Origin of the sequence: Streptomyces sp. NPDC057307 (assembly GCF_042667665.1) — a bacterium.
Classification (GTDB): domain Bacteria; phylum Actinomycetota; class Actinomycetes; order Streptomycetales; family Streptomycetaceae; genus Streptomyces.
Genome location: NZ_JBHUZM010000002.1, coordinates 57,105 through 112,465, shown reverse-complemented (window position 1 = coordinate 112,465; position 55,361 = coordinate 57,105). Strand labels below are relative to the sequence as shown.

Sequence of the window (55,361 nt, the reverse complement as noted above, 5' to 3'; positions counted from 1 at the left end):
GGCTCAGATCCAGCACGACCTTGCTCGGCGCGTCCGGCGGCGCCTCCTCCTCCACGGTCAGCAGCCAGCCGCCGGGCAGCGGCTCCACGGTGCACATGCCCAGGGACGGCAGCCAGAGCCGCCCCGGCCGCACCGACCTGGGCAGCGGCAGCCGGTCGACCGGTGCCATCCCCGTCACGGCGGCCGTCCAGCCGTGCGTGTCGACGACCACCGCCCTGCCGCCGACCCGGCACAGGATCGGCGCCGCGACCGAACGCAGCCGCTCGACGGCCCGCAGATGCCGCTCCCGCAGCTCGCTCTCGGCGAGCTTGGCGACGGAGGTGACCAGCGCCAGCGTCGTCGGATGGAACCCCGTCGCCGGGCCGCTCACGTCGATGGCGCCCAGCAGCCGCCCGTCACGCGGGTCGTGCACGGGCGCGGCCGCGCAGGTCCAGTTCGTCAGGACGTGCACGAAATGCTCGGCCGAGTGGACCTGTACCGGGGCCCGCGCGGCCAGCGCCGTACCGATGGCGTTGGTCCCGGTGACCTGCTCCGACCAGGCGGCGCCTTCCGCCAGGCTGATGCCGTCGGCCTGCCGCAGCACCTTGGCGTTGCCCTCGCGCCACAGGACGCGGCCCTGGTCGTCGGAGACCACCAGGATCTGGAGCGACGCGTCGGCGATACCGGTCAGCCCGTCGGTGACGCCCCGTATCACCTCGGCGAGTGCCGATGTACGACGCCGGTGTTCGAGCTCCTCCGTGGTCAGGACCACCCGCCCGGTCCGCTGCCGGTCGGGGTCGACGCCGAGCCGCCGCATCCGCTGCCACGACGCCTTGATGACCGGGCGGGGCGCCAGCGGCGGCCGGTCACCGGCCAGCGACGCCGCCCGGATCCGCTGGAGCAGCCGCGTCGCCTGTGCGCCGTCCATCGCCGTGAGGCGTGACAGATCGAGCGATGTGTCCTTCATCGGGCCCCCCGCCGCGCACGGCGCTTTCTCGATTCATGGACGTGGACCGGTCATGGACGTGGACCGGGTCATGCGGAGCAGTTCGCTCCGCTCTCCCCATCGTGCCGTTCCGGCCCGCTCCCGGTACGGCGGTCCGGATATTCTGCAACCACTTGCAACCCTGGCGGACAGTCACCCCATGCTTGAGGGTTACATCAAGTCGTGGGTGGTGCCGTGTCGGCGCAGCACCACCCACGGCCCTGACGGCCGGCTCAGACCGCCCGCGCCCGCGTCACCACCGACTCCAGGTCCAGACTGTGCGGCAGCGTGCCGAAGGCCGTACCCCAGTCCCCGCCCAGCCGTGACGCGCAGAACGCGTCCGCGACCGCCGACGGCGCCCACCGCACCAGCAGCGAGCCCTGCAGGACGAGCGCCATCCGCTCCACCAGCCGCCGCGCACGCGCCTCGATGCCGTTCAGGTCGGCCAGTTCGGTCAGCAGGTCCTTGATCGCCCCGTCCAGCCGGTGGTCCGCGCCGCGCGCCTTGCCGACCTCCTGGAGGAACGCGTTCAGCGCCTCCGGCTCACGCTGGAGCGCCCGCAGCACGTCGAGCGCCTGGACATTGCCCGAGCCCTCCCAGATCGAGTTCAGCGGCGACTCACGCAGCAGCCGCGGCATCCCGGACTCCTCGACATAGCCGTTGCCGCCCAGACATTCGAGCGCTTCGGCGGCGACCGGCGTACACCGCTTCGTCACCCAGTACTTGGCCGTCGGCACCGCGAGCCGCAGAAACGCCGCCTCCGCCGCCGACCCGTCGCTCTGCACGGCGTCCTGCGCCGCCGCCAGCCGCAGCGCCAGCGTCGTCGCCGCCTCCGACTCCAGCGCCAGATCGGCCAGTACGTTGCGCATCAAAGGCTTGTCGATCAACTCACCCCCGAACGCCCGGCGATGCGCGGCGTGATGGACGGCCTGGGCGACCGACTGGCGCATCAGCGCCGCCGATCCGAGCACACAGTCCACCCGAGTGGCCGCCACCATCTCGATGATGGTGCGCACCCCGCGCCCCTCCTCGCCGACCCGGCGCGCCCACGTGCCGTCGAACTCGACCTCGCTCGACGCGTTCGACCGGTTGCCCAGCTTGTCCTTCAGCCGCTGGATCAGGAACACGTTGCGCGTCCCGTCCGGCAGCACCCGGGGCACCAGGAAGCACGTCAGCCCGGCCGGCGCCTGCGCCAGCACCAGGAACCCGTCGCACATCGGCGCGGAGCAGAACCACTTGTGCCCGGTGAGCAGATACTCCCCGTCGGCCTCCAGCGGCCTCGCGGCCGTCGTGTTGGCCCGTACGTCGCTGCCGCCCTGCTTCTCCGTCATGCCCATCCCGAACAGCACGCCGGCCTTCTCCGCGGCGGGCCGCAGACCGGGCTCGTACCGGTGCGAGGTGAGCCGCGGCTCCCACTCGGCCGCCAGCTCCGGCTCCGTCCGCAGCGCGGGCACCGCCGCGTGCGTCATGGACAGCGGACAGCCGTTCCCGGCCTCTCCTTGCGTCCACACGTAGAACCCGGCGGCCCGGCGCAGATGCCCGTCCGGCCGCCCCCAGGCGTCCGTGAGCCCCGCCGACACGGCCCCGTCGAGGAGTTGGTGCCAGGCCGGATGGAACTCGACCTCGTCGATCCGGTTGCCGTACCGGTCGTGCGTACGGAGCTTCGGCGGGTTCTCGTTGGCCTGCGTCCCCCACTCCTGTACGCGTGCCGAACCGGCCGCGAGACCCAGTGCGGACAGCTCCGACCGTGCCTCGTCGAGGACTTCGGGCGCGGCGTGCCGCTCCAGGCCCTCCACGAGGGCCCGGTCGCCGCTGAAGACGTCGTATCCCACCAGGGGCGGAACCTGGTTGGTCACTGTGTGGGTGGTGGCAGTCATGCCGCTACGGTAAGGAGGTGCAGGCAGCAAACGAAACACCCGAGCGGCCATCGGGCCGACTCCGCCGGGCCCGTGCCCTCTACCGCAACGTCCCCATGCGGAAGATGGCCTGGCTGCTGCTGAAGGACACCGTCAACTCGTGCATCGAGTACCGGATTCTCGGTCTCGCGGCGGAGGCGGCGTTCTTCACGCTGCTCTCCCTCCCGCCGTTGATGATGGGTCTTCTCGGCCTGCTCGGGTACATAGACGACTGGACCAACACCACCACCGTCGCCTCGATCGAGGAGAACATCCTCACCGCGGTCGGCACGGTTCTCTCGGACAGAGGCGTCGACCAGATCGCGAGACCGCTCCTGTCGGACGTCACGCACGGCGGGCGCCCCGACCTCATCTCCATCGGCTTCGCCATCGCGCTCTGGTCGGGCTCACGGGCGGTGAACGTCTTCATCGACACGATCACCGTGATGTACGGACTCGACGGCCGCCGCGGCATCGTCGCCACCCGGCTGCTCGCCTTCCTGCTGTACATCGTGGCGCTGCTCATCGGCGCCGTCGTGCTGCCCCTGGCGGTGGTGGGGCCCGACCGGGTCGTCGACCTCATCCCCTGGGGTACGGAGGTCGCCAGCGTCCTGTACTGGCCGGTGGTGATCCTGCTCTCCATCGCCTTCCTGACCACGCTCTACCACGTGTCCGTGCCCGCGCGGTCGCCGTGGATCGAGGATGTGCCGGGCGCGCTGGTGGCTCTCGGCATGTGGGTCTTCGGCAGCTTCCTGCTGCGGATCTATCTCACGAGTACGGTCGAGGGCCCCACCATCTACGGATCCCTCGCCGCGCCCATCGCGGTCCTCCTGTGGATAGGGATCTCGGCCTTCGCCGTCCTGGTCGGCGCGGCGGTCAACGCCGCCATCGACCGGGTCTGGCCGTCCGTCTCCACGGCGGCGGCACGCGCGGCCAACGACCGCCTGCGGGCGGCTCAGGCCGCGGAGCTGGTGGCCCGCGTGGAGGCGCTGTCGGTCGAGCCGGACGACGGGGACTACGGCCCCGACCCGGACATGCCCTCGGAGTTCCCGGAGCGCTGGTCCCGCTTCCTGCCGCCGGACGACCTGAAGTCCCGGTTCCACGCGGGCCGCGACAAGGAGCAGAAGCCGTAGGCCCTGTCCGGGGCGTTTAGCCTTGAGGTGTGTACAGGGAACGGGCGTCGCGGGTCGAGGGCGTCGTCGTGTGGACGCGGACAGCGCCGGAACGGGACGACGGCCCCGTGTACCCCGTCCTGCCGGACGGCTGCATGGACCTGCTCTGGATCGGCGGCCGGCTGAGCGTCGCCGGGCCCGACACCCACGCGTTCACGCCGGACCCGCCGTGCGCCGGTGGCGGCGGTTTCGCCGACGCCGTCGGGGTCCGCTTCGCGCCCGGCATCGCGCCCGCGCTCCTGGGCGTACCGGCGCACGAACTGCGCGACCGGCGCGTGGACCTCACCGACCTCTGGCCGGGCTCCGAGGGCCGCGACACCGCCGAGCGGGTCGCCGCCGCCACCGACCCGGCCGCCGCCCTGGAATCGGCGGCGCTGCGGCGGATGGCCGCCGCCGGCCCGCCCGACCCGCTGCTGCGCGCCGTCGTGGCCGGGCTCGACGCGGGCCGCACGGTCGCCTCCGTCGCCGAGACCGTCGGCCTCGGCACCCGGCGGCTGCACCGCCGCTCGCTGGACGCCTTCGGTTACGGTCCCAAGACCCTGGCCCGCGTCCTGCGCCTCCAGCGCGCGCTCGCGCTCGTACGGGCGTCGGTGCCGTACGCGGAGGCCGCCGTCGTCGCGGGCTACGCCGACCAGGCGCATCTCGCCAGGGAGACACGCGATCTGGCGGGCCTCACGCTCGGTGCCTACGCGGCGTTGGCGAACAGCGAGACACCGCAGCCGTCCGGGTCGAGCACGACCGCGTAACGCTGGCCCCAGGTCGCGTCCCACGGCTTGAGGTGGCCGCGGTACCCGGCGCCGGTCAGCTCCGCGTAGACCGCGTCGACGTCGGCGGGGCTGTCGCAGAGGAAGTTCAGGCCCAGCCGGTCGCCGGTCGGCGGGGTCCAGCCGGGATCGAAGGAGCGCACGACGTCCTCCGTGTCCCAGGCCAGCCGCATTCCGCCCGGGAGGGCGGCTTCCACATGGGGAGCGGCGTCGGCGTCGGCGGGGATGTCCAGGCCGAGCCTGCGGTAGAAGGCGAGCGAGGCCGCCATGTCGGAGGTGACGATGCCGATCAGATCGAGTCGTGGAGTCATGGCACCAACGTAGGCGCGGACCGCCGGGGCGGTCTTGAACGAATCGGACGGGGACCGTACGGGAATCGGCCGGGACCGCGACCACCCTCGTTCGATGTCGGGCTTGCGTAACCGGGTGTACGACGGCGCGGGTATAGGACAGCGCGGGCATACGACAGCGGGCCGCGCCATGGGCGCGGCCCGCCGGGGATGCGTATCCCTGCGTCCTTCAGGAACTCGGAGGATCGTCACCCTCGAAGTTCCGGGGGAGGCCTCAGATGATCGAGACGCCGTAGGCGCTGAGAGCCTCGGTGACCGGCTGGAAGAACGTGGTGCCGCCGGAGGAGCAGTTGCCGCTGCCGCCGGAGGTCAGGCCCAGCGCCGTGGTGCCGGCGAAGAGCGCGCCGCCGCTGTCGCCGGGCTCGGCGCAGACGTTGGTCTGGATCATGCCGTACACGACGCCGTCGGCGCCGTAGTTCACCGTGGCGTTGAGGCCGGTGACCGTGCCGCCGTGCAGACCGGTGGTGCTGCCGCTGCGCTGAACGGCCTGGCCGACGGAGGCGTCGCCCGCACCGGTGATCTCCTGGTAGCTGCCGTTGTACAGGTAGACCCTGCCGTCGGCCGCACCCGGGTCGGAGTGCTGGATGATCCCGAAGTCGTTGTCCGGGAAGCTGGAACCGACGGTGGTGCCGATGGACCAGCTGCTGCCGATGTTGGTGCAGTGACCGGCGGTCAGCGCGTAGTTCGCGCTGCCGTTGGTCACGTTGAAGCCGAGCGAGCAGCGCGCGCCACCGGTGGTGATGGCCTCGCCGCCGGCGATCAGCTTGCTGAAGGTGCCGGGCGTGCGCTTGATCGTCAGGCCGGCGTCGGTGTCCGCGACGGCCGACTTGACCTCGGCCAGCTCGGCCGCGGAGACGGTGCTGTCCGCGGTGACGACGATCTTGCCGGTGGCCTTGTCGGTGTACCAGGCGGTGCCGGCCACGTCGGCGTCGAGCACCGCGGAGCTGGCGGTGGCGAGCTGAGCGGCCGTCACCTTGGCGTCGGGCGCCGGGGCGGCGACGGCGGACGGGACGGCGAGCGCGACAGCGGCCAGCAGACCGGTCGACACGGCGAGAACACGAGCGCGTCTGGACACGCCGTTGCGGGGGGAGAAGCGCTTGAAGGTCACGAAATCCTCCATCGGTGGGGGGAACGCACGGCCCCGTGGGGTGTGGGCCGTTGTCTCGTGCGACGGTCCGTGGCCGGTCGTCACCGGTTCGGTACCTGTCGTTCCGCACGGTTGGAATCGTTGACGGGCCACGCCTCGTACACAAGGCCGACTTCCGGACCCCCGATCGCCCGCGCCCCGGAACCCCGCGGCGGTTCCTCCGCCGGGGCGCCGGCACCGCTTCGCACCCGCGTGGCCAGCGGTTTGCTGCAAAGCTGCCGGGAACGGGACCGCGGTGCGCGCCTCGGGCGCGAACTCCCAGCGAGGCGGCGGGTTTGAGCCTGTATACCGAGGAGCTGCGACGGGTCACGTCACGAACACACAGGGTTTGCAAGGCGATTCGGTACCCGGTATGAGCGGTGTGTACTGCCGGGCTCCGGGCCGGTCGGCAGGCGGGTGGCGGGGATCGGCGCTGTTGCCGGTGTGGCGGTATGGGGCGTACGTACGACTTGAGTTCACCGGCTCGATGGCTGAAAACATTCGCTACGGCCCCGAGTCGGCGGTATCCGGACTGACCGCTTCCGGCCAGGCCGATTCTCTTGTGCGACGGCCCGAGGCGTGTTAATCCGTCAGAGATCCGCCACCGAAACATGGTCGGGATCCAGTCCGGAACCCTGACCCTGACCCTGATCCGGACCACCGCCGTGGTGCCTCCCCAGCGGGATCACCAACGGGGTGCCGCTCACCGGGTCGGTCGCGATCCGGCACCGCAGCCCGAAGACGTCCTCGACCGTCTCCACCGTCATGACATCGGCCGGCGCGCCCTCCGCGACGACGCGGCCCGCCTTCATCGCGATGAGGTGATCGGCGTACCGGCACGCCTGGTTGAGGTCGTGCAGCACCATCACCACCGTGCGCCCCTCGGCGCGGTTGAGGTCGACGATCAGATCGAGCACGTCGATCTGATGGGCCAGGTCCAGATACGTCGTCGGCTCGTCCAGCAGCATCACACCGGTGCCCTGCGCGACCGCCATCGCGATCCACGCGCGCTGCCGCTGCCCGCCGGAGAGCTCGTCCACCGAGCGGTCGGCCAGCTCGGTCGTCGCCGTCGCCTCCAGGGCGTCGTGGACGGCCTGTTCGTCGGCCTTCGTCCACTGCCGCCACCAGGTCTGGTGCGGCGAACGCCCGCGCGTGACCAGGTCCACGACGGTCAGCCCCTCGGGCGCCACCGGAGCCTGCGGGAGGATGCCCAGCCGCTGCGCCAGCTCCCGCGTGGGGATGGAGTGCAGCTCGCGCCCGTCCAGCCGCACCGCGCCCTGACGGGGTGTCAGCAGTCGCGCCAGTGCCCGCAACAGGGTCGATTTGCCACAGGCGTTGGCGCCCACGATGGCCGTGATCCGGCCCGGCGGCACGGCCAGGTCCAGGTCCGTGACGACGGGCCGGTCGTCGTACGCGAGGTGCAGCCCCTCCGCGCGGAGATCCGGATCGCCGGTGTCGGCATCGGCGGCGACAGACGTCGCGCCGGCGGCCGGGGCGGGTTCGGGAACGGTGGTCGACATCGGTTCAGCCTCCAGAGCCCGCGCGGTTGACGCGGACGAGCAGCCACAGGAGCACGGGTGCGCCGAGCACCCCGGTGACGATCCCGACGGGCAGTTCGGTGTCGGGAATCAGTTCGCGTGCCAGGACGTCGGACACGAGGACGACGAGCGCGCCGGTCAGCCCGGCGGCCAGCGGCGGCGGCCAGGCGGTACGGGCGAGCCGCTGGGCGATCTGCGGCGCGGCCAGCGCCACGAAGGCGACCGGACCGGCGGCGGCGGTCGCGAACGCGACCAGGCCGACTCCCACCAGCAGGACCACCAGCCGCACCGTCTGGACCCGGGTGCCCAGCCCCTTCGCCACGTCGTCGCCGAGCAGGAGCGTACGCATCAGCCGACCCATCAGCAGCGCGGCGGGCAGCAGCACCGCCAGGGCCACGGCGAGCGGCGCGCCCTGCTGCCAGTCGCGTCCGTTGAGGTTTCCGACGAGCCAGCCCATCGACGCCTGCGCCTCGAACCGGCCGCCCCGGGCGAGCAGATAGTCGGTCGCGCTCAGACACATCCAGGACACGCCGATGCCGACGAGGATGATCCGGTAGCCGGTCGTACCGCGCCGCCAGGCCAGCGTGTACACCAGCAGCGCGCTGGCCAACGCGCCGAGCAGGCCGAGCAGTTGAGGGCCGAGGCCGAAGTCCCAGCCGAGGACGATGCCCGCGACCACCGCCGTACCGGCGCCCTGTGTCAGCCCGATCATGTCGGGGCTGGCGAGCGGATTGCGGGTCATGGTCTGGAACAGCGCGCCGGACACCCCGAGGGCGAGACCCGCGAGCAGGCCCACCATGGCGCGCGGCAGCCGCAGTTCCTGGACGACGAGGGCGGTCCCCGCGTCGCCCGATCCGGTCAGCGCGCCGGCGACGTCCGTCAGCGGGATGCCGTACTCGCCGACCGAGACGTCCCAGCACAGCGCCGCGAACACCGCGACGGCGAGCACGGCGCAGACGGCGAGGAGACGGGGGCGTACGACGCCGGAGACCGGCGGCCTGGCCAGCCGGAAGGGCCGGCCCCGTCGCGCCGGACCTTTCGAAAGCCCTTTGGAAACAGGGGAGTTGACATCGACGGTCATGGCTCATACCTCCGCGAGCCGGCGCCGCCGGACCAGGACGACGAAGAACGGTCCGCCGATGAACGCCACGATGACACCGGCCTGTACCTCGACGGGGCTGGCGAGCAGCCGGCCCACGATGTCGGCGGCGAGCAGCAGACAGGCGGCGAGCACGGCGGAGAGCGGCAGCAGCCACCGATGGTCCGGACCGATGCCCGCCCACTGGGCCAGTACCCGCGCGACATGCGGGACGACGAGGCCGATGAAGACCACCGGCCCGATCACGGCGACGGAACCGCCGGTCAGCAGCGTCACGGCGATGACGCCCTGGAGGCGCAGCAGCCCCAGCCGGCGCCCGAGCGAGGTGGCGACGTCGTCACCGAGCGCGAGACTGTTCAGCGCCGGGGCGATGAGCACCGCGAGTACGGCGCCCACGACCAGGAACGGCAGGATCCGCAGGACCGTCCCCGCGTCCTGACCGGCGAGCGAACCCGCCGACCAGAACCGGTAGCGGTCCAGCGCGTCCGGGTCGGTCAGAACGATGGCACTGGTCAGCGACGTCAGTACGGACGTGATGGTGACCCCGGCGAGGGCCAGCTTCACCGGGGTGGGCCCGGACCGGCCGAGGCGCCCGAGCTGGTGGACGAGCACGCTCGCCGCCATGGCCCCGGCGAACGCGAACCAGATGTAGCCGTTCAGCCCGCTCAGCCCCAGGAGCCCGGCGGCGACCACGATGGCGAACGCGGCGCCCGCGCTCACCCCGAGGATGCCGGGATCGGCGAGCGGATTGTGCGTCAGCGCCTGCATCACCGCGCCGGACAGACCCAACGCCGCGCCCGCCGCCACCGCGAGACCGGTACGGGGGACCCGTACCGACATGATCACGTCCTCGACGCGCGCGCCGACCGGCTGCCCGGTCAGGACGTCGAGCACCTGACCGGGCGGGATCCGCAGGGCGCCGAGCCCGAGCGACAGCAGACACAGCGCGACGAACGCGACCGCGATGAGGGTGACGAGCAGCGCGGGGCGCCACCGCGTGTCACGGCCGACGGCGTCGGCGACGGTCGCGCGCCCGGTCACGTTCGCGCTCACCCTGCCGGCCGCCTTGCCGGCCGCCTTCTCCGTCACGTTCTCGCCGCGGGCCTTGCTCTCGGTCCCGGCCATCGTCAGGACGCCGGCGAGCTGACCTTGGTGGCCGGCTTGCCGTCGACGGCCGCGGCGAGCATCGGCGCGAGCCGGTCGACGGTGTAGGGCACGCTCAGCAGCGACCCGAACGAGACGGCGTAACCGAAGTCGCTGGGCTCCTTCACGAGTACCTCGCGGCCTTCCTTGACGACGGCGAGCTTCCCGTACAGCGGGTCCTTGTGCAGCTTCGGGCCGTCCTTCGCCGGGTCCGTCATCAGCCAGACGAGGGCGTCGGTGTCGAGCAGATCGGTGCGCTCCTTGCTGATGTTGGCGCCGAACTCGTCCCCGATCGCCTTGTCGAGCCCGTCGGGCAGGCCGAAGCCCAGCGACTGGAGAAGCCGGTGCCGGGTGTCCTGGCTGCCGAAGACGAACATGCCCTCGTACGGAGTCGCCACCGCCGCGGTCGCGGTCTTGAACTGCGGGTACTTCGCCGCCACGTCCTCGATGTGCTTCTCGGTGTCCGCGACGAGCTTCTTCGCCTCGTCGGACTTGCCGAGCACCGTGCCGACGGTCTCCGTCTGCTTCTGCCACGGAATGCCGAAGTCCCGGTACTCCTTGGGCTGGGCGACCACCGGGGCGATCTTCGACAGGGTGTTGTACTGCTCCTTGGTGAGACCCGCGTACAGCGCGAGGATCACGTCGGGCCGCAGCGCGGCGATCTTCTCCGGCTGCGGTCCGGTACCGGTGTCCTTCAGTACGGTCGGCGCCGCCTTGCCGCCGAGCTTGTCGGCCGCCCACGGGCCGATCGCGCCCTTGAAGCCGCCGAGCCATTCGGTGGTGCCGACCGGGACCTTGCCGAGCGCGAGGAGCGCGTCCTGGTCGGTGAGGCCGACGGTCACGACGCGCTCGGGGTCCACGGGGACCTCGGTGCTGCCGTACTTGTGCTTGACGGTCACCTTGGCCGAGGCCTTGCCGTCGCTGCCGCTGTCGTCGTCGCCGGAACCGCACGCGGCGGTGCCCAGGAGCAGCACGGCCGAGACGGCCGTGGCGGTGAGTCGGGTGTGCTGGGACATATGCGGTCCTCGGGGATCGGATGGAGCGGACAGGAAGACGTGGGGGGCGAGGGGGGGATCAGGGCGGCGAGGCGGTCCGGCTGCCCGACCAGGCGGTCCAGAGCGCGGAGTACGGCCCGCCGGCGTCGCGCAACGCCTCGTGCGGGCCGCTCTCGACGACGCGCCCGCCGTCGAGTACGACGACCCGGTCGGCGGCCACTGCCTGGGTGAGCCGGTGCGCGACGACCAGCGACGTACGGCCGGCGAGCGCGGCAGCCGCCGAACGCTCCAGCACGCGGGCACCCGCGCTGCCGGCCTCGGCCGTCGCCTCGTCGAGCACGGCGACCGGGGGATCGGTCAACACCAGCCGGGCGAGGGCGAGTTGCTGAGCCCGCGCCGCGTCGAGCCGGTGCCCGCCCTCGCCGACGACGGTGTCAAGACCGTCGGGCAGGGCCTCGGCCCAGGACAGCGCGTGCACGGTCGACAGGGCGTCGCGCAACTCGGCGTCGGTGGCGTCGGCGCGGGCGAGGCGCAGATCGTCGCGGAGCGTCCCGGCGAAGACATGCACTTCCTGGGTGACCAGCACCACGCCCCGCCCACCGACCCACACGCTCCCACCGGCCGGCGCCTGCACCCCGGCGACGAGTCGGGCCAGGGTGGACTTCCCGGCCCCACTGGTCCCGACCAACGCGACCTGCTCACCGACGGCGAGCACGAGGGACACCTCGTGCAGGACGACGGGCCCGGCCCCGTACGCGTGACTCACCCGGTTGACGACGACGGCGTCGCCGCCGTCGCGGTGGGAGGCGACGGCGGTGCCTGGGGCGGGGGTGCGGGTCGTGGTTGTGGCCCCGCCACGATCGGCCACACCGCGAGCGACGTCGGTCCCGCCGTCGGCGTCCGCCGAGCTGTCGGTCCCGGCTGCGGCGTCCGCCTCGGCGCCGACCGTGCCGGTGGCGGCCACGTCGGTGTCGGTGCTGGTGTCGGCCGCCGCCGACTCCCCACCGGTGGCCGTGCCTTCGGCGGCCACGCGGGCCTTGGCGTGCGGCCCGCCGCCGCCCCCCGTCGCGGCCGTTCCAGTCCCCGGCGCCGCCGCGCCGCGCCGACGCGCGGCCGGTACCCGACCCGCCCCGTCCACCCGACCGCCCGGCCGGCCCCCCGCGTTCTCGATCTCGTGCAGGTCCGTCACGCCCACCAGCCGGGCCAGGCCCGCGCCCGCCTGTTGGGCGTCGTCCAGCAGGACCAGGGCCGCGTTCACCGGGCCGAACAGGCTGTGGAAGTACAGGGCGGCGGCCGTCGCCGTGCCGACCGAGACCGCGCCGTCGCCGACCAGCAGCCAGCCCATGGTCAGTACGGCTCCGAGGCCCAGGTACTCGGCCACGTGCAGCCGGCCGTAGAAGCCCAGCACCAGCCGTACACCACGCATCGTCAGGTCGACCGCCGCGCGGGACCTGGCGGCGACCCGTTCCGTGTGTTCCGTCTCCAGCAGATAGCCGCGTACCGTCGACGCGCCGCCGATCGTCTCCAGGAGCTGTTGCTGCTGCGCCCCCGTCGCCACCCGCTGGCGCGCGTAGAGCGTGACGGCCCGGCGGACGTACCAGCGCGCCGTGAGCGCCTGCACGGGTACCGCCACGAGCGCGGCCAGCAGGAACCGCCAGTCCAGCACCGCCATCGCGGCGAGCGTGAGCACGATCGCCAGCACCGAGCGGGCCAGTTCGGGCAGCGCCGACCGTACGGCCTCGGCCACCCGCGCGACATCGCCGGTCACCCGTGCCGTCAGGTCACCCGAACCCGCGCGTTCCAGCCGGTCCGCCGGGAGTGACAGCGCGCGGTCGACGAACTGCTCGCGCAGCCTGGCCAGTACGGTCTCGCCGAGGCGGGCGACCTGGGTGAGGCCGAGCGTCGTCGCCGCACCCTGCACTACGGCCACCACGACCAGCAGCACGACCGGCAGCGTCAGATCGTCGGCCGGACGGCGGTCGGCCACGATGTCGACCACCTGGCCGAGCAGCGGCTGGACGAGCAGTCCGACCGCGGTCGCCGCGACCAGTACGGCCAGCGCGAGGACCGCGCGCGGGCGGTCGGGGCGTACGAGCGTCACGACCGCCGCGCGGGTCCTGGCCGCCGAGGCGACGGGCAGCAACTCCCGTGCCCCGTCCGCCATGCCGTCCCTGCCGGCGCTCACGTCAGCACTGCCGTCCGGTAGACCGAGCTGCGGCCCACCAGGTCCTCATGGGCGGCGCTGTCGGTGATCCGGCCCCCGTCGATCAGCACCACCCGGTCCGCGGCGGCGAGCAGCGCGGGGCTGCTGGTGACGAGCACGGTGGTACGGCCCTTTCGGTGCTCGCGTATCCCGACGGCGATCCGCGCCTCGGTGGCCGCGTCCACGGCGGTCGTCGGGTCGTGCACGACCAGCACGGCCCGGTCGGCCGCCAACGCCCGTGCCAGCGCGACGCGTTGGCGCTGTCCGCCGGAGAGCGAGCGGCCCCGCTCGCCGACCGGGGCCGCGCCACCGCCCGGCAGCGTCGCGGCGACCTCGTCGGCGCCCGCCGCCGCAGTCGCGCGCCGCGGATCCGCACCGGCGGGCGCGGCGGCGGTGATGTTGTCGTGCAGGCTGCCGTCGAAGAGCTGCGCGTCGTGCTCCGCGACGAGCACCGCCGCCCGTAGCTCCGAGGGCGCGAGCGCCCGGATCGGCACACCGTCCAGTTCCACGTGTCCCGCCGCCGGGTCGACGCGCCGTGCCAGACAGCGCAGCAGCGTGGCCGCGTCGGCGGGGTCGGTGACGACGATGCCGAGGTGTTCACCGGGCCGTACGAGGAGGTCGAGTCCGGTGAGACCGTCCTGGGTGAGTCCGCGCAGCCGCAGTTCGCCGCGCGGCGGCGCGGGCAGGGTGACCGGCGGCAGCTCGCCGTCGGTGAACTCCCCGGGCGCGGAGAGCACTTCGGCGATCCGCGCCGCCGACGCCCGGCCACGCGCCAGCTCGGCGCCGACCCACGCGAGCACCCCGATCGGCCCCGGCAGGAACAGCGCGAGCCCGACGGCCGACACCAGCTCGCCGAGACCGATGGAGTCCGTCAGTACGAGCCGGCCGCCCACCAGGGCGACCAGCGCGATGAATCCGCCGGTGAGCATCACCATGAGACCGCTCTGGACCGCCTCGGCCCGCGCGGCGCGGATGTTCGCGGCCAGCGACTCGCGGCTGGTGCGCCGGTAGCGCTCGACAGCCGCGCGCTCCGCCCGCAGCCCCTTCAACACCCGCACCCCGGCGACGAGATCGGCCGCGACGCCCGACGCGTGCGCCGCGCGCTCCTGCTCGGCCTCGCTGCGCTGCTGCAACGGACGGGCCAGGAAGTGGCCGAGGATCATCAGTACCGGGGCGCCGAGCAGGACGAGCAGGCCGAGCGTCAGCGACGTACGCAGCAGGAACACCGCGCCCGCGACCACCCCGACCACCGCCGCGATGCCCAGCGGCGCGGCCATGTTGACGGCCCCGACCCGGCGCGCGTCCTCCGTCGCGACGGTCACCAGCGTGCCGGGCGGCCGGCCCGCCTCGGTGCCGCCGTGCGGGGCGAGGACCCGCCGTACGACATCCAGCCGCAGCAGATGCGCCGAGCGTTCGGCGGCGCCCTCGGCGATCCGGGCGCCGGCCTGGAAACCGAGCGAGAGCATCACGTAGACGACGGCGAGGATGACGAGCCACCGGGCGAGCGCGCCACCGTCGGGGTGGACGACGGCGCGGTCGACGACCAGACCGATGAGGACGGGAACGAGCGCCTCGCCGATCTGGTGGGCCGCGCCGAGCACCGAGCTGAGGACGACACTCCGGCGCTGTCCCAGGACGGTGGCGCGCATGACGCCACGCCCGGACGCGTCAGCCTCCACGCTCTGCTCCTCGCCGCACGTTCGATCTCGGTGACGTTCGACCACCCGGTCAAACGAAGGCAAGGCTAACCTACGTACTTTCTCCCGCTGTGACCGGCCACGTTCGGCGTGAGCGGCGTGAGCGGCCGCGACCGGCGTGATCGACCGTGCGCCCCGGGCCTGGCATGAACGCGTCCGTCGGGGAAACCCGGAAGCACATGACGGACGACAAGAGAAGACCCGGCAGCACCGCACCCGAGGGCCGTGACGAGTCGCCGGAGGAGCAGGCCGACCGGCGCTGGGTGGAACTGCTTCAGGAGGTACGCGTCGCTCAGACCGGGGTGCAGATCCTGTTCGGATTCCTGCTCACCGTCGTCTTCCAGCCGCGCTTCACCGACCTGTCGGACACCGACACCAACATCTACCTCGCGACGGTGGTCCTCGGAGCCGTCACCACCGGCGCGCTCATCGCGCCCGTGTCCTTCCACCGGATGGTCACCGGGCGGCAGTTGAAGCCCCAGATGGTCGAGTGGGCGTCCCGGCTCACCGTCGTCGGGCTGGTCTTCCTGCTGTGCACGATGGCGTCGGCCCTGCTGCTGATACTGCGCGTGGCGCTGCACAACGCCGTCGCGCTGTGGATCGTCGCGGGACTCGTCCTGTGGTTCGTGCTCTGCTGGTTCGTCCTGCCGGCCTGGGCCCGCCGCGACAACGCCAGGACGGAGAAGGACTGATCAGGCCGGACGGTCCTGGAGCACGGACAGCGTGTTGCCCGCCGGGTCGGTGAACCACGCGATGTACGGGCCGCCGAGCCGGAAGATGCCCCGGTCGTCGGTCTCCATGGCGGCGTAGCGCTCGAAACGCACGCCCCGCCGGACCAGCTCGTCGACGGCCGTCTCGATGTCGTCCACCGGGAAGTTGAGGATCGTGTACGTGGCGGGGACATGGTCCGGCTTCGGGTACACCAGCACCTCGGCCCCGCCCGCGAGACGCAGTCGCAGCATGCCGTTCGCCTCGGCGACGTCCAGCCCCAGCGTCTCGCCGTAGAAGAGACGGGCCCTCGGGATGTCGTCCACGGCGAAACCGCTGAACGCCTTGCTTCTGCCGAGCATGGCTGCGTCCTCTCGTCCGGAAGGGAGGGCCGTCGCGGCCCTCCCTCCGACCGTACAAGGGGGGCCGGGACCCGGCAGCCCGGCGGGCCCGTGCCCGGCCCGCACCACGGATGCGTAATACTCGGATCATGACCTCGCGTATTACCGCCACGAGCCGTGCCGCCGCCCGGTCCGCGGCGGCCGGCACCGTCCGGCGCGCCACCGCGCGCGACGCCAAGCGGCTGACCAGGCTCATCCAGGCGTCCAGCGCCTACGAGGGCCCGTACGCGCCCATGATCGCCGGCTACCGGGTGGGGCCCGACTACATCGAGACCCACCGGGTCTTCCTCGCCACCGCTCCGGACGACCGGCTGCTCGGCTTCTACGCCCTGCTGCTCGCCCCGCCCGAGCTGGACCTGATGTTCGTCGCCGACGCCGCGCAGGGCCTCGGGGTCGGGCGGCGGCTGGTCGAGCACATGAAAGGCGAGGCGCGCCAAGCCGGTGTCGACGCCGTACGTGTGGTGTCGCACCCGCCCGCCGAGGGCTTCTACCGCGGCGTGGGCGCCGAACGCGTCGGTACGGTGGCGGCGAACCCGCCCGCGGTGATGTGGGACCGCCCGGAGCTGGTCATCAGGCTCGATGCGGCCGATGAAAGCCACCCACAAGGGTAATTGGCGCGTGGACGACCACCGATCCGCGTCGGGATGTGGTCCGATGAGAGCGGTCCGACCCATTGACCGCGTCGGACCAAGACGTAACGCTGTTGCAGATGACTGAACGCCGGACACTCATGTGAATCGGCGTTCGGTGGCCCCGCACCGTCGTGCGTCACCGAGCAGTTGTCGACGAGTAGTTACTCCTGAATCACTCCCTGAACCCCCACATCTCAGGAAGGCAGGCAACAACTCATGAAGGACTCACCGGAATCGGCGCAGGAAGCGTCGGAAGGCACGATCAACTGGCAGACCCCCGAGTTCGTGGTCGTCGAGACCGCGCTCGAGGTCACCGCCTACGCCCTGACCGACCGGTAGACCCCGCCGCCATGCTGCTGCAGGTGCTCGGCACCGCGGCGGGCGGCGGACTGCCCCAGTGGAACTGCGCGTGTCCCGGCTGCGCCGGGGCACGCGCCCATCCGCACCGGCGCCGCCGTCATGCCTCACTCGCCCTGCGCGCCGACGAGGACCGTTGGTACCTCGTCAACGCGACCCCCGACATCGGCGACCAGATCGAGGACAGCCCCGCACTGCGGCCGGGACCGGGCCCGCGTGACACACCGGTGGCCGGGGTGATCCTCACCGACGCCGAACTCGATCACACCCTGGGCCTCGCCCGGCTGCGCGAGGCCGACGGATTCGACGTCCTCGCCACCCGGCCCGTCCACGGCGCACTGACCGGGCTCATGAGACTGGACGACCTCCTCACCCCGTACACCCGCCTCGAATGGCGGGAGTTGGGCGGCGAGCCCGTGCCGCTCACCAAGAGCGGCGGCGTCGAGATCGACGCCGTACCAGTCTCGCCCAAACGCCCGCGCTACGCCGTCGCCGCGACCGGAGCCGACGACGACCACACCTGGGTGGTCGCCCTGCGACTGCGCGAGACGGCGACCGGACGCAGCCTCGTCTACGCGCCCGCCCTGGCCCGCTGGACCGACGCCTTCCAGGACGCCGTCGAGGCCGCCGACTGCGTCATCGTCGACGGCACCTTCTGGGACGACGACGAACCCCGACGGACCGGCATCTCGGCCAGGACCGCCACCGGCATGGGGCATCTGCCGATCGCCGGACCGGGCGGCACCGCACGCCGGCTCTCCGGGCTGCGCGCCCGCTGCCTCTACACGCACCTCAACAACACGAACCCCCTCGGCGACCCGGACGCCCCGCAGTACACGCTGCTCGGGGAGTGGGGCCTGGAAGTCGCCGCCGACCGAATGGTGATCGAGCTGTGAGCACAGCCGCCCCGACAGCGACACGCACCGGCGGGCCCTGGAGCCCCGAGGAGTTCACGGACCGGCTGCGCGCCGTCCCCGCCGAGCGCTACCACGACCGCCACCCGTTCAACGTACGGATGCACGAAGGCACCCTGGAACCGGCCGAGTTGCGCCGCTGGATCATCAACCGCTTCCACTACCAGCGGCACATCCCGGTCAAGGACGCGCTGATCCTCGCCAAGTTCGACGACTCCTCGCTGCGCCGCTCCTGGCTCCGCCGCATCCAGGACCACGACGGACCGGTGGAGGGCGAGGGCGGCATCGAGCGCTGGCTGCGGCTCGGCGAGGCCGCCGGGATCGACCGGGCGCGGCTGTGCTCCGGCGCGGAAGTCCTGCCGGGTGTACGGCTCGCGGTCGATGGATACGTCAACTTCTGCCGACTGGGCTCCCCGCTCGAAGCCGTCGCCGCCTCCCTCACCGAACTGGCGGCGCCCGGCATCATGCGCACCCGCATCGAGGCGTTCGAACTCCACTACCGCTGGATCGAGGCCGACGGACTGATCTACTTCCGCGACCGCATCGGACAAGGCGGGCGGGACAGCCGGGAGGCCCTGGCCCTGGTCGTCGAATGGGCCACGACCAGGCGGGAGCAGGAAGCGGCCGTCGCCGCGCTCCGGTTCAAGTGCGACGTGCTCTGGTCCCTGCTGGACGCGATCGACCACGGCGTCGACCACGGGATCGACCACGGCGTCGACCACCGCGCGGGGGAGCGCCCATGACGACCGGACCACCCCCGAACATCGACACCGCCTGGAAACCGGTGCTCTCACGGTCGGTGGTCTTCCGGCACGACCGGGTCCGTGACAAGGACCTGCTCGTCCTGCCCGAGCGCGTCGTCGTGCTCCAGGGCAACGCCGGATCCATCCTGCGCCTCTGCGACGGCGCCAACGATGTCGGCGCGATCGTCGCCACCCTCGCCGCACAGCACCCCGGCGCACCCGTCGCCGACGAAGTCCCGGTCTTTCTGGGGCGGTTACGCGCGGAAGGCTGGCTCAAGTGACGGAACCGACCAGGCCGGACCCGCCGTGGGCGCTGCTCGCCGAGCTGAGCCACGGCTGCCCGCTGCGCTGTTCGTACTGCTCCAACCCCCTCGAACTGGTCGGCCGGGAAAGTGAACTGACGACCGATCAGTGGGCCGGGGTGTTCCGCCAGGCCGCCGACCTCGGAGTCGTACAGAGCCATCTCTCCGGCGGTGAACCGCTGCTCCGCCGCGACCTGACCGAGATCGTCGCCGCCGCCGACGGCGCCGGGATCCACACCCAGCTCGTCACCAGCGGCGTCGGCCTGCACGAGCGGCGGCTCGCCGCGCTGGTGGACGCCGGGCTGCGCAGCGTGCAGCTCTCTGTGCAGCATGCCGACCCCGCCGCCTCCGAACTCATAGCCGGTGCACGCTCGTTCGCGGCGAAGGAGCGTGCCGCCGGGCTCGTGCGCGCGGCGGACCTGCCGCTCGGTCTCAACGTCGTCCTGCACCGCGCCAACCTCGACGCCCTGGACGACCTCGTCGAACTCGCCCTGGCCTGGGGCGCGGAGCGCGTCGAGCTGGCCAACACCCAGTTCTACGGCTGGGCGTTGCGCAACCGCGACGCGCTCCTGCCCGACCGGGCCCAGATCTCCCGGGCCCGGGAGTCCGTCGAGCGGTGGCGGGAACGGCTGGCCGGGCGGCTGGACCTGGTGTGGGTCGTGCCGGACTACGTGGACGGGACGGCCAAGCCCTGCATGGGCGGCTGGGGCGCCGTCTCGCTGACGGTCGCGCCCGACGGCACCGTCTATCCCTGCCCGGCCGCCGCCGCCCTGCCGGGACTGGACGCCCCCAACGTCAAGGACCACTCCCTGGAGTGGATCTGGCACGAGTCGACGGCCTTCAACCTCTATCGGGGCGAGGAGTGGATGCGCGCCCCGTGCCGCAGCTGTGAGCTGCGGACCAAGGACTTCGGCGGCTGCCGCTGCCAGGCCCACGCGCTCACCGGCGATGCCGCGCGCACGGACCCGGCCTGCAGTCTGTCGCCCGACCACGCCCTCGTACGCGACCTGGTGGACGCCCTCCCGGTCGGCGCGGCGCCCCCGTACGTCTACCGGGACGGCCCCAAGGACCGCCATCTCAAGGACCACCCCGAGGATCACGGCGCCGAGGATCACGGCGCCGAGGATCACGGCGCCGAGGATCACGGCGCCGCGCGCCACGTGACCGCACCGGGTCACCCTTAGAACTTTCTTTCCCGCACCACCTCCCACCTCTCCCACCCCCCACTCCTCCCGGAGGAATCCATGCAGGGCAGCAAGCCGACGAAGACCCTCGTCAGGACGGCGGCGGCCGCGGTCGCCGCCGCGGCGCTCGTCGCCGGACTCGTCCAGACCGCCGGCGCGAGCGAGCCGCCCGCCGCCCAGGAGGCCGCGGCCAAGGCGCCCGCCGCCGCGGCCGGTGTCCCGACGAACATCACCACCATCTCCACCGGCTACTCGATCCCGTGGGGCATGTACTGGCTGCCCGACAACTCGTCGGCGCTGGTCACCGAGCGCAACACCTTCAAGGTCTTCAAGGTGACACCGAACGGGCAGCGGACCGAGGTCGGCTCCGTCCCCGAGTCCCAGACCACCGGCGGTGAGGGCGGCCTGATGGGCGTCGCCGTCGACCCGAACTGGGCGAGCAATCACTTCGTGTACTTCATGCACACCTCGTCCGAGGGCAACCGGATCGCCCGGATGACCTACGACGGCACCCGACTCACCGGCTACACGGCCCTGTTGAAGGGCATCGCGAAGAACAGGTACCACAACGGCGGCCGCCTCGCCTTCGGCCCCGACGGCTATCTCTACGCCTCGACGGGCGACGCGCAGAACACCTCCCTCGCCCAGGACAGGAACTCGCTCAACGGCAAGATCCTGCGGATGACGACGGCCGGCGCCCCGGCGCCCGGCAACCCCTTCGGCAACCATGTCTTCAGCCTCGGCCACCGCAACCCGCAGGGCATCGCCTTCGACCCGCAGGGCCGTCTCTGGGAGGCCGAACTCGGCGAGAACGCCAGGGACGAACTCAACCTCGTCAAGGCAGGCAGCAACTACGGCTGGCCCATCTGCGAAGGCACCTGCTCCACCGCCGGGATGACCAACCCGAAGGCCACCTGGACCACCGCCGAGGCCTCACCCAGCGGTATCGCCATCGTCGACAACGCCGTCTACATGGCGTCACTGCGCGGCGAACGGCTCTGGCAGATCCCGATCAACTCCGGCAACGAGAACGTCGGCACGCCGCAGGCGCACTACGTCGGCACGTACGGGCGACTGCGCGGTGTCACGAAAGTGCCCGGCACCAACGCGCTCTGGCTCTCCACGACCAACGCGGACGGCAACGGCGGTGAGCCCGCCGGGTCGGACAAGATCTTCCGAGTGACGATCGGCTGAACCGGCGCGCGCCTCGGACGACGGCCTCGTCGCACCCCGATTCCAGCCGGAACCGGGGCCCCGCGACCGGCTCCGTGAAGCCGCCTCGTACCCCGGCGCGCGCCCCCGATACGGCCGCTGCCCGGCGCGGAACTCCCCTTCCGCGCCGGACAGTCGGCCCGCCAACACGGTCGCGCGGAAGGTGAGATCGCCGACTCGGGGAGCGGTAGTGTTCGCGCTCACGGTGCGTAAGGTGAGTTGCGCCGTCGGTTACCACGGCGAGGGTGAACGTTGTCCTCGGTCGTAGTCTCCGGACCCGCCAGACTTCCCCGAACTCCCGAGGTCCGTCCCATGATCGAGATAACGGTCCTGGCCGCGAGCGGCCTGGCCACCGGGACTCTGTTGGCGCTCGTCCTGGCAGCCGGGCTGCTCCGGTCCCGCCGCGACCGGGCCGGACTCCGCGCGGAGATCACCCATTTGCGGGACCGCCTCGACAACGAGCGGTCGAAGGCCGGGCGCGCGTCCGAAGCGCTCACCGCCGAGATCGCGCACCTCGCCGAGAAGCGGATCCCCGCGGTGGCGACCCGTGCCGCGCACCCGCACGTCCAGGTGCCGGGACCACTCAACTCCGAATTCGCCCGCACCGGCCCCGGCGCCGGTCTGGACGGGGTGATCGACGGCCTGCTGGCCGTCATGAAGCAGGAGCGCAAGCGGGTCGACGCGGCGGCGCGCGCCGGCATGCGCGGCACCACCCGGGAGATCCAGGCCGGGCTCTACCGGCTCCAGGACGTGCTCCGAGGGCTGCAACAGCAGTACGACGAGCCCGAGTTGGCACAGACCCTGTTCGAACTCGACCACGAGAACGAACAGTCGTTGCGGCGCGCACAGGTCGCCGCCGTGGTGTGCGGCGCCTGGGTGGGCCTGGCCCGCGAGGAGTCGCACCTGGTGGACGCGGTCACCGGTGGCCAGTCACGGATCGTCGGCTACCACCGCGTGCGCGTCAACAACCATCTGGAGCCGGGCACCGCGCTCGTCTCGCACGCCGTCGAGCCGGTCGCGATCATCGTCGCCGAACTCCTCGACAACGCGCTGCGGCACTCCTCACGGGACACCGATGTCACGGTGAACCTGGAACGCGCCCACCACGGGGTCGCCGTCACCATCGACGACGCCGGTGTGGGCATGTCCGCCGACGAACGCGCCTACGCACAGCGGATGGTGGCGAGCAGCGAGCCGATCCTGCTGTCGGACCTCGGCGACCCGCCCCGCATGGGGCTGGCCGCGATCGGCCAGCTCACCCGGCAGTTCGACCTGTCCGTCGACCTGTCGACCCCGTCTCCGTACGGCGGGGTACGCGCGGTGCTGCTGGTCAACAGTCACCTGCTCAGCCATGTCGACCCGTCCCTCCGCCCGCCCGCCGCCGCGGCCCCGCGCTCCACCCGCCCCGCCGGGGCACCGGAACAGCCCGCCAGGCCGGAGACGGCCGGGAAGCTGCCCGTCAGAACCGCCTCCGCCTCGCGGAACGTACGGGCGGCCGCCCGCCGGGCGGCCCCGCCCGCGACCCCTGAGATGACCCCGCACCCCGGGTCCCCGCACACCGGCTCACCCTTCGCCGACGACCGTTACCCCGCCCCCTCACCCGTCGACGACGTCGACCCCGACACTCCGCCCGGCGACGACGCCCTGCCCCAGCGCAGAAGCCGCCGCACCGCCCGCCCCGGCGCCGAAGCCCCGGCTCCGGCCGCCCGGCCCGTCCCCGCGCAGGCCCAGCCGCCCGCCCGTACCCCCGAACACTCCGCCGCGGCGCTCGGGGCGCTCCAGTCCGGTACCGCAGCGGCACGATCCACCGCCGACCCCGAAGGGAACGACCCGCGATGAAAAGCCGCGACGCCGGCGAAACGGCGTGGGTGCTTGATCCGATCCTGGAAATCCCGCATGTGCGGGCAGCCGTCCTGCTCACCAGAGACGGCCTCGTCTCCGGTTACACGGACGCGCTGACCCAGGCCACCGCCGAACGCACGGCGGCGATCACCAGCACCGTGCATGGCGCGTGCCGTACGGCCGCCGCCGCCTTCGCCGACCACGACGACGCCGAGATCCGCCAGATCGTCATCGAGTCCGACCACGGCTACATCCTGGTCGCGCCCACCTCGCACGGCACCTGTGTGGCCGCGTACGGAGGCCCCGAGGTACGGCTCGACCTGCTCGCCCACCGGGTGCACTCACAGGTGGCCAGACTCGGTGAGAAAACCATGACCGCCGCACCACGCGCGGCGGAGGGCGGCGCTCCGGTATGACCGGCCGCAGGAGCGGCCGCCCACTCGTTCCCGCCTATCTGTCCACCGGCGGGGTGGCTCGGCCGAGCCACACCGAACTGGAGCGGCTTTCACTGCTGACCGGGGGGACCGGACCCGCCCCCGACGGGCTGCCCGCCGCCCGGCACGCTCTCTTCGACGTGCTCGACGGCGGGACGCTCACCCTCGTGGAGGCCGCGGCCCTGCTGGAGCTGCCGGTCTCCGCCGTCCGCGTACTCGCCGCCGAGCTGGCGGACCAGGGGCTGGTGAGCTTACGCGCGCCCGTCCCCCCGGCCGCCCTGCCCGCACCCGACCTGTTGAAGAGAGTGGCCGATGGCCTCCGCGCCCTCAAGCAGTAGCACCAGCGGCGCCGGCGTGGACGGGTTGCATCTGCCCGACACCACCAGCGAGTTGGCGAAAATCCTGGTGGCGGGCCCGTTCGGCGTGGGCAAGACCACGCTGATCGACTCGGTGTCCGAGATCCGCCCCCTGCACACCGAGGAACACCTCACCGAGGCGTCCGTGTCCGTGGACGACCTCGCGGGCGTACGCGACAAGACGACCACGACCGTCGCCATCGACTTCGGGCGGATCAGCCTGGACGCCGGGATCGTGCTCTATCTGTTCGGCACCCCCGGTCAGGAACGGTTCCGCGCCCTGTGGGCGGACATCGCCCACGGGGCGCTCGGGGCACTCGTCCTCGTCGACTCGCGTCGTATCGACGACTCCTTCGACGTCCTCGGTCTGGTCGAGGAGTCGGGGCTGCCGTACGCCGTCGCGCTCAACACCTTCCCCGACACGCGCACCTACACGGAGGAGCAGTTGCGCGGTTCGCTGGACCTGGAACCCGACACACCCATGATCGTCTGCGACGCCCGCGACACCAACTCCTCCATCGACGCTCTGCTCGCACTCGTCCAGCACTTGATAGCGGGCCACGCCGCCGGCACCGGCCCCACCACGGAGAGCCGGTGACCTGGTGACTTCCTACCCCGCGCCCGCGAAGGCGTTCTCCCTCTCGGCGCCGGTCCGGCTCTGGGACGAGGGGTTCGCCGCCGACCCGCGCGGCCGCTACGAGGCGCTCCGGGCACAGGGGCCCGTCGGCTGGGCCGAACTGGCCCCCGGCGAGCCCGCGTACATCGTCACCGACCGCCGGGCCGCGCTCGACATCCTGCACGACCCCGACACCTGGTCGCGCGACTCCCGGGAGTGGGAGGCCACCGCGGCCCCCGACTCGCCGATCTTCGGCATGCTGAGGTGGCGCCCCAATCCCCTCTTCACCGACGGGGCCGTGCACCGGCGCTACCGGACGGCGCTGGTCGACGGCTTCGACCTCGTCGAGCCGCACGACCTGCGGGAGCGCGTGCACCGCGCCGTGGACCTGCTGGTCGGCCGGTTCGGGCCGGCGGGCAGCGCCGACCTCGTGGACGACTTCGCCCGCCCCCTGATGACGCTGATCTTCAACAACCTCTTCGGCCTGCCCGACAGCGAGAGCGCCCGCCTCAACAACTCGCTCGGCCGGCTGATGGAAGGCGGCGACGAAGCCGCCGCCGGGGACGTGGAGTACGGCGAGTACGTCACGGAACTCGTCACCGCCAAGACCCTCGAACGCGGTGACGACCTGACCAGCTGGCTGATCGACCACCCGGCGGACCTCACGTACGAGGAAGTCGTCTGGCAGGTCTTCCTCACCATGGGCGCGGGCCACGAACCCACCGCGAACCTCGTCGCCAACGCCCTGTCCCGGATGCTCGGCAACCCCTCCTACTACTCCACCCTCACCAGCGGCTCCCGCCCCGTGATGGACGCGGTCCTCGAAGTCCTGCGCCACGAGACACCGCTGGCGAACTACGGCATCCTCTACGCCCGCGAGCCGCTGAGCTTCCACGGCGTCTGGGTGCGCCGGGCGGTGCCCGTCATCGTCTCGTACGGGGCGGTCGGCTACTTCTCCGAACAGGACGCCGCCGACACACCGCACCACCCGCACGACGCGTCCCATCTGTCCTGGGGCGCGGGCGCGCACAAGTGCCCCGTCAAACAGCACGCGCTGCTCATCGCGACCGAGGCCATCGAGCGGATCACCCAGTGGCTGCCCGACCTGGAACTGGTCACACCCCGCGACCAACTCACCTGGCGGCCGGGCCCGTTCGTCCGCTCCCTGAAATCACTGCCGGTCCACTTCACACCGCGTACACCGGACACCGTCGTCGCCGGCCCGTAACGCCCGGTGGAGGGCTACTTGAGATATCCGAGACCCGGATGGACGTCGACATAGCCCTCCACCAGCCGCCGCGCCACGGTCACCGAGTCCACCAGCGGATGCAGCGCGAACGCCTTCACCGCCGTCGTACGCGAACCGCTCTCCGCCGCCGCCAGCACCTCACGCTCGACCGCCTTCACCGCGCAGACCAGACCGGTGGCGTGGTACGGCAGCGGCGCCACCGCCACCGGATGGGCGCCGTTCGCGTCCACGAGGCACGGGACCTCGATGACGGCGTCGGAGTCCAGCACCGAAAGCGTCGTGCCGTTGCGGACGTTGAGGATGAGCGTCGCCCGGCTGTCGTGCGCGATGGCCCGCATCAGGGCGAGGGCGACCTTCTCGTACCCGCCCGACTCCAGGTCCTCGACGGCGCGTTCACCCGCGCCGGCCGCCTCGCGGTTGTGCGCCATGTACGTGGCCTCGCGTTCGGCGCGGGTACGGTCCCAGGTCGCCAGCGCGGGGGCGTCGGGCCGCTCCATCTCCGCGTAGAAACGGGCCTGTTGGTCCCGCAGGAACGCGCCACGCGTGCGCTCGGCCTCGCGGTAGGCGCGCACGGTCTCGCGGTTGAAGTAGTAGTAGTGCAGATACTCGTTGGGGATCGAGCCGAGGGACCGGAGCCAGTCCGCGCCGAACAGCCTGCCCTCCTCGATCGAGCCCAGCAGTCCGGGATCGGCGAGCAGCCGGGGGAGTTCGTCGCGGCCGTCGATGCGCAGACCGCGCAGCCAGCCGAGATGGTTGAGGCCGACGTAGTCGATGAAGGCGGTGCCGGGATCGCCGCCCAGGACGCGCGCGACGCGGCGGCCGAGCCCCACGGGTGAGTCGCAGATACCGATGACCCGCTCGCCGAGATGGCGCGCCATCGCCTCGGTGACCAGACCTGCGGGGTTGGTGAAGTTGATGACCCAGGCGTCGGGGGCGAGGCGGGCGACCCGGCGCGCGATGTCGACGGCGACGGGCACGGTGCGCAGCCCGTACGCGATACCGCCGGCCCCGACGGTCTCCTGACCGAGCACCCCCTCGGCGAGCGCCACGCGCTCGTCAGCCGCGCGGCCTTCGAGACCGCCGACCCGGATCGCCGAGAAGACGAAGTCGGCGCCCCGGACCGCCTCGTCCAGATCGGTGGTGACGGTGACCCGCGGCGCGTCGGGCACGCCCGCCGCCTGGTCGGCGAGCACCCGGGCGACGGCGGTCAGCCGGGCGGAATTCACGTCGTGGAGGACGACATCGGTGACCCGGCCCTCGGCGTGGTCGCCGAGGAGCGCGCCGTACACCAGGGGGAGCCGGAAGCCCCCGCCGCCGAGGACCGTGAGCCTCATCCGACAACCACCTTCGACGCGCGACGCGACCGTCGCGCCGCGACTGAACAGGACGGTCCCGTTATACGTCACCGACGGCGGGGCCAGCGACGGCGGAGCCGGCGACGGGGTCGGGCTGCCGGGCCGGTTCGGGCGCCACGGCGAGCGTGAAGGAGTGACCGGCCGGATCGGAGTACGTGCGCACATCGCGCGGTCCGCTGTTGTTCTTGGCCTCCACCGGCCTGGCACCCAGCCCGACCGCGTCACGCTCGGCCTCGTCCATGTCACCCCGGTTCACGAGGATCCGCAGATGGGCCTGCTGGGAGTCGTCGGGCCGGGGCCAGCTCGGCGGGGCGTAGCCGTGGTCGCGGTGGATCGCCAGATGGACGCCGTTGTTGCCGACGATCTCCAGATAGTCGGGGTCGCCCCACGGGCGGATCTCCGCGTCGAGCAACGCGGCGTAGAACTCGGCCAGTTCCATCGGTTCGGCACAGTCCAGGACAAGGACACTCGTCTTCTCAACCATGCCCTCGCGTGTACCCGCCGTCATCGGCGACACACGACGGGTACGGGGGTGGGAACGGGCGCGGACGGGGCACGGACGCCCGCGCGGACGGCGCACGGACGGGGCACGGACGGAAAGCGTTGGCGGTCCCGGCCGCCGCCCCGGCATGCTGGCCCCATGCTGATCAGGGAAGCCACCGGCGAGGACTGGGCCGCCATCTGGCCCTTCTTCCACCGGATCGTCGCCGCCGGGGACACGTTCACCTATCCGACCGACCTCGCCGAGGACGACGCGCGCGGCTGGTGGCTGCTGGCCCCGCCGAACCGTACGGTCGTCGCCGTCGACGACACGGGCACGGTCCTCGGCACCGCCAAGATGAACAACAACCACATGGGCAACGGCGCGCACATCGCGAGCGCCAGCTACATGGTCGACCCGGCCCACGCGGGCCGGGGTGTGGGCCGGGCGCTGTGCGAGTACAGCCTGGAGTGGGCGCGGACGGCGGGCTTTCGCGCGATGCAGTTCAACGCCGTCGTGGAGACCAACACGCACGCGGTGAAGCTGTACGAAGCACTCGGCTTCACGGTGCTCGGCACACTCCCCGAGGGCTTCCGCCACCCGGTGCGCGGCTATGTCGGACTGCACATCATGCACCGCGCGCTCTGAGCGTCACCGCCGAACGGGGATCAGTCCTCCGGGCGGCCCTGGAGGCGCGCGGCCCGTTCACGTATCCCGGGGAGCTGTCCGTACAGCGCGCCGCCCGGACAGTGCGTCGAATAGCCGTCGCGGTGCCCCGACACCGTACGGAAGATCTGCCGGGTGCCCTTCTCGTAGCGGCTGCCGTCGTTGGTGGACACCAGCGTCGTCGTGCCGCGCGGATCCACCCCGTACAGGCCGAGCTTCCACGCGATCAGCCGCGCCAGCGCGTCGACCATGGGCTCGGGCACCGGCGCGCCGTCGCTGAAGTCGCCTATCGCGGCGATGCCGACCGTGCCGATGTTGAAGCCGAGGGTGTGCGCGCCGACGACCGGGTTGTTGATGCCGCCCGCGCGGCCCTCGTAGATGACGCCGCCCCGGTCCACGAGGAAGTTGTAGCCGATGTCGTCCCACTGCCGGTTGTCGACGTGGTCGACGGCGAAGGTACGGATGAGACCGGGTACCTCGGGGCGCGTGTAGTCGTTGGGGCTGCTGGTGTGGTGGATGAAGACGGCCTTCACGGCGTTCGCCGTGCGCTCCGGCTTCCGCCGGGGCGGGGGCTTCTCCTGCCAGAACGTCCGGGGCTCGACGGCGGGCGGCGCACTGGCCCAGCGGAGCGGGCGCTCCGGGCGTGCCTGCGGTCGCGAGCGAGGGGTGGGCCCGTCCTCGCCGGCTTTACCGGCGGCGTCGGCGGCCAGGGTGAGGCCCGCACCCGCTGCGGCGGCCCAGCCCATGCCACGAAGCAGCACGCGCCGGTCGATGCTCATGGGGACGAGCGTATGGCGCGCCGCCGTGATCCGCCTCCCCTCCGCAGGGAGTGATCAGCCCTCGATGACGACGGTGAGACCGTCGAGCAGCGGCCCCAGACCGAATTCGAACAGTTCGTCCAGACGGAGGTCGTATCCGCCCTCCCGCCCGGCGGCGGCGGTGATCCTGGCGAAGGTCGGATGGTCGCCCGAGGCGGCGACCGCGTCGAGCGCGGGCCCCTGGCTGTTCAGCCACTCCTCCTCGGACAGCCCCGTCGCGGACTGGGCCTGCGCCTCGCGCTCCAGATTGACGGCGATGCCCTGCACATAGCTGTAGATCAGCACATGCAGGTCCAGGACGGTCCTCGGGGCGAGACCGTGGCCGTCGAGGGCGCTGAGGATCCACTCGGCGTGGACCATCAGATTGGGCAGCGGCACCGGTCGGGTGAGGGACGTGATGTGCGCCAGCCAGGGGTGCCTGCGGTACAGCGCCCACTGGGTGCGGGCGCCGAGTTCGATCCGCGGCCGCCAGTGGGCGGGGAGGCCGCCGGGGTAGGACTCCTCCCCGTACACGGCGTCGGCCATCAGCAGGACGAGGTCGTCCTTGCCGGTCACGTGGCGGTACGGCGACATGGTCGCGACACCGAGCCGTGCGGCGACGCCGCGCATGGACAGTGCGGCGAGTCCCTCGGCGTCGGCGATCTCGACGGCGGCGCGGACGACGCGGTCGCGGGTCAGTTCGCCGTGTTCGCCGTGTTCGGCGCGTTCGGTGAGCCCCGACGCGGCGGACGTCACGGGTGGGGCGGACGTGGTGGACATGACGGAAGTGGAGTCGGCTGCCGCCGGCGCCACCACCGTGCCGACACGCGGCTTGGCCAGCACCACCCCCTGCAGTCGCAGAGTCGTCAGCGCTTTCGTCGCCGTCGCGAGCGCGACGCCCCACTCCCGTGCGATCTGCCGCGTCGACGGCACCGGGTCGCCGGGGGACAGCTCACCGTCCGCGATACGGCGCCGGATCTCGGCGACGATGCGCAGATACGGGGGGCGGGGCGGCCGCGGCGGATCTTTTTTCACGGTCGCCTCTCGCTCCCGGTCGTCCTGTACTAGAGCAGAGGCTACCGGCCGACCTCTGGCCCAGCTCCCCTGTCAGGGCGTCACTACCCTAGTACAGAGCGGAGAATCGGACGGTTGGCAGCCCTGCGCGTACGCCGTACATTCAGCGGCGTACACCGTACCGAGGAGTCCGAAATGAAGACTGTGCTCATCTCCGGCGCCGGCGTCGCCGGCCTCACCCTCGCCCACTGGCTGCACCACTACGGCTTCGAGCCGACCGTCGTCGAGAAGGCCGCCGCCCCGCGGCCGGGCGGCCAGGCCGTCGATGTCCGGGGCGTCGCGCTCGACGTCGCGGACCGGACCGGCATCGGCTCGGCGATACGTAACGTCCGCACCCGCATGCGCGGCATGTCGCTGCTCGACCCCGACGGCAACGAGATCCACCGCTCCACCGAGGAGACCTTCAGCGGCGGCCGACTCGACAACGACGACATCGAGCTGCTGCGCGAGGACCTCACCGACATCCTGTACGGGCGCGTCCGCGCCGGCGTCGAGTTGGTCCACGGCGACTCCGTCACCGTCCTCACCGAGCGGACGAACGGCGTCCACGTCACCTTCGAGCGTGGCGCCCCGCGCGTCTTCGACCTCGTGATCGGCGCCGACGGGCTGCACTCCCGGGTGCGGGAGCTGGTCTTCGGCGAGGAGTCGCGGTTCCTCCATCACCTCGGCACCTATCTGGCGGTCTTCGGCATGGAGAACTTCCTGGAGCTGACGGACTGGCAGGTCTGGCTCCGGGACGGCACGGCGGGCTACGGCATCTACCCGGTGCGCGCGAACACCGAGATCAGGGTGATGCTCGGCTTCGAGTCCGCCCCACTGGGCCACGACCACCGCGACATCGAGCAGCAACGCCGGCTCACCGCCGACGCGTTCGCCGCACTCCGCTGGGAGACCCCGCGACTGCTCAAGGCGATGGCCGAGGCGCCCGACTTCTACTTCGACTCAATGGCCCATGTCCGTATGGGCAGTTGGTCCAGGGGCCGCGTCGCGCTGCTCGGCGACGCGGGCTACTGCGCGTCGCCGCTGTCGGGGCAGGGGACGAGCCTGGCCCTCGTGGGCGCGTACGTCCTGGCGTACGAACTGGGCCGGGCGGCGGAGGGGCCGCAGGGGCGCGCGGGCCGGCACGGCGCGGCCTTCGCCCGGTACGAGGAGCGGATGCGGCCCTTCGTCGAGATGAATCAGGCCATCGCACTGGAGAACCCCGGTGGACCGGCTTCCGAGGAGTCCGTGGACCGGGCGAAGAACGCGATCTCGCTGGACGACGCGTAGGGCCGGCCCCAGAGACGGAGCCCCAGAGACGGAGCCACCCGAGCCGGACCGGCCCCCGAGCCGGAGCCCCCGAGCGGTGCCGGCCCCCGAGCGGGGACCGGCACCTCACCTCACCTCAGCGATCAGGACGTGCGGCGGCGCACCGCGAGGGCGGCGCCTCCGGCCGCCAGCAGGGCGAGAGCGGCCCCTCCGGCGAGGAGCGTGCCGCCTCCGGTGCCGGTCTCGGCCAGCTCGTCCAACTGGGTGTCGGTGCCACCCGTGGATCCCGTACCGCCAGTGGCTCCGCCGGTCGCCCCGCCGGTCGTGCCCCCACTCGTGCCGCCGGCCGTCCCGCCCGAAGTCGCACCGCCCGAGGTCTCGTTGACAACGATCTCGGCCGTGTTGTTGGTGCGGTTCCTGTCGAACGGCAGCGTTCCCCACCGGTTGTCGCCCTTGACGAACGCCACCTCGCCCGTGGCGTTCGCCACGACCTTGTGGATCCGCAGCCCGAAGACGTACGCGCGCTCGCTGTCCTCGTCGGCGTAGTTGTACGGCGTCGTGCAGCGGTACGTCGCCGCCGCCTCGGCCGGCTCGCAGAACTCCGGGACCTTGGTGACCTTGGTCCCCTCCGGGATCCCGACGTCGAAGACACCGATCGGCCCGTAGACGTCGTTCTTCGCCCAGGCCGGGCCCTTGTTGGCGAAGGTGACCTTCGCGTCCACCGTCTGCCCCGCCGTGCCCTTCACCTTCGAACCGGTCAGTGCGAAGTCCGCCGTGTTCTCGGCGGTGATGTCGACGCCGAGTTCGCCGCCGTGGACGGTGCCCGGCGCCTCGGGCGCGGCCCGCGCGACGAGCTTCAGCACCGGGTCGGTGCCGCCGCCGTGCTGCGTGCCGTCGGGGAACGTGGGGATGCCCGCGAGGATGTTGACGTTGAGCCGCTCGTACAGGGCCCGGTCCAGGACGTTCAGGCCGATGGGCTCGGCGGGCTCGTAGACGACGCCGGGCTCCAGGATCTGCTCGATGTCGCACACCGCGTTCACCTGCGCCGGGCCCTCGTCCTGGGCGGGGGCCTCCTCGTACACGCAGTTGGAGTACTTCTTGGCGTAGGCCAGCCCCTGCGAGCCGCCGAGGTAGAGCACCACGCGCGTGGCGGGCGCGTCCCCCTTGTTCTTCACCGCGAACGACACCTGGGTCGAGTCGCCGGGCTCCACTCCCTCGATGGGCGTGGCCGGCTGCTCGAAGACCAACTCGGCTCCGGGCTCCGCCTGTTCGGCGGCGGCGGCGCCGACGGGAGCCGCCACCAGCGACCAGCCGACCGCCGCGGCGACGACCGCTCCCGCCGTGAGCCGCAGTGGTGTGTGTGCCTTTGACGCAGTTGTCATGTGCCCCTCCGAGGACCCGCGCACCGACCGAGTGGCGAACCGGGTGTGGAAGGGAAGACACGCACAGGGAACGAACGGTTGTACGGAAGATGTCCTCAGTCGTGCGAGGGGCGGCCGTCGAGCTGGTGGTCGGCCAGGTTCAGCGCCTCGTCGATCACGCGCCGCAGATGGCCGTCGCGGAGGCTGTAGACGACCCGGCGGCCCTCCTTGCGGGTGACCACCAGGCCGGCCAGCCGGAGCTTGGCGAGGTGCTGGCTCACGGCGGGGCGGGCCGCGCCGCACACCTCCGTCAGCGTGGTCACGTCCGCCTCGCCGCCCGTCAGCGCGTGCAGCAGGACCAGCCGTGTGCGGTCGGCGAGTACGGCGAAGACCTCCGCGGCGAGGGTGAACTGCTCCTCGCCCGGAATGGGTGGGTGCGCATCATGCGCAGGTGATAGTTGCATGCGTGCGTTCATATGCACATAATGGCGAACGGGTTACGCCGCTGTCCACCCGGGCCCCTCCCCGCCCCGCCCGGCCCACTGCCCGCGCGTCGGAAGGTCATCCCCATGAACGACCCGCACGGACACTCCCACGCCCATGACGGCCCCGCCCAGGACCGCCACCCCCACGGCCACGTGCGCCATGAGGGCCCCGGCGGGCGCCTCGCCCGCTGGCGGCACACCCTCGGCCACCTCCTCACACCCCACTCCCACGAGTCGGCCGACAAGACCGACCACGCCCTCGAATCGTCGGCGAAGGGCATGCGCGCCCTGTGGGTCTCACTGGCCGTGCTCGGCGTGACGGCGCTCGCGCAGGTGGTGGTCGTGATCCTGTCCGGCTCGGTGGCTTTGCTGGGCGACACCGTCCACAACGCCGCCGACGCGCTCACCGCGCTCCCGCTCGCCGTCGCGTTCGTCCTGGGGCGGCGCGCGGCCACGCGCAGATTCACCTACGGGTACGGGCGGGCGGAGGACGTCGCCGGCCTCGTCATCGTGCTGACCATCGCCGCCTCGGCCGTGTTCGCCGCGTGGACCGCCGTCGACCGGCTGCTCGACCCGCAGCGGATCAGCTATCTGCCGGCCGTCGCCGCCGCGGCCGTGGTCGGGTTCATCGGCAACGAGTGGGTCGCTCGCTACCGCATCCGCGTCGGCCGTGAGATCGGCTCGGCGGCCCTGGTCGCCGACGGGCTGCACGCCCGTACCGACGGATTCACCTCGCTCGCCGTCCTGTTGGGCGCTGGTGGTGCCGCGATCGGCTGGCGGCTCGCCGACCCGATCGTCGGCCTGCTCATCACCGCCGCGATCGTCTTCGTCCTGCGCGACGCCGCCCGCGAGGTGTTCCGCCGCGTCATGGACTCCGTCGACCCCGCGCTCGTGGACTCCGCCGAACTGGCGCTGCTGGAGGTCCCCGGCGTACGGGCGGTGGGGGAGCTGCGGCTGCGCTGGATCGGGCACCGGCTGCGCGCCGAGGTCGCGGTCGTGGTGGACGGCGAACTGACCGTGCGTCAGGCGCACCAGGTCGCGGTCGAGGCCGAACACGCCCTGCTGCACGCCGTACCGAAGCTGACCGCCGCCCTCGTCCACGCCGACCCCGCCGCCACCCCCGAGGGCGCGGACCCGCACGCGGCACTGCACCATCACGCCCCCGCCGCGACCCGTAGCGCCTGAGACAGGCCCTTGTCGGTTACATGACACCATCACTAGCGTGTGCCGGGTTCCATCCCCCACAGGAGGAGACCGGCATGAAGGACCGAGCGAGACCCGCCTACCGACGTCGGATCACCGCTGCGCTGGCTCTGCTGGCCTGCGCGGGCGTGGCTGTCGCCACGCCACCGGCCGGAGCGGCCGACGGCCAGAAATCCACGCGCGTAGCGTCCTCGCCGACCTCGTGGTCGGCGGATCTGACACACATCACCTCCGACGACGTCAACGTCCGCTGGAAACAAGGCGCGTTGAGCGTCCGAAGCACCACCTTCCGCCCCGCGTCGGCCGAGACCGGGCGGGGCTACGGCACCCAGGTGCTCGCCCCCGAAGAACTCGACGCCCCCGTCAACCGGGTCAGCGCCGCACTGGACGCCGACACCCCCTCCTCCGCCGACGCCGAGGTGGTTGTCGACGTACGCGGCCGCTCGGCGCGGGGCGGCTGGACCGAGTGGATTCCGGCGGACGGGAGCCCGGCGGTCCTGCCGCGGGCGGTCACCACCGTGCAGGCCCGGATCACCCTCTGGGACGCGGAGGGAGAGGCACGCGTCCGGGGCCTGCGGCTGACGGCCGAGAAGGGCGCCGCGCCACGGACCTCGGCGGGCGCCACCGCCTTCAGCGCACGGGTCTTCGCCACCCGCGAGGGACTCGTCGGCGGTACGACCGCCAACGGCCACATCATCCAGCCGAACGACCACTTCGTCGCGCTGCCCTCGCGACGGGGCCTGTCGCCCAACGGCAGCGGCCAGTACTCCGTCCAGGTCTGCGGTCCCGCCCGCTGCGAGACCGCGCCGGTGTGGGACGTGGGCCCGTGGAACACCAAGGACGACTACTGGAACCCGTCCCCCACCCGCGAGATGTTCAAGGACCTGCCCCAGGGCAAGCCCGAGGCGCAGGCGGCGTACGAGAACGGATACAACGGCGGCAAGGACGGCTCCGGCCGTACCGTCCTCAACCCCGCCGGGATCGATCTCGCCGACGGCACCTTCTACAACGTCGGCCTGAACGACAACGGCTGGGTGACCGTCACCTATCTCTGGACCGGCGACCAGACGGGCAAATCCTTCCCCACCTGGGGCACGGACGTCCGGATCCGTCAGCAGGCGACGACCGCGTCGGCCGAGGTGGCGCGTCTGCCCGGACCCACGACGGTCAACGTCAAGTGCCAGGTCCACGGCCAGCGGATCACCGTGGACGGCATCACCAACGACGGCTGGTCCTATCTGCCGGCCTTCGGCGGCTATATCTCCAACATCTTCATCGACGTGGTGGAGGCGTGGCTGCCGGGCGTGCCCAACTGCTGACGGGCCGAACCGCTGAACCGCTGAACCGCCGAACCGCCGAACCTTTCGAACCGCCGGGACCGGGCCCTGTTGCCCGGTCCCGGCGGGGTGTCAGGCGGTCGCGGTCGCGGGCCGCGCCTTGCGTACGGGCGGCGCCGCGAGCCGGCCGGTGCGGTGCAGCACACCGAGGGCCACCGCACCGGCCATGCCGAGCGCGAACAGCGCGAACCACGGGAGCGCGGAGACACCGGCCTTCCGCGCCGCGTCGAGTGCCGCGCCGGTGAGCAGATTCCCGAGCGTGATGCCGATACCGCAGATGGTGTTGTACAGCCCGTAGTGCGTCGCGACGAGCCGGTCACCGGAGAGCCGGACGATGGTGTCCATCTCGAAGGGGTACGCGATCATCGTCCCCAGCGCGAGCAGCAGCGCGGCGATCGCCGGCGGTACGGCCGCCAGCGCCCACCGGGCAACTCCCGCGTCCGGTACGGGAATCGCGGTGGCCGCGAGCAGCGGCAGGAACGCCAGCCCCATGACGGCCAGCCCCCCGCTGAGCGCACGCCCCGGCTCGGTACGGGCCCGGCACCACGCGGTCACCCGCGTCTGGAACAGGATGGTGGCGAGCCCGGAGACCGCGAAGAGCAGCGCCACGGCGACGGTGCCGAACTCCCCGTCGCCGCCCACCTGACGTACCGCCAGCGGCAGCGCCAGATACACCTGGAAGGTCAGTACGTACGAGCCGATCATCGCGGCCGAGAAGAGCAGGAACGGCCGGTTGGCCAGCACCGAGCGCCATTGGACGAGCGTGCTCGTACGCCGGCCCGCCCCGTCCCGTACGTCCGTGTCGTCGGCCCGGCGGGGCGGGAGCGCCCGGATCTGGACGACGCTCAGCAACGCGAAGATCCCGGCCGAGACAAGGCAGGTGACCCTGAAGTCGACGCCCGTCAGCACCATGCCCACCAGGGGACCGAGCAGAATGCCCGCCTGGTAGAAGACGTTGAACAGCGCGAACGCCTCCACCCGGCGCTCTCCGGCGTCGGCCGCGAGATACGCCCGGACGGCAGGGTTGAACAGCGCCCCGGCGAAGCCGGTGGCAGCCGAGGCGACGAGCAGCGCGGGCAGCGACTCCACCAGGCCGAGCGTCGCGAAGCCGGCCGTGCGCAGGACGCACCCGGCGACGATGAGGGGCTTGTAACCGAACCGGTCGGCCAGCGTCCCGCCGACCAGGAACATGCCCTGCTGGCTGAAGTTCCGCACACCCAGCACGAATCCGACCAGCCAGCCCGCCAGCCCGAGGGTGCCCGAGAGATGGGCGGCGAGATACGGCATCAGCATGTAGAAGCCCAGATTGATGGTGAACTGATTGACCATCAGCAACTGGACACCGCGCTCGTAGGAGCGCACCTGCGTGATCACTCCCTTCACCGGGCGTCCTCCTCAAGGGAGTTGGTGACGCCTTCGCCATCGCCATCGCTCAGGGTGAGCGGATCGACGACCTCGGCGCACCGGGTCCAGCGGGTGACCTCCTTCTCGTCGAGCCGGCCGATCACCTCCGGTTCGGCCGCCGGGGCCGAGTCCAGCAGCCCGTACGCGGCGCAGTACTCGTCGTCGTACACCGTGCCGAGATAGCGCTGGGGCCCGTCCGGGAAGACCGCGACGATCCGGGAGTCGGCGGACGCGGTGCGGGCCAGCCAGCCCGCCACCAGGGCGACGGCGCCGACGCTCCAGCCGCCGGTGGCGTAGTGCGACGTCGCGAGTTCCCGGCAGGTCCGCACCGCCTCGGACGGCGCGACCCAGTGCACCTCGTCGAAGTTCTCGTACGCGACATTGCGCGGGTGGATGCTCGATCCCAGCCCGCGCATCAGCCGGGTCCTGGCCGGCTGTCCGAAGATCGTCGAGCCGATGGTGTCCACCCCGACCACGCGCAGCTCCGGGTAGAGCTGGCGGAGCACCCGTGAGATCCCGGCGGAGTGGCCACCGGTGCCCACGCTGCACACCAGGGTGTCGATATGGCCGAGCTGGGAGGCGAGTTCGAGGGCGAGCGGGGTGTACGCGGCGGTGTTGTCGGGGTTGTTGTACTGGTCCGGGCACCAGGAGCCGGGGTGCCGCGCCAGCAGTCGCGCCACCCGGTCTCGGCGCGCCTGCTGCCAGCCGCCCGTCGCGTGCGGCTCCGGGACGGTGTCGACCTCGGCGCCGTACGCCGTGAGCAGTCGGGTCATCGACGGTTCGAGCCCCGGGTCGGTGACGAGGGTGACCGGGTGGCCATGGACCATCCCGGCGAGGGCGAGCCCCAGTCCCAGGGTGCCGCTGGTCGACTCGATGATCCGGCCACCGGCCGCCAACTCGCCCCGCGCACGGGCCCGTTCGACCATGTACAGACCGGGCCGGTCCTTGATGCCGCCGGGATTGAAGCCTTCCAGCTTCGCCCAGAAGCCGCGCCCCGCCGGCGCGAAGGGCTCGCCGATCCGCAGCATCGGGGTGTTGCCGACCAGTTCGGAGAGGCTGTGGGTGGCTCGGGGGGTGGCGGTCCGGAGCGGTCCGGTACGGAGGGGGAGGGCGGGGGAGAAGGGGCGCGCGGGGGCAGTGGGGGTCTGAGGGCGCATGGGTTCGCTTTCGTTCGCGTGAGTGCGCGATGTCGCGCTCGCGTGTACCGGGAATCGCGGATGCGGGGAGATGTGAAGAGAGATGAGGGGATGCGAGGGGACGCAGGGATACGCGGGAGTACGCGGAAACTCGCCGAACAGGTCGCGCAGGTCGGTCAGGCCGCACAGGTCGAGTTCTTCTACGGACGGCGGAGAACAGCCGGACCGACCGTGTGCGTGACGCGTGCGAAAGGGGGCGACCAGTTCGGAAGGGCGCTCTACACCCGCAGAATTGCCGGATCTCTCCAGGTGGCGGACACGGGAACGGCGTCGGCCGGCACCGCGGACGCGGGAGCGTGGACCCGCGTCAGTTCCGCGAAGCCGAGGGGTGTCGTGGCACGAGCGGGCAGCTCGGCCCGGTACGGGGGCTGACCGGAGGCGCAGCTCTCCGATCCGTGCTCGGCCTCGTCGCCGTCGTGAGGGGCGGGCGCGGCGTCGCGGCCGCCGAACTCCGTCGATTCCGCCGACGCCGTCGCGGTCACCGCGGCCAGGGGAGACGCGTGCGCCGAGGCGTTGTGCCCGTTGACGCCATGCGTGTAGAGCAGCGCCAGCAGAAGTACGGCCAGCCACAACACCCGCTCCGGGCCCGCCATTCGCAGGCGGGCCCGGAGCGGGCGTGAAACTCGGAAGGCCGTGAACATTCCGTAATCGTAGCGTCACGTTGTGTGTGGTGCGCGACCGGCGCCATCGCTGCGGGCCGACCCGCGACCACCGGCCGCGCAACCCGGCCGACGTTCCCGGCCGCAGCACCGCCGCCCCATCCCGGGTCCGCGCTCAGCCGACCACCGCCAGGCTCCGCTCCGTCGCGTTCAGGCGACGGCCGCCGGTCTCCGTGACCGTCACGATGTCCTCGATCCGTACGCCGAAGCGGCCCGGCAGATAGACGCCGGGCTCCACCGAGAAGCACATGCCAGGTACGAGCGGCAGCTCCTCGCCCTCGACCATGTACGGCGGCTCGTGAGTGGTGACGCCGATGCCGTGGCCGGTCCGGTGGATGAAGTACTCGCCGTACCCGGCGTCGGCGATCACCGCGCGGGCGACCCGGTCCACGTCCTGGCAGGCGATGCCGGGCCGCACCGCCTCACAGGCGGCCCGCTGCGCCGCGTGCACCAGTTCGTGGACGCGCCGCTCCTCCTCGGTGGGCTCGCCGACATGCACGGTGCGGGAGGTGTCGGAGCCGTAACCCTGGCACAGACCGCCGAAGTCGAGCACAACCATGTCGCCCGCCTCGATGACCCGTGTCCCGGCCTCGTGGTGGGGGTTGGCGCCGTTGGGGCCGGAGCCGACGACGGTGAAGTCGACCTGGGAGTGGCCGAACGCGCGCAGCAGTTCGGCGAGGTCCGCGGCGACCTCGGTCTCCCGGCGGCCCGCGAAGGGCACCTTCTTGATCTCCTCGTACGCGGCGTCGGCCGCCGCGCCCGCCGCCGCGAGCCGTTCGACCTCACGCGCGTCCTTCACCGCGCGCAGCATCGGGAGCGCGTTCGTCAACGGCGTGTAGGAGGTGCCGGGCAGGGCCTCCTGGAGACCGATGACGTGCAGCGCCCAGGTGTTGTCGCTGATGCCGTAGCGGCCGGTGGGCACGAGCGCGGGCGAGGTCACGCCGTACGGGTCGACGCCGTCCGTCCAGTCGCGCAGCGTCAACGCGGGCGCGCCGACGGCCTTCTCCGCGTCCGGTGCCTCCAGCTTGGGCACGACCAGGACGGGATCGGCGTCCGGGGTCAGCACCAGCAGGGTCAGCCGCTCGGTGTCGGCCGGCGGCTGATAGCCGGTGAGCCACACCATGTCGGGGCCGGGCGCCACGAGAACGCCGGCCAGCCCGGCGCCGACGGCGTCCCGCACCGCCCGGTCCATCCGGGCGCGGTAGTCGTCGGCGGTGAAGGGTGCGAGGTGCGCCGGAGCCCCGGCGGCCGGGTGTGCGGTGGATGCGTCGCTGCCAGTCATACGGCCATCCTGCCGCCGCGGCCGGGCGCCCCGCGACCCTGTTACGGCTTCGGCTGGGTGAAGCGGATGCTGTTGCCGAACGGGTCGCGGAGGCCGCAGTCGATACCGTACGGGCGGTCGGTGGGCTCCTCGGTGAACTCGACGCCGCGGGCCAGCAGTGTCTCGTACGTCTTGCGGCAGTCGTCCGTGCTGAAGATGAGCGAGCCGCCCGTCGCGCCCTTGGTCACCAGTTCGCGGACCTGCTGCGCCGTCTCCTCGGACATCGCCGGAGGGCCCGGCCTCTCCAGCAGGATCTGACGGTCGGGGTGGCCGGGGACGTTGACGGTCAGCCAGCGCATGAAGCCCATGTCGATGTCGGCGCCGACCTCCAGACCGAGTGTGCCGACGTAGAAGTCGAGTGCCTTGTCCTGGTCGAGGACGTAGATCTGTGAGTGTGTGATCGCGTTGAACATGTTCTTCACGCTACGGGGCGGACCGGACGAAAACTTGTCCAGAACTGCTCAGTCGCCGCGCGACGGGCGCCGGTCGGCAGGTGCCGGTCGACGGGCGCCGGGCGCCGGTCGGCAGGTGCTGGTCGACGGGCGTCAGGCGCCGGTCGGCAGGTGCCGGTCGACGGGCGTCAGGCGCTTGGGCGCGTCCACGCCATCGTGAAGCACGTCGGCACGCTCATGGCAGCGGACGCCGCTTCGTCGTGCTTCTCGCGTTCCCTGCGTTCCCCACGTTCCACGCTTCCCCCGCGTTCCCTTCGTTCCTTGCGGTACGTCCTGGGCGGCCGGCCGACGATGTCGTGGAAGGTGCGGCTGAAGGTCGCCGGGCTGCCGAAGCCGACCTCGTAGCAGATGTCCGTCACACTGCGGTCGGTCTCCCGCAGCAGGAACATCGCGCGCTCTACCCGCCTGCGCTGCAGATAGCGGTGCGGCGTCTCACCGAACGTGGCGCGGAACGTCCGCGTGAAGTGCGCCTGCGACACATGCGCGATCCTCGCCAGCGCCGCGACATCCAGCGGCCGCGCGTACTCACGGTCCATCGCGTCCCGCACGCGGAGCATGCGGCGATTGGTCTCTTCCACGGCGCGGCCCACGGCACCATCACACCACGGGTCGGCCGGGGGCGTCCGTCGGGTGCGTGTGCAGCCGGGCCCAGAACGTCGTCGAGTCTCCCCCCTCGTATCCGTGCGCCTGGGCGAGCGCGGCGACGATGGACAGACCACGGCCGGACTCACCGGACTCGCCGAAGTGCTCCGGGTCCGGGTCGGGGTCGGGCCCCCTCGTCGGGTAGGGGACCCGACCGTGGTCGCTGACGCTGATCGTCAGGGCCCCCTGGCCCCGGTGGAGCGCGATGTGAACCGGACTTCGACCGTGGCGGATCGCGTTGGTCACCAGTTCGCACACCACGAGCACGGCGTCGTCGACGGTCGCACGCGGCAGCCGCCACCGCTGCAGCACACCGGCCGCTTTCCTGCGGGCATGCGCGGCCTGTGTGAGATCGGTGTCAGGCAGACACCACACATGCCGGTCCGCGGTGGGAAGCAAGCCGTGCGCGGTGGGCTGGACGGCAAGAATTTCCATGGTCCTCTCCTGGGGGCGAATCTCTCCAGATCCCACAGAAACCCCTCCCGTCACTTCGCGGAAGGGTCCGGGAGTGACCGGACACTGCGGTGTCCGGTCCTTCGGCGCGCCGCCACGGCTACGGAGAGAGAGGATGGAAAGCGCGGTCGGCAGCGACGGAGCCGGTGGCGCGGGTCCCGGAGGTGGCGAGATGGGGAGAGCGGAGCTGCCCCCTCAGTCGGACATGCCGAAGATCATGCGTACGTGGCGGGCCCGCCGGAACCTCGACGACATTCCCGGTATGGGCGCCCTGCCCCGGCACCGCCACCGGCGCGGGCAGCTCACCCAGGCCATCATGGCCGACCTGCTGGGCGTGGACGAGCGGCACTACCGGCGCCTCGAACACGGCGAGGGGCGGATCAGCAAGGACCTCGTGAAGGACTGCGCCCGGATCCTGGGCCTGAATCCGGCCGAGGCGTCCGCCCTGTACGTCTGGTCCGGTCACCAGCCCCCGCGGGCGGTCGTCCCGGAACAGCCGGACGTCCCCGACGACCTGCTCGGGATGCTGCACCGTATCGGCCACGGCGCCTACTGGAGCGACGACACCTACGCCGTTCTCGCCTACAACCGCCGCGCGGCCTGGCACTGGCCCTGGATGCAGCGGGCCGGCGCCAACATCATGGAGGAACTGCTCGCCCCCTCCTCCCAGGGACGGGAGCAGTGCCGGCAGTGGGAGACCCACTGGGCGCCCTACATGGTCGCCGAACTGCGCCGCAGCGCCGTCGTGGACCGGGACAACGACCGTATCCAGCAGGTGGTACGCCGGGTGCGGCGGTCGGCCGAGGTGCGCGGGCTCTGGGACGGGGACGAGCGGGCGGAGATGAGCCTGCACCCCTACGCCACGGTGCGCCCGATGGTGCTGCCGCTCACCGGCGCGGTCCAGGTGTCGGTCCAGGCGCTGGCGCCCCTGGCCCATCCCGGTCTGCGGATGATCGTCGGAATCCCCGTCGATTTCACGGAGCCGGAGCTGCCGCAGGGTCCGCCGCCCCCGCCACGGCCCGCAGACGCAGAGCGGTAGTAGTGAAGCCGGGCCCGAAGGCCACCGCGATCCCGTCGCCCTTCGGGAGCCCCGGCTCCAGCGTCCGCGCGAGGACGTCCAGCAGGGCGACGCCACCGAGGTTCCCGTGGGCGAGGGACGCCAGGGAGTGCGTACCCCCGGTGTCCGGGTCGAGCCCGAGACCCGTCAGGGTGCCGCTGATGATCCCCGGCCCGCCGGGATGTACGGCGGCCCAGTCGACCGGGTGCCCGTCCAGCCACGCGTCCAGATGCGGCACGACCCGCCCCGCCGCCCGTCTCGCCTCGGGCCCCGAGTCGAAGAGGAGCCCGTCCTGGTCGATCACGCCCCAGTAGGCGTCCTCGCTGTCCGGAAGGACGAACTCCCAGGTGCCGGCCACCTCCAGCAGACCGCCGTGAGCGCCCCGGTCCGTGTCGGTGCCGCTCACCACCGCGGCACCGCCCGCGTCCCCGAAGAGACCGCCGTACAGGACGGACTGAAGGGTGAGGTTACGAGGGTGGTAGAGCGTGCTCAGAGCCTCGGCCGCCACGACGAGCACCCGCGCCCCCGGCCGGGCCCGTACGAAGCGGGCCGCCTGGACCAGGGCATGCGCGCCTCCGGCACAGGCCACCGTCGTCAGCCCCACCCGCGACACGTCCGGCCGCAGCCCCAGCAGCCTCATCAGGTCGACGTCCAGTCCTGGCACCGTCCAGGACGTCGTGTGCGTCGTCACCAGACAGTCCACCTCGCCGGCGTCGAGGCCCGCCCCGCGCAGGGACTCCCGCGCGGCGTCCACCGCCAGCAGGCGTGCCCCCTCGTACGCCGCACGCGACCGCTCCCCGACACCCGCACGGGCCCCGGTCTCGGCCAGCGGCGCGACCCATGGCCGCGTCCGCACCCCCGTGTGGCCCAGCATGCGCAGCCACAGGTTGAGCTTGGGGTGGTTGGGATGGCGCGTCCGGAGATCATCGGCGATTTCCTCGGTGCTCACCCAGTACGGGGCGGTACGCACCACAGGACGGCTGACGACGATGGTCACGGGGACCTCCCGAAGACTGATCGGATTCCACAGTAAGCGAGGGCGACGGAAAAGGATCGTGCGCCGTCTCGGCCGACTCGCCGACGCCGACGCCGAGGGCGCCGGGTCACCGGGGCAGCGCTCGTCGCCTTAAATCAGTTGGAAGCGGTGTCCGTCGTGGGTACGGTTGAGGATGTCGTTGAGGAAGCAGGAGGTGAGGACATTGGTGACTGTCGTCGCGCTGGGCGCTGCCCGGATTCAGAAGCTGATCGTTCCCATTCCTGTGGTCTCCGGCTGACCTTCGTCTTCGTCCACGTCCGACACGACGTGCGCGCCGGGGCCGCCCCCTGAAGGGTTTCCCCTTGTCTTTCTCTTCGTCCTTCTCTTCCCACTCACTCCTCTCCGCCTCCTCCGAGGCGGCATCCGCCGCTCATCCCCTCGCCCCGTACGGCTGGGACGCGGCCTGGGAGGCGGAGTTCGTTCCGTACGCCGGGCAGAACCTGCTCCCCGGTCGCGTCGTACGTGTTGACCGGGGTCAGTGCGATGTCGTCACCGCCGACGGCATGGTGCGGGCCGACACCGAGTTCGTGGTGCCGCGTGACCCGCTGAAGGTCGTCTGCACCGGGGACTGGGTCGCGGTCGACCCGGCCGGTGGCGATCCCCGTTACGTACGGACTCTGCTGCCCCGTCGTACCGCCTTCGTACGGTCCACCTCGTCCAAGCGCTCCGAGGGCCAGATCCTCGCGGCCAACGTCGACCAGGCGATCATCGCCGTACCGCTCGCCGTCGAGCTGGACCTGGGGCGGATCGAGCGCTTCCTGGCCCTGGCCTGGGAGAGCGGCGCGCAGCCGCTCATCGTGCTCACCAAGGCCGACCTCGTACCGGACCCGACCGGTCTGTCGTATCTCGTCGAGGACGTCGAGACCACGGCGCCCGGTGTGCAGGTCCTCGCCGTCAGCGCGGCGACGGGGGAGGGCGTCGACGTGCTGTCCGCCGTCGTCTCCGGGAGTACGAGCGTGCTGCTCGGCGTCTCGGGCGCCGGGAAGTCGACCCTCGCCAACGCCCTGCTCGGCGAGGAGGTGATGGAGGTGCGGGCCATCCGCGAGGTCGACGGGAAGGGCCGGCACACCACGACCACCCGCAACCTCCTCGTGCTGCCCGGCGGCGGCGTGCTCATCGACACCCCCGGGCTGCGGGGCGTCGGGCTGTGGGACGCCGGACAGGGCGTGGGGCAGGTCTTCGCCGAGATCGAGCAGCTGGCCGAGGAGTGCAGGTTCCACGACTGCGCCCACGGCAGTGAACCGGGCTGCGCCGTGCTCGCCGCGCTGGAGGACGGTTCGCTGCCCGAGCGGCGGCTGGAGAGCTACCGCAAGCTGCTGCGGGAGAACCAGCGCATCGTCGCCAAGACCGACGCCCGGCTGCGCGCCGAGATCCGCCGCGACTGGCGACTCAAGGGCGCGGAGGGCCGCGCGGCCATGGAGGCCAAGCGCGGGCGTATCCGGTAGGCCCCGACGGTGGGTACCGGCCGTGGGCCGACGGCAGGCACCGACCGTAAGCGCGCCCGGAGTGGGCCGGACACCCGGACCGGGGGTCCGGCCCACCCTCATGTCCGAATCCCGCCAGTGGCGTCGCCGGAAGCGGCGCACACTCGACGGTGTGATGGAGGAAGAGACCCGGTACGAGGCGGTGGCCAGCCGCGACCCACGGTTCGACGGCGCGTTCTTCTTCGCCGTCCAGACCACCGGTATCTACTGTCGGCCCAGCTGTCCGGCGGTCACCCCGAAGCGCCGCAACGTCCGCTTCTACCCCACCGCCGCCGCGGCCCAGGGCAACGGCTTCCGCGCCTGCCGCCGGTGCAGGCCCGACGCCGTGCCCGGGTCGGCGGAGTGGAACGTACGGGCCGACGTCGTCGGCCGAGCCATGCGGATGATCGGCGACGGGGTCGTGGACCGCGAGGGCGTACCGGGACTGGCCGGGCGGCTCGGCTACAGCGCCCGGCAGGTGCGGCGCCAGCTCACCGCCGAACTCGGCGCCGGGCCCGTCGCCCTCGCCCGCGCCCAACGCGCCCACACCGCGCGGACGTTGCTCCAGACCACCGCCCTGCCGGTCACGGAGATCGCCTTCGCCGCCGGATTCGCGAGCGTGCGGCAGTTCAACGACACGATCCGGCAGATCTACGCCCGTACGCCGAGCGGCCTGCGCGCCGAATCGCACACCGGGGGCGGACGGGCCCCCGCCGCGCCCTCCCTCGCCGGTATTCCGCTACGGCTCGCCTACCGCGGGCGCTACGCGGCGCGCGACATGTTCGACCTGCTCGCCGACGAGGCCGTCCCCTCCGTCGAGGAGATGACCGGCGAACTCGGCGCCCGCACCTACCGGCGGACGCTGCGGCTGCCGCACGGCCCCGGAATCGTCTCGGTGGACGAGGCGCTTCCGTCCACCGGGGCGACGCGCTCCGGGTGGCTGGAGGCCCGGATCCACCTCACCGACCTGCGCGACCTCACCACCGCCGTACAACGGCTGCGCCGCCTCCTCGACCTCGACGCCGACCCGTACGCCGTGGACGAACGCCTCGGCGCCGACCCGCTCCTCGCACCGCTCGTCGCGGCCCGCCCCGGACTGCGGGCGCCGGGCGCCGCCGACCCCGAGGAGTACGCGCTGCGCGTCCACACGGGTCCCGCCGAGGCGCGGCGGCTCGTCGCGGCGTACGGGGACCGGGTCGAGCGCCCGTGCGGCAGGCTCACCCGGCTCTTTCCCGCACCGGCCGCCCTGGTGGACGACCCGGTGGCCGGCCCGCTCGCCACCGCCCTCGCCGACGGCACCGTACGGCTCGACGCGGGAGCGAGCCGCGACGAGGCGGAGCGGGCGCTGCTCACCGTGCCCGGTGTGACCGCGCGGACGGCGGCGCTCGTCCGGATGCGGGGCCTGGGCGATCCCGACGTGGCACCTGACGGCGACCCCGGTCAGGCGGCGTGGCGGCCGTGGCGCTCGTACGCCGTACGCCATCTGTGTGCGGCCGCCGCCGTCCTCTGAGCGCCCGGATCAGCCGGTCTCCTCCAGCCCCCAACTGTGAATCTTCCGTGGATGGATCCGGATCAGTTCCTCGCTGAAGTGCGGCCCCAACTCGTGCGGCCCGGTGAGCAGTTCGGCCTCGCCCCGGATGTCCACGCCCCGTACCTTCCACGGCTTGAGGCTCACGATGTCGTCCACCACCAGTGCCACCCGGGGGTTGGACCGGAGGTTCCGCCACTTCTTGGTGGTGCCCAGCGCGTATCCGCCGACCAGGATCGTGCCGTCGGCCTGCGGGAAGAAGCCCACGGGATTGGCCTGTGGCTGGCCCTTCGGGTCGACGGTGGCCAGCCGGCCCAGCCGCTGGGAGGAGAGGTACGAGCGCTCGGCCTCGCTGAATTCGGTCATGGCTCCAGCCTCACACGCCCGCCTGCCGGAGCTGGGACGCGATGGGCTCATGGTGCGGCAGTTACTCCCCACCTGGCCGTATTTCTTCCCTCATGATCATCGCGGGCTGCTCACCCGTGCTGTGAGTTGGAGGTCAACTCCCCTAAACTGACGTCGCTTTGGCGTGATCCCTCAGCGAGATGCGGCAGCACTTGATGGCGGAAGTACCTGCGCCGCCGCCCCCGTCCGCCCTGGAGTCCCGATGACGCTGAGCAAGCACGACCGGTCCGACGGTCGTGCCGGATGCCGGCAGTCGTGAGGCGCGGAAGGGACGATTCCTGTGTACCGGAAGGACGACCCCCTTCGCGTGCGGTCCCGCGCGTCGCCGCCGGTGGCCGGCGGACGGCCCGTGTCGCTCCCGGACGCACACCACCCCACGGGCGGGGAACGCCGACCGCTTCGGTGTACTCGCCCGTTCCCCCCTCGAACCCCTAGGACCCTTTTTCCGTGATCTCTCCCTCAGAACCCGCCCTCGCGCTCGGCGCCGTGACCGCGGTCACGGCCGCCGTCGCGCTGCTGCTGGCGCTCTCCCGTCGCAAACAGGCGCGACGGTGCAGAGAAATGGACGCGGCGCTGAAGAGCGCCGAGGCGCGCACGCGCGACGCCGACTTCCGCACACACGGTGCCGAATCCCGTACGCGGGACGCCGAGACCCGCACCCGGGAGGCCGAGGCCCGCGAGGAGCGGTTCCGCGCCGAGGTGAGTCATCTCGTCTCCGCCCGGCTGCCGGCCGTACCGCTCCATCTGATCAGCTCCCACCACCCCGTACCCGGGCTGCTGCACGAAGGGGTGACGGGACCCGAGGACGCGGAACTCCTCGACTCCGTCCTCACCCGGGTCTCGGAGATGGTCCTGAAGGAGCGTCGTCGCGTGGACGCCGCCGCGCGGGCGGCCCTGCGTGGCGCGAGCCAGGACTCGCAGGCGTTGTCGTACCGGCTGCAGTCGGAACTCGACTCCCTGCAGAGGGAGTTCACCGGGGCCGGGCACCTGACACACAGGATGCTCGCCGCCGACCATCTCAACGAGCAGAATCTGCGCCTCATCCAGCGGACCGCCATCGTGTGCGGTGCGTGGCCGGGACACGTCCGCAAGGACACCTATGTGGCCGAGATCGTCACGGGTGCCTCCTCCCGCCTCCGTGGGTTCGACCGCGTCAAGATCAACTCACGAATAGCCTCCAACGTCGGGATCGTCGGCCGTGCCGCCGAGCCCGTCGCCGTGGCCTGCGCCGAGCTGATGGCCAACGCCCTGGAGCACTCCCGTGACGACCTCGCGGTGGATGTCACCCTGATCCAGAGCGGCAACGGCAACGTCTGCGTCACGGTCGACGACGCCGGCAAGGGGATGACCGCGGAAGCGGCCTCCCGGGGCGCGCGGCTGCTCTCGGCCGACACCCAAGACGTCATGCTCACCGAGCTCGGCGACCCGCCGTCCCAGGGTTTCGCCGCCATCGGCCGCCTCGTCGCCGACTACGGCTTCGATGTCTCCATCGATCATCCGTCTCCCTATGGCGGGGTGCGTGCTGTGGTGACCATTCCCCCGAACCTGCTGGCCTCGATCGACGAAGAGGCCGAGCCGCCGTCCGCCATGGCCCCCCAGCCGGCCATGGCACCGAAGGCGGAGCGGCGGCCCGCCGCGGTCACCGAGGCCGCGCCGGAGGACGACGAGAAGCCGCGCACTCCCGTACCGGACAGCGCGGACGGTCTGCCACAGCGCCGCCGCCGCGGACCCGCGGCACCCACCGGAGGACTCACCGCTCCCACCTACCGTGCCCCGGACCCGGAGCGGTCCCTCAAAGCCTGGAGTGAATTCCAGGACGGCCTTGAAAGCGGCCGAACCGGTACTGATTCGGAGGAAACGCAGTGACCATGCCCCACGGCGAGAACGAGACCTGGTATCTGGCGCCCATCACCGAGATCCCGGGCGTCCACCACGCCCTGCTCATGACCCTCGACGGGATGGTCCAGGCCCGGTCCGAGAACCTGTCGGCCGACGACGCGGACGGCGTGGCCGCGATGACCTCCGCACTGCACGCCGCCTCCCGGGCCGCCGTCATCCCGGCGCTGGGTGCCCCGGCGGACACCCCCATCGAGACCGTCACGGTGAAGATAGCCGAGGGCACCTACATGGTCATGCCGGCCGGTGCCAACACGCTCATCGCGGCCGCGGGCGACGACTCGATGCACATGGGTGTGGTCGTCCACATGATGGCGCGTCAGGCGAAGAAGCTCGGTGAACAGCACATGTCTGTCTCGGCGCGCACCCATGACGGAGCGTCATGAGCCGCGGTCAGCACCAGCGGCGGCTTCTTCCGGCGTATCTGGCGACCGGAGCCGGCGGTGATGCCCCGTTACCCACCACCCTCGACACGCTGACGGCTCTGCGGGCCAGCGGCCAGCCGCTCTCCTCGTACCACACGGCGGTGCACCGGCGTGTCGTCGAGCTGGTGACGGACGGTTCCCTCACCGCCGTCGAGATAGCCGCGTATCTCGCGCTGCCGGCCAGCGTCGGTCTGATGCTCGCCGAACAACTCGTCAGTGACGGCCTGTTGAACGCCAGCGTGCCGATCCCGGACGCTCTCGCCCCCTCGCGTGCCGGACGCCCGTCGCTGCAACTCATGGAAGAGGTGCTGAGTGGACTCCAATCCCTCCGTGTCGCCTAGCCCGCGTCCCGTGTACCTCCCTGAGGGGGAGCACCAGAGGGTCAAGATCCTGGTCGCGGGTCCCCTCGGCGTCGGCAAGACGACCGCGATCAGGACGCTCTCACAGATCCCCACCCTGCACACCGACGAAGTCATGACGGACGCGGCGGCCGACGCCGACGACGTCAGCCTCGTCGGTCTTCGGGACAAGACGACCACCACGGTCGCCATCGACTTCGGCCGGCTGACCCTACCGGGTGACCGGGTTGTCCTGTATCTGTACGGAACTCCGGGGCAGCGGCGGTTCCTTCCCCTGTGGGAGGGCATCGCCTTCGGGGCGCTCGGCGCGCTCGTCCTGGTCGACACCCGGCGCCTGGACGAGTCCTTCGAGGTGATGGATCTTATCGAGGAGCGCGGTTTGCCGTACGCCGTGGCAGTCAATACCTTCCCTGACTCACCTGACTACGACCTGGAGATCGTTCGCAAGAAGCTCGACCTCGCCCCAGCCACCCCACTGGTCACTTGTGATGCCCGCGAGATGGACAGCAGTCTCAACGCGCTCATCGCACTGACCGCCCATTCCATATCCTCTGCCGGAGTCGGAGCCTCGTGAGTATCACACCACCAGCCGCCACAGCCGTGCCCCTGCACGGGCCCGAGCACGCGGCCGATCCTCAGCGCAGCTACGAACTGCTGCGCCGGCAGGGGCCGGTCGGTGTCGCCGAGATCTCGCCCGGTGTCGTCGTCCACCTGGTCACCGACTATCAGGCGGCGCTCAAACTCCTGCAGGACACCGACACCTGGTCCAAGGACACCCGCAACTGGATGCCCCAGGTCCCGGAGAGCAGCCCGATCAGACCCCTGGTGGAGTGGCGGCCCAGTCTCTTCTTCGCCGACGGTGACGAGCACGCGCACCTGCGCAAGGTGATCACCGACAGCTTCGCGCTCCTCGACCCCAACGACGTACGGGTTCTGACGTTCCGTTACGCCGACAGGCTGCTGCAGGACTTCGCGGACACCGGCACGGTCGACCTCGTCAGCCAGTACGCGCAGCAGCTGCCGTTGATGGTCTTCAACGCACTGTTCGGTATGGCGGACGAGCACGGCCCCCGGCTCGTGGGGGCACTCGCGGCCATGGTGGACACCGATCCGGAGCGGAAGGCGGCCGGCGCCCAGACGTTCGGCGCCTATCTGCAGACCCTCTATCAGACCAAGGCCGAGAAGCGCGGCCACGATCTGACGTCCTGGTTCATCGACCACCCCCACGGGCTGAACGCGGAAGAGGTGATGAACCAGATCATCATCATCTTCGGTGCGGGGAACGAGCCGACCGCCAACCTCATCGCGAACACCTGCGTGCGGATGCTGAGCGACGACCGGTACTTCGGCACGCTCACCACCGGAAGCCTGCCCGTCCAGCACGCCATCGACGAGGCGCTGTGGCACGACTCGCCGCTGGCCAACTACAGCTTCCACTTCCCCAAGGAGGATGTCACCTTCGAGGGGACCCGCATTCCCGCCGACTCCCCGGTCATGGTCTCGTACGCCGCCGCCAACACCTGCCCCCACTCGGGGGTGTCGGCCGACGGCTACCGCTCGGGGACCAAGGCGCACCTGGCGTTCGCCGCCGGACCGCACGCCTGTCCGGCCCGTGATCTCGCCCTGCTGATCGCGACGGCCGCGATCGAACGACTCGCCAGCTATCTGCCGGACATCGAACTGGCCGTGGCTCCGGACCAGTTGACCTACCGCGACGGTCCGATCCACCGGACGCTCACGTCGCTTCCCACCCGGTTCACTCCGCTGACCCCCGATGCCAAGGGCGTCACCCCCTGGAGCCGCGGTTCCGCCGGCCCGGGTACGGGCACCGGGTCGTCCTCGACGGCAGCCGACCGCGTGGCGGTGACAGCCTCCTAGCCTGCTCTTCCCCGCCGTGTCGCGGTGGCGCCCCCGGCCGATCGCCGGCCCCACCGCGACACCGGCGGAACAGCAGTGTCCTGGCCCCGTCCTCTGCCCGAACGGAACCACCACGACGGTTCTTGACCGAAAGGGGATCAACTACCGATGGCGACCACACCTCCCGCCACCAGTCCGCCTGACCTCCTGTCCGTACGGCATGGGGTGAGCGCGGCCCTGACCGGATTCCTCGATGCCAAGGACCAGGCCGCGCCCGGCACCGAACTGCTCTATCTGACCTCCACGTTGCGCGCGTTCCTCACCGGCGGGAAACGGCTGCGATCCGTGTTGTGCCTCTACGGATGGCAGGCCGCCGGAGGGGCCGGAGAGACGACCGCCGTCATACGCGCCGCCGCGAGCCTCGAACTCTTCCAGGTGTTCGCCCTCGTGCACGACGACGTGATGGACGACAGCGATGTCCGCCGGGGCCGGCCCTCCGCACACCGCGCGCTGGCCGCCGCGTACACCGACAGCGGAGGTCCCCGCCGCCGCGCCGCGGCGCACGGACTGGGCGCCGCCGTCCTCCTCGGGGACCTGGCACTCGTGTGGTCCGACGAACTCCTCCAGACGGCGGGCCTCGACCCGGAAAGACTTGCCCAGGTCATGCCCCTGGTGGCCGAGATGCGCAACGAGCTGATGTACGGCCAGCTCCTGGACCTGCAGAGCACCGGCCGGCTGACCGGCGACATCGAGACGGCGTTACACGTCATCCGGTACAAGACCGCCAAGTACACCGTCGAACGCCCGCTGCATATCGGAGCGGCGGTGGCCGGGGCCGATCCGTCCGTGCTCGACGCCTGCACGGCGTTCGGCATCCCGCTAGGAGAAGCGTTTCAGCTGCGCGACGACCTGCTCGGCGTGTTCGGCGATCCCGCCGAGACCGGCAAGTCGATACTGGACGATCTGCGCGAGGGCAAGGCCACCGTACTGATGGCGCTCGCCGTCCAGCGAGCCTCCGCCGTCCAGCGAAAGACCCTGCGCGGCCTCGTCGGCCGCAGCGACCTCGACAAGGACCAGGCCGCCGAGATCCGCACCATCCTGGACTCCACCGGCGCCCGGGGGACCGTGGAGGAAATGATCACCGCGCGTCGGGACGCGGCCCTCGCCGCACTGGACGAGGCGCCCTTCCCGGAAGCGGCCACCGCCCAACTGCGCCAGATCGCCCTGGACGCCACGGAGCGGCAGGCATGACCGCCCGCCGCCACCCCGCCACCGCCCCCGCAACCGTGAGGTCGAGCAAACCCATGAGCGACACGGTCGCGCACGCGACCTACCCCCAAGAGGCCGCCCGACTGGTGGCGAGGATCGACCAGGACCCGTGGGGCAGCGTCCGCCCCTCCCTGTACGAGACCGCCCGCGTCATCTCGGCGGCCCCCTGGCTGCCCGGGGAGCAGCGCCGCATCGCGTATCTGCTGAACGAGCAGGCACCCGACGGCACTTGGGGTGAGGGGCCGGAGCGATACCGCCTGCTGCCGACACTCAGCGGCGTGGAAGCCGCACTGGCGGTCCTGCGGCGAGGCACCATGCCCGAGGAGACGACCCGGCGGCTGGCCAAGGCGGTCGACAGAGGTCTCGCCGCGCTGCGCGCGCTGCCCACGGCCGGACCGTGGCCGGACACGGCCGCGGCCGAGATCCTCGTCCCCAGCCTGGTCACGAAGATCCACCAACAGCTCACCCACGTCCGCGACGACGGGATGTCGGTCGTCGGCGGATGGCGTCCGGGGCCCGCACCCGCGCTTCCCCGAGGCTACGACCGGGGCGCGCCCGAGTACGTGGCGAGGCGGTACACCTCGGCGGGCAGCCTCCCCGTCAAGTTGCACCACACCTTCGAGGGCGTGGCCGAGTACATACCGGGGGCGCTCATACCCGACGGACCGGACCTGCTGGGCAGTTCACCGGCCGCCACGGCGGCCCGCGCCGCGGCGCTCTCGCCGGTGCCCGCGGCAGGGACCGTCGCGGCCCTCGACGCCGTGGCACAGCGCTACTCGGGTCTCTTCCCCGAGGCGGCCCCGATCCTCGTCTTCGAACGCCTGTGGGTCGCCGCCGCACTGGCCGGCGCCGAACTGCCGGCCGCCAGCCTGCCCACCGTCCGCGGCTGGGCCGACGACCTCTACGACCCCCGGGGAGTACGCGGCGCACCCGGGCTCATGACGGACGCCGACGACACCGCCATGGCAATACTGGTGTCCTCGCTGGTCGGCCTGGAACACACCCCCGACCCGCTCGACCTCTTCCACAACGGCAGCCACTACGACTGCTACATCGGCGAGGACACCGGATCGGTCACCGCGAACGCCCACGCGCTCCAGGCGCTCGGCAGCTATGTCAGCCGCCACCCCGGAACACGGCACGTATACGGTCCCCGGACGGAGAAACTGCGCGACTGGCTCGTCGGCCAACAGCGGCCCGAAGGACCGTGGCCCGACAAATGGCACGCGTCCCCCTACTACGCCACCGCGCGCTGCGTGGCCGCGCTCGCGCGACACGGCGGGGACCACGCGTCCGCGGCCGTCGCGACCGCCGTGGCCTGGACCGTCGAAACCCAGCGTGACGACGGCTCCTGGGGGATCTGGGGCGGTACCACGGAGGAGACCGCGTACGCCGCACAGATCCTGCTGTCGACCACCGACCACCAGCCCCGGCACGCCCGCGCCCTGCACCGCGCCGAGACATACCTGAACGACCGGGCGGGCTCCGGCCACCACCCCGCCCTGTGGCACGACAAAACCCTGTACGCCCCCGGCGCCATGATCGGAGCCGAGATTCTCGCCGTACGGGAACTGCTGCGGACCCGGCACGGCCTGCACGGACGGCAGACCACACTCACAGACGCGGAAAGGTAGGACAGACACGTGACGACCGGCAGTGACGTTCCTCCGCTCGCGCCCGGGAAGCTTCCGCTCATCGGACACGCCGCACCCCTGATCAAGGACCGCCTCGCGTTCGTCCAGAGCCTGCGCGCGCACGGCCCCGCCGTCCGCGTCAAGGTCGGCCCGAAGACGCTGACGGTGATCAACTCGACCGAGCTGATCCACAAGATGCTCACCAGCCAGTCCGACGAATTCACCAAAGGGCTGCTCTTCGAGAAGCTCAAACTCTTCGGCAAGGACGCCCTGCCCGTCGCGGAAGGCAAACCGCACCTGCGCCGCCGCCGCATGATGCAGCCGGCCTTCCACCGCGAACAGATCGCCGGCTACGTCAACACGATGCGGGAGACCGTGCAGCCGTACATCGCGGCCTGGGAC

Annotated in this window: 56 protein-coding genes (2 of these 56 cut by a window edge); 30 read left to right on the top strand and 26 right to left on the bottom strand. The window is 71.8% G+C overall.

Annotation, left to right across the window (positions count from 1 at the left end; translation table 11 throughout):
* Positions 1-946 carry the 5' portion of a GAF domain-containing protein gene (locus ACFUN8_RS01480; RefSeq protein WP_383629957.1) on the bottom strand. The gene continues 356 nt to the left of window position 1, outside the view, so only the first 946 of its 1,302 coding nucleotides appear in the window; the start codon lies at positions 944-946; its stop codon lies beyond the left edge, outside the window.
* A gap of 251 nt (positions 947-1,197) precedes the next feature.
* On the bottom strand, positions 1,198-2,841 hold the full coding sequence (locus tag ACFUN8_RS01475) for an acyl-CoA dehydrogenase family protein (protein WP_383629955.1): 1,644 nt from the start codon (positions 2,839-2,841) through the stop codon (positions 1,198-1,200).
* A gap of 17 nt (positions 2,842-2,858) precedes the next feature.
* Between ACFUN8_RS01475 and ACFUN8_RS01470 the strand changes: the two genes are divergently transcribed.
* Together ACFUN8_RS01470 and ACFUN8_RS01465 are read left to right on the top strand one after the other, a co-directional pair.
* Positions 2,859-3,992, top strand: coding sequence for a YihY/virulence factor BrkB family protein (locus tag ACFUN8_RS01470; RefSeq protein ID WP_383629953.1), 1,134 nt, complete (start codon positions 2,859-2,861; stop codon positions 3,990-3,992).
* A 29-nt stretch (positions 3,993-4,021) separates the two neighbouring features.
* Positions 4,022-4,777, top strand: coding sequence for a helix-turn-helix domain-containing protein (locus ACFUN8_RS01465; protein WP_383629951.1), 756 nt, complete (start codon positions 4,022-4,024; stop codon positions 4,775-4,777).
* Here ACFUN8_RS01465 and ACFUN8_RS01460 read toward each other — a convergent pair.
* The 8 genes from ACFUN8_RS01460 to ACFUN8_RS01425 form a co-directional block, all read right to left on the bottom strand.
* Positions 4,717-5,106: a VOC family protein gene (locus tag ACFUN8_RS01460; RefSeq protein ID WP_383629949.1), complete on the bottom strand. Its 390-nt coding sequence runs from the start codon at positions 5,104-5,106 to the stop codon at positions 4,717-4,719. The genes ACFUN8_RS01465 and ACFUN8_RS01460 overlap by 61 nt on opposite strands.
* Positions 5,107-5,359: 253 nt before the next feature.
* Positions 5,360-6,253 (bottom strand): S1 family peptidase, encoded by an 894-nt coding sequence (locus ACFUN8_RS01455; RefSeq protein ID WP_383629947.1) that lies wholly within the window; start codon positions 6,251-6,253, stop codon positions 5,360-5,362.
* A 608-nt stretch (positions 6,254-6,861) separates the two neighbouring features.
* Positions 6,862-7,791 (bottom strand): ABC transporter ATP-binding protein, encoded by a 930-nt coding sequence (locus tag ACFUN8_RS01450; protein ID WP_383629945.1) that lies wholly within the window; start codon positions 7,789-7,791, stop codon positions 6,862-6,864.
* A 4-nt stretch (positions 7,792-7,795) separates the two neighbouring features.
* The gene (locus ACFUN8_RS01445; RefSeq protein ID WP_383629943.1) at positions 7,796-8,890 is read right to left on the bottom strand and encodes a FecCD family ABC transporter permease; all 1,095 of its coding nucleotides are present in this window, start codon (positions 8,888-8,890) and stop codon (positions 7,796-7,798) included.
* Between the two features lie 3 nt (positions 8,891-8,893).
* Complete coding sequence (locus ACFUN8_RS01440; protein WP_383630075.1) at positions 8,894-9,889, bottom strand: FecCD family ABC transporter permease; 996 nt, start codon at positions 9,887-9,889, stop codon at positions 8,894-8,896.
* A 146-nt stretch (positions 9,890-10,035) separates the two neighbouring features.
* A complete protein-coding gene (locus ACFUN8_RS01435) occupies positions 10,036-11,067 on the bottom strand; it encodes an iron-siderophore ABC transporter substrate-binding protein (protein ID WP_383629941.1) in 1,032 nt (343 codons plus the stop codon).
* A 58-nt stretch (positions 11,068-11,125) separates the two neighbouring features.
* Positions 11,126-13,210 (bottom strand): ABC transporter ATP-binding protein, encoded by a 2,085-nt coding sequence (locus tag ACFUN8_RS01430; protein ID WP_383630073.1) that lies wholly within the window; start codon positions 13,208-13,210, stop codon positions 11,126-11,128.
* A gap of 17 nt (positions 13,211-13,227) precedes the next feature.
* Positions 13,228-14,928 (bottom strand): ABC transporter ATP-binding protein, encoded by a 1,701-nt coding sequence (locus tag ACFUN8_RS01425; RefSeq protein ID WP_383629939.1) that lies wholly within the window; start codon positions 14,926-14,928, stop codon positions 13,228-13,230.
* 197 nt (positions 14,929-15,125) lie between these two features.
* Here ACFUN8_RS01425 and ACFUN8_RS01420 point away from each other — a divergent pair, with 197 nt between their 5' ends.
* The gene (locus tag ACFUN8_RS01420; RefSeq protein WP_383629937.1) at positions 15,126-15,638 is read left to right on the top strand and encodes a DUF6328 family protein; all 513 of its coding nucleotides are present in this window, start codon (positions 15,126-15,128) and stop codon (positions 15,636-15,638) included.
* On the opposite strand, the gene ACFUN8_RS01415 is transcribed toward ACFUN8_RS01420, so the two are convergent.
* Entirely contained in the window at positions 15,639-16,016 is a 378-nt protein-coding gene (locus ACFUN8_RS01415) for a VOC family protein (RefSeq protein WP_383629935.1), read from the bottom strand.
* Positions 16,017-16,144: 128 nt separating this feature from the next.
* On the opposite strand from ACFUN8_RS01415, the gene ACFUN8_RS01410 reads away from it, so the two are divergent.
* The 12 genes from ACFUN8_RS01410 (at position 16,145) to ACFUN8_RS01355 (ending at position 25,875) form a co-directional block, all read left to right on the top strand.
* The gene (locus ACFUN8_RS01410) at positions 16,145-16,666 is read left to right on the top strand and encodes a GNAT family N-acetyltransferase (protein ID WP_383629933.1); all 522 of its coding nucleotides are present in this window, start codon (positions 16,145-16,147) and stop codon (positions 16,664-16,666) included.
* A gap of 237 nt (positions 16,667-16,903) precedes the next feature.
* On the top strand, positions 16,904-17,026 hold the full coding sequence (gene pqqA, locus ACFUN8_RS01405) for a pyrroloquinoline quinone precursor peptide PqqA (protein WP_383629932.1): 123 nt from the start codon (positions 16,904-16,906) through the stop codon (positions 17,024-17,026).
* Positions 17,027-17,037: 11 nt separating this feature from the next.
* Positions 17,038-17,940 (top strand): pyrroloquinoline quinone biosynthesis protein PqqB, encoded by a 903-nt coding sequence (gene pqqB / locus ACFUN8_RS01400; RefSeq protein WP_383629931.1) that lies wholly within the window; start codon positions 17,038-17,040, stop codon positions 17,938-17,940.
* Positions 17,937-18,701: a pyrroloquinoline-quinone synthase PqqC gene (gene pqqC, locus ACFUN8_RS01395; RefSeq protein ID WP_383629929.1), complete on the top strand. Its 765-nt coding sequence runs from the start codon at positions 17,937-17,939 to the stop codon at positions 18,699-18,701. Before pqqB ends, pqqC begins: the two co-directional genes overlap by 4 nt.
* Positions 18,698-18,982 carry a pyrroloquinoline quinone biosynthesis peptide chaperone PqqD gene (pqqD, locus tag ACFUN8_RS01390; RefSeq protein WP_383629927.1) on the top strand — a complete coding sequence of 95 codons (285 nt, stop codon included), beginning with the start codon at positions 18,698-18,700 and terminating at the stop codon, positions 18,980-18,982. Before pqqC ends, pqqD begins: the two co-directional genes overlap by 4 nt.
* Positions 18,979-20,187, top strand: a complete 1,209-nt coding sequence (gene pqqE, locus ACFUN8_RS01385) for a pyrroloquinoline quinone biosynthesis protein PqqE (protein ID WP_383629925.1) — start codon at positions 18,979-18,981, stop codon at positions 20,185-20,187. Before pqqD ends, pqqE begins: the two co-directional genes overlap by 4 nt.
* A 60-nt stretch (positions 20,188-20,247) precedes the next feature.
* Entirely contained in the window at positions 20,248-21,381 is a 1,134-nt protein-coding gene (locus tag ACFUN8_RS01380; RefSeq protein ID WP_383629923.1) for a PQQ-dependent sugar dehydrogenase, read from the top strand.
* A gap of 330 nt (positions 21,382-21,711) precedes the next feature.
* Complete coding sequence (locus ACFUN8_RS01375; protein ID WP_383629921.1) at positions 21,712-23,238, top strand: ATP-binding protein; 1,527 nt, start codon at positions 21,712-21,714, stop codon at positions 23,236-23,238.
* A complete protein-coding gene (locus ACFUN8_RS01370; RefSeq protein ID WP_383629919.1) occupies positions 23,235-23,657 on the top strand; it encodes a roadblock/LC7 domain-containing protein in 423 nt (140 codons plus the stop codon). Before ACFUN8_RS01375 ends, ACFUN8_RS01370 begins: the two co-directional genes overlap by 4 nt.
* Positions 23,654-24,013, top strand: a complete 360-nt coding sequence (locus ACFUN8_RS01365) for a DUF742 domain-containing protein (RefSeq protein WP_356584695.1) — start codon at positions 23,654-23,656, stop codon at positions 24,011-24,013. Before ACFUN8_RS01370 ends, ACFUN8_RS01365 begins: the two co-directional genes overlap by 4 nt.
* Complete coding sequence (locus ACFUN8_RS01360) at positions 23,988-24,629, top strand: ATP/GTP-binding protein (protein WP_383629917.1); 642 nt, start codon at positions 23,988-23,990, stop codon at positions 24,627-24,629. Before ACFUN8_RS01365 ends, ACFUN8_RS01360 begins: the two co-directional genes overlap by 26 nt.
* 4 nt (positions 24,630-24,633) lie before the next feature.
* Entirely contained in the window at positions 24,634-25,875 is a 1,242-nt protein-coding gene (locus ACFUN8_RS01355; RefSeq protein ID WP_383629915.1) for a cytochrome P450, read from the top strand.
* A 14-nt stretch (positions 25,876-25,889) separates the two neighbouring features.
* On the opposite strand, the gene ACFUN8_RS01350 is transcribed toward ACFUN8_RS01355, so the two are convergent.
* A complete protein-coding gene (locus ACFUN8_RS01350) occupies positions 25,890-27,230 on the bottom strand; it encodes a 6-phospho-beta-glucosidase (RefSeq protein ID WP_383629913.1) in 1,341 nt (446 codons plus the stop codon).
* Positions 27,231-27,291: 61 nt separating this feature from the next.
* Entirely contained in the window at positions 27,292-27,735 is a 444-nt protein-coding gene (locus ACFUN8_RS01345) for a VOC family protein (protein WP_383629911.1), read from the bottom strand.
* 156 nt (positions 27,736-27,891) lie between these two features.
* Between ACFUN8_RS01345 and ACFUN8_RS01340 the strand changes: the two genes are divergently transcribed.
* Positions 27,892-28,380: a GNAT family N-acetyltransferase gene (locus ACFUN8_RS01340; RefSeq protein ID WP_383629909.1), complete on the top strand. Its 489-nt coding sequence runs from the start codon at positions 27,892-27,894 to the stop codon at positions 28,378-28,380.
* Between the two features lie 20 nt (positions 28,381-28,400).
* Here the strand turns inward: ACFUN8_RS01340 and ACFUN8_RS01335 are convergent, their stop codons facing one another.
* Both ACFUN8_RS01335 and ACFUN8_RS01330 read right to left on the bottom strand, forming a co-directional pair.
* Positions 28,401-29,177: a peptidoglycan recognition protein gene (locus ACFUN8_RS01335; RefSeq protein ID WP_383629907.1), complete on the bottom strand. Its 777-nt coding sequence runs from the start codon at positions 29,175-29,177 to the stop codon at positions 28,401-28,403.
* A gap of 54 nt (positions 29,178-29,231) precedes the next feature.
* Positions 29,232-30,230, bottom strand: a complete 999-nt coding sequence (locus ACFUN8_RS01330; protein ID WP_383629905.1) for a TetR/AcrR family transcriptional regulator C-terminal domain-containing protein — start codon at positions 30,228-30,230, stop codon at positions 29,232-29,234.
* A gap of 174 nt (positions 30,231-30,404) precedes the next feature.
* Between ACFUN8_RS01330 and ACFUN8_RS01325 the strand changes: the two genes are divergently transcribed.
* Positions 30,405-31,538, top strand: coding sequence for an FAD-dependent monooxygenase (locus tag ACFUN8_RS01325; protein WP_383629903.1), 1,134 nt, complete (start codon positions 30,405-30,407; stop codon positions 31,536-31,538).
* 122 nt (positions 31,539-31,660) lie between these two features.
* On the opposite strand, the gene ACFUN8_RS01320 is transcribed toward ACFUN8_RS01325, so the two are convergent.
* On the bottom strand, positions 31,661-32,899 hold the full coding sequence (locus ACFUN8_RS01320) for a peptidase (protein WP_383629901.1): 1,239 nt from the start codon (positions 32,897-32,899) through the stop codon (positions 31,661-31,663).
* Between the two features lie 95 nt (positions 32,900-32,994).
* The gene (locus ACFUN8_RS01315; protein WP_383629899.1) at positions 32,995-33,354 is read right to left on the bottom strand and encodes an ArsR/SmtB family transcription factor; all 360 of its coding nucleotides are present in this window, start codon (positions 33,352-33,354) and stop codon (positions 32,995-32,997) included.
* Between the two features lie 93 nt (positions 33,355-33,447).
* On the opposite strand from ACFUN8_RS01315, the gene ACFUN8_RS01310 reads away from it, so the two are divergent.
* Positions 33,448-34,548, top strand: a complete 1,101-nt coding sequence (locus ACFUN8_RS01310) for a cation diffusion facilitator family transporter (protein WP_383629897.1) — start codon at positions 33,448-33,450, stop codon at positions 34,546-34,548.
* 74 nt (positions 34,549-34,622) lie between these two features.
* Entirely contained in the window at positions 34,623-35,885 is a 1,263-nt protein-coding gene (locus tag ACFUN8_RS01305; protein ID WP_383629895.1) for a hypothetical protein, read from the top strand.
* A gap of 90 nt (positions 35,886-35,975) precedes the next feature.
* Here the strand turns inward: ACFUN8_RS01305 and ACFUN8_RS01300 are convergent, their stop codons facing one another.
* From ACFUN8_RS01300 to ACFUN8_RS01270, 7 genes are all read right to left on the bottom strand, one after another.
* Positions 35,976-37,286 carry an MDR family MFS transporter gene (locus ACFUN8_RS01300; RefSeq protein ID WP_383629893.1) on the bottom strand — a complete coding sequence of 437 codons (1,311 nt, stop codon included), beginning with the start codon at positions 37,284-37,286 and terminating at the stop codon, positions 35,976-35,978.
* Positions 37,283-38,464 carry a PLP-dependent cysteine synthase family protein gene (locus ACFUN8_RS01295; RefSeq protein WP_383629891.1) on the bottom strand — a complete coding sequence of 394 codons (1,182 nt, stop codon included), beginning with the start codon at positions 38,462-38,464 and terminating at the stop codon, positions 37,283-37,285. The genes ACFUN8_RS01300 and ACFUN8_RS01295 overlap by 4 nt, the downstream gene beginning before the upstream one ends.
* 257 nt (positions 38,465-38,721) lie before the next feature.
* Positions 38,722-39,144 carry a hypothetical protein gene (locus ACFUN8_RS01290; protein ID WP_383629889.1) on the bottom strand — a complete coding sequence of 141 codons (423 nt, stop codon included), beginning with the start codon at positions 39,142-39,144 and terminating at the stop codon, positions 38,722-38,724.
* Between the two features lie 133 nt (positions 39,145-39,277).
* The gene (locus ACFUN8_RS01285) at positions 39,278-40,444 is read right to left on the bottom strand and encodes an aminopeptidase P family protein (RefSeq protein WP_383629887.1); all 1,167 of its coding nucleotides are present in this window, start codon (positions 40,442-40,444) and stop codon (positions 39,278-39,280) included.
* A gap of 41 nt (positions 40,445-40,485) precedes the next feature.
* A complete protein-coding gene (locus tag ACFUN8_RS01280; protein WP_383629885.1) occupies positions 40,486-40,896 on the bottom strand; it encodes a VOC family protein in 411 nt (136 codons plus the stop codon).
* Between the two features lie 167 nt (positions 40,897-41,063).
* Entirely contained in the window at positions 41,064-41,525 is a 462-nt protein-coding gene (locus ACFUN8_RS01275) for a helix-turn-helix domain-containing protein (protein ID WP_383629884.1), read from the bottom strand.
* A 7-nt stretch (positions 41,526-41,532) separates the two neighbouring features.
* The gene (locus ACFUN8_RS01270) at positions 41,533-42,012 is read right to left on the bottom strand and encodes an ATP-binding protein (protein WP_383629882.1); all 480 of its coding nucleotides are present in this window, start codon (positions 42,010-42,012) and stop codon (positions 41,533-41,535) included.
* Positions 42,013-42,145: 133 nt separating this feature from the next.
* Here ACFUN8_RS01270 and ACFUN8_RS01265 point away from each other — a divergent pair, with 133 nt between their 5' ends.
* Complete coding sequence (locus ACFUN8_RS01265; RefSeq protein WP_383629880.1) at positions 42,146-43,069, top strand: helix-turn-helix domain-containing protein; 924 nt, start codon at positions 42,146-42,148, stop codon at positions 43,067-43,069.
* Here ACFUN8_RS01265 and ACFUN8_RS01260 read toward each other — a convergent pair.
* Positions 43,005-44,084 (bottom strand): PhlD, encoded by a 1,080-nt coding sequence (locus ACFUN8_RS01260; RefSeq protein WP_383629878.1) that lies wholly within the window; start codon positions 44,082-44,084, stop codon positions 43,005-43,007. The genes ACFUN8_RS01265 and ACFUN8_RS01260 overlap by 65 nt on opposite strands.
* A 341-nt stretch (positions 44,085-44,425) precedes the next feature.
* Here ACFUN8_RS01260 and rsgA point away from each other — a divergent pair, with 341 nt between their 5' ends.
* Both rsgA and ACFUN8_RS01250 read left to right on the top strand, forming a co-directional pair.
* Complete coding sequence (rsgA, locus tag ACFUN8_RS01255; RefSeq protein WP_383629876.1) at positions 44,426-45,568, top strand: ribosome small subunit-dependent GTPase A; 1,143 nt, start codon at positions 44,426-44,428, stop codon at positions 45,566-45,568.
* Positions 45,569-45,722: 154 nt separating this feature from the next.
* Positions 45,723-47,096: a bifunctional transcriptional activator/DNA repair enzyme AdaA gene (locus tag ACFUN8_RS01250; RefSeq protein WP_383630071.1), complete on the top strand. Its 1,374-nt coding sequence runs from the start codon at positions 45,723-45,725 to the stop codon at positions 47,094-47,096.
* 9 nt (positions 47,097-47,105) lie between these two features.
* Here the strand turns inward: ACFUN8_RS01250 and ACFUN8_RS01245 are convergent, their stop codons facing one another.
* A complete protein-coding gene (locus ACFUN8_RS01245; RefSeq protein ID WP_164253419.1) occupies positions 47,106-47,480 on the bottom strand; it encodes a PPOX class F420-dependent oxidoreductase in 375 nt (124 codons plus the stop codon).
* Positions 47,481-47,966: 486 nt separating this feature from the next.
* Here ACFUN8_RS01245 and ACFUN8_RS01240 point away from each other — a divergent pair, with 486 nt between their 5' ends.
* The 8 genes from ACFUN8_RS01240 to ACFUN8_RS01205 form a co-directional block, all read left to right on the top strand.
* Entirely contained in the window at positions 47,967-49,385 is a 1,419-nt protein-coding gene (locus ACFUN8_RS01240; protein WP_383629873.1) for a sensor histidine kinase, read from the top strand.
* Between the two features lie 2 nt (positions 49,386-49,387).
* Complete coding sequence (locus ACFUN8_RS01235; RefSeq protein ID WP_383630069.1) at positions 49,388-49,801, top strand: roadblock/LC7 domain-containing protein; 414 nt, start codon at positions 49,388-49,390, stop codon at positions 49,799-49,801.
* The gene (locus ACFUN8_RS01230) at positions 49,798-50,181 is read left to right on the top strand and encodes a DUF742 domain-containing protein (RefSeq protein ID WP_383629871.1); all 384 of its coding nucleotides are present in this window, start codon (positions 49,798-49,800) and stop codon (positions 50,179-50,181) included. The genes ACFUN8_RS01235 and ACFUN8_RS01230 overlap by 4 nt, the downstream gene beginning before the upstream one ends.
* Before the next feature lie 10 nt (positions 50,182-50,191).
* On the top strand, positions 50,192-50,773 hold the full coding sequence (locus ACFUN8_RS01225; protein WP_383629869.1) for an ATP/GTP-binding protein: 582 nt from the start codon (positions 50,192-50,194) through the stop codon (positions 50,771-50,773).
* On the top strand, positions 50,770-52,077 hold the full coding sequence (locus ACFUN8_RS01220) for a cytochrome P450 (RefSeq protein ID WP_383629867.1): 1,308 nt from the start codon (positions 50,770-50,772) through the stop codon (positions 52,075-52,077). Before ACFUN8_RS01225 ends, ACFUN8_RS01220 begins: the two co-directional genes overlap by 4 nt.
* Before the next feature lie 147 nt (positions 52,078-52,224).
* Positions 52,225-53,307: a polyprenyl synthetase family protein gene (locus ACFUN8_RS01215; RefSeq protein ID WP_383629865.1), complete on the top strand. Its 1,083-nt coding sequence runs from the start codon at positions 52,225-52,227 to the stop codon at positions 53,305-53,307.
* Positions 53,308-53,360: 53 nt separating this feature from the next.
* Complete coding sequence (locus ACFUN8_RS01210) at positions 53,361-54,959, top strand: prenyltransferase/squalene oxidase repeat-containing protein (protein ID WP_383629863.1); 1,599 nt, start codon at positions 53,361-53,363, stop codon at positions 54,957-54,959.
* Between the two features lie 9 nt (positions 54,960-54,968).
* On the top strand, positions 54,969-55,361 hold the start of the coding sequence (locus ACFUN8_RS01205) for a cytochrome P450 (protein ID WP_383629861.1). 966 nt of this gene lie beyond the right edge of the window; the window shows 393 of its 1,359 coding nt (coding positions 1-393); the start codon lies at positions 54,969-54,971; its stop codon lies off the right edge, out of view.

Excerpts from the sequence above, each read along its gene's own strand:
- ACFUN8_RS01295 (WP_383629891.1), bottom strand. The coding sequence starts at position 38,464 with ATGCGCCCTCAGACCCCCACTGCCCCCGCGCGCCCCTTCTCCCCCGCC.
- ACFUN8_RS01435 (WP_383629941.1), bottom strand. The coding sequence starts at position 11,067 with ATGTCCCAGCACACCCGACTCACCGCCACGGCCGTCTCGGCCGTGCTG.
- ACFUN8_RS01285 (WP_383629887.1), bottom strand. The coding sequence starts at position 40,444 with ATGACTGGCAGCGACGCATCCACCGCACACCCGGCCGCCGGGGCTCCG.
- pqqD (WP_383629927.1), top strand. The coding sequence starts at position 18,698 with ATGACGACCGGACCACCCCCGAACATCGACACCGCCTGGAAACCGGTG.
- ACFUN8_RS01280 (WP_383629885.1), bottom strand. The coding sequence starts at position 40,896 with ATGTTCAACGCGATCACACACTCACAGATCTACGTCCTCGACCAGGAC.
- ACFUN8_RS01210 (WP_383629863.1), top strand. The coding sequence starts at position 53,361 with ATGAGCGACACGGTCGCGCACGCGACCTACCCCCAAGAGGCCGCCCGA.
- ACFUN8_RS01380 (WP_383629923.1), top strand. The coding sequence starts at position 20,248 with ATGCAGGGCAGCAAGCCGACGAAGACCCTCGTCAGGACGGCGGCGGCC.
- ACFUN8_RS01270 (WP_383629882.1), bottom strand. The coding sequence starts at position 42,012 with ATGGAAATTCTTGCCGTCCAGCCCACCGCGCACGGCTTGCTTCCCACC.
- ACFUN8_RS01365 (WP_356584695.1), top strand. The coding sequence starts at position 23,654 with ATGACCGGCCGCAGGAGCGGCCGCCCACTCGTTCCCGCCTATCTGTCC.
- ACFUN8_RS01335 (WP_383629907.1), bottom strand. The coding sequence starts at position 29,177 with ATGAGCATCGACCGGCGCGTGCTGCTTCGTGGCATGGGCTGGGCCGCC.
- ACFUN8_RS01315 (WP_383629899.1), bottom strand. The coding sequence starts at position 33,354 with ATGAACGCACGCATGCAACTATCACCTGCGCATGATGCGCACCCACCC.
- ACFUN8_RS01340 (WP_383629909.1), top strand. The coding sequence starts at position 27,892 with ATGCTGATCAGGGAAGCCACCGGCGAGGACTGGGCCGCCATCTGGCCC.
- ACFUN8_RS01370 (WP_383629919.1), top strand. The coding sequence starts at position 23,235 with ATGAAAAGCCGCGACGCCGGCGAAACGGCGTGGGTGCTTGATCCGATC.
- ACFUN8_RS01230 (WP_383629871.1), top strand. The coding sequence starts at position 49,798 with ATGAGCCGCGGTCAGCACCAGCGGCGGCTTCTTCCGGCGTATCTGGCG.
- ACFUN8_RS01265 (WP_383629880.1), top strand. The coding sequence starts at position 42,146 with ATGGAAAGCGCGGTCGGCAGCGACGGAGCCGGTGGCGCGGGTCCCGGA.
- ACFUN8_RS01325 (WP_383629903.1), top strand. The coding sequence starts at position 30,405 with ATGAAGACTGTGCTCATCTCCGGCGCCGGCGTCGCCGGCCTCACCCTC.
- ACFUN8_RS01445 (WP_383629943.1), bottom strand. The coding sequence starts at position 8,890 with ATGACCGTCGATGTCAACTCCCCTGTTTCCAAAGGGCTTTCGAAAGGT.
- ACFUN8_RS01420 (WP_383629937.1), top strand. The coding sequence starts at position 15,126 with ATGACGGACGACAAGAGAAGACCCGGCAGCACCGCACCCGAGGGCCGT.
- ACFUN8_RS01360 (WP_383629917.1), top strand. The coding sequence starts at position 23,988 with ATGGCCTCCGCGCCCTCAAGCAGTAGCACCAGCGGCGCCGGCGTGGAC.
- ACFUN8_RS01345 (WP_383629911.1), bottom strand. The coding sequence starts at position 27,735 with ATGGTTGAGAAGACGAGTGTCCTTGTCCTGGACTGTGCCGAACCGATG.
- pqqA (WP_383629932.1), top strand. The coding sequence starts at position 16,904 with ATGAAGGACTCACCGGAATCGGCGCAGGAAGCGTCGGAAGGCACGATC.
- pqqB (WP_383629931.1), top strand. The coding sequence starts at position 17,038 with ATGCTGCTGCAGGTGCTCGGCACCGCGGCGGGCGGCGGACTGCCCCAG.
- ACFUN8_RS01235 (WP_383630069.1), top strand. The coding sequence starts at position 49,388 with ATGCCCCACGGCGAGAACGAGACCTGGTATCTGGCGCCCATCACCGAG.
- ACFUN8_RS01320 (WP_383629901.1), bottom strand. The coding sequence starts at position 32,899 with ATGACAACTGCGTCAAAGGCACACACACCACTGCGGCTCACGGCGGGA.
- ACFUN8_RS01410 (WP_383629933.1), top strand. The coding sequence starts at position 16,145 with ATGACCTCGCGTATTACCGCCACGAGCCGTGCCGCCGCCCGGTCCGCG.
- ACFUN8_RS01475 (WP_383629955.1), bottom strand. The coding sequence starts at position 2,841 with ATGACTGCCACCACCCACACAGTGACCAACCAGGTTCCGCCCCTGGTG.
- ACFUN8_RS01305 (WP_383629895.1), top strand. The coding sequence starts at position 34,623 with ATGAAGGACCGAGCGAGACCCGCCTACCGACGTCGGATCACCGCTGCG.
- ACFUN8_RS01310 (WP_383629897.1), top strand. The coding sequence starts at position 33,448 with ATGAACGACCCGCACGGACACTCCCACGCCCATGACGGCCCCGCCCAG.
- ACFUN8_RS01460 (WP_383629949.1), bottom strand. The coding sequence starts at position 5,106 with ATGACTCCACGACTCGATCTGATCGGCATCGTCACCTCCGACATGGCG.
- ACFUN8_RS01245 (WP_164253419.1), bottom strand. The coding sequence starts at position 47,480 with ATGACCGAATTCAGCGAGGCCGAGCGCTCGTACCTCTCCTCCCAGCGG.
- ACFUN8_RS01215 (WP_383629865.1), top strand. The coding sequence starts at position 52,225 with ATGGCGACCACACCTCCCGCCACCAGTCCGCCTGACCTCCTGTCCGTA.
- ACFUN8_RS01250 (WP_383630071.1), top strand. The coding sequence starts at position 45,723 with ATGGAGGAAGAGACCCGGTACGAGGCGGTGGCCAGCCGCGACCCACGG.
- ACFUN8_RS01290 (WP_383629889.1), bottom strand. The coding sequence starts at position 39,144 with ATGTTCACGGCCTTCCGAGTTTCACGCCCGCTCCGGGCCCGCCTGCGA.
- ACFUN8_RS01430 (WP_383630073.1), bottom strand. The coding sequence starts at position 13,210 with ATGGCGGACGGGGCACGGGAGTTGCTGCCCGTCGCCTCGGCGGCCAGG.
- ACFUN8_RS01350 (WP_383629913.1), bottom strand. The coding sequence starts at position 27,230 with ATGAGGCTCACGGTCCTCGGCGGCGGGGGCTTCCGGCTCCCCCTGGTG.
- ACFUN8_RS01415 (WP_383629935.1), bottom strand. The coding sequence starts at position 16,016 with ATGCTCGGCAGAAGCAAGGCGTTCAGCGGTTTCGCCGTGGACGACATC.
- ACFUN8_RS01450 (WP_383629945.1), bottom strand. The coding sequence starts at position 7,791 with ATGTCGACCACCGTTCCCGAACCCGCCCCGGCCGCCGGCGCGACGTCT.
- ACFUN8_RS01375 (WP_383629921.1), top strand. The coding sequence starts at position 21,712 with ATGATCGAGATAACGGTCCTGGCCGCGAGCGGCCTGGCCACCGGGACT.